This window comes from Paenibacillus sp. FSL K6-1122, from assembly GCF_037977015.1.
GTDB lineage: Bacteria > Bacillota > Bacilli > Paenibacillales > Paenibacillaceae > Paenibacillus > Paenibacillus amylolyticus.
Genome location: NZ_CP150272.1, coordinates 6,796,595 through 6,854,265 on the forward strand (window position 1 = coordinate 6,796,595; position 57,671 = coordinate 6,854,265).

The window sequence follows — 57,671 nt, forward strand, 5'->3', positions numbered from 1 at the left end:
GCCGAAATTGCGGCCCAGTTCTGTTTTTAAAAACTCCGTCTGTACAATTGCTTTATCCACCATCGTATAAAATGGCTTCATCATCTCATATCCCGTTAGCGCGGGATCGGGGAAACTGTGCGGGAACAATACACTCTTCGGTAAGAACATCTTCAAAAATGTAAACCCGGATACGGTGTAGATAACATGCTCTATATTCTGGCTATGAATCTGGTCCAGCACGATATCGTAGTTCACCAGGTCACCTTTCTCATGCTCATACCCCGGCAACCAGTCGTATCCGCTGACATGACGCTCCGGCGAGATGAACACAATATCCACGCCCAGCTCCAGACCAATCTGCTTCAGCCGATCCGCAAATACGCGTGGCCCCTGAGCTTCTGTAAATTGAATTTTACGCATAACAAGTCCGACTTTACGCAAGCTTCTCACCCCTCATTTCTATTCCTCGCCCAAGTGCTTCATGCACTGTTCCAGCGTTGCTGCCGTCTCATGCCACTGGTTACGCAACTGTTCCTTCGGCCACACACATTCCTCACTTCTCAGGTCACCGTCAATCAAACACAGCATCCAGAGTGAGAATACAATAGCATAAGCGTCGTACCATTCTGCAAAAGAAACCCGTTCAATCTGCATGCCGAGGCTCCCCAGTTTGTCCAAATAAACATCCATGACCCGCTCTCGCAATGCAGGCGTAACCGTTCTGGGAAACAGCGGATGCGAGAGATCAACTAGGTGATATATATCCCACAGTGGCGTATTCAGATGGGCATGCTCCCAGTCCAAGATGACCAGTCTGCCGTCCACCTCCGCCATGTTACCTGGATGCAGGTCTCCGTGACACAAAACAGTAGGAAGTTCTTCCTCTGCCGTGAGGATCAACCTAGTGATCTTGTCCCAATCGGATTCGGGCAGTTGCATGTCCAGTCTGGATAACAGTTTATCGGTAGATTGCTTCTGCATTTGCAACTCATCCAACATTGTGCGAATGGACGGTTTCTGGCCCACGCGAGGCAGCTCACTCCAATCCGTAACAGGCAATGCATGCCATGCTGCCATATGTGCCGCTGCGCCGAGCATCGTCGCTTCTTGCGAATCATGCACCAGTTGCCCCAGATCCTCGTAGATCATCCAGCTCTGTGCTGGAGCAATGGTAAGATCCGACGCTGCAATGAGTTGCGGATAGATTGGTGGTAAGCCAGACATCACACGCTCGTACATCCATCGTTCCCGTCCATGCTGTACAGGATTCGTCAACGGTTTGAAAATATAACTTTCACCGGTAGGAACAGTGAATCGCTCCACATATCGTCCGTTTATTCCTTTATACAACTGTTCGCGGCTTGTTATATAGTGATCATTCAGCATTCCTTCGGGCGTCACCCAGCTGTATGGGTCCAACTCTTCGTTCACGCTACCCACCATCCATTTCGTTCTCCCTGCTACTCCGATGTTGATTTCTATTCATCATACGTTGCCGCTCACAAGCCTGCAAGCTTTGGTCGTAAGCGCTTATTCAGTTTCTCAATTCAGAGTTTCAAAATTGCTTATTGCATTTTGGTTAGTAATCACTTACTATACAATCATGAAGAACAAATCTCATGTGGATAGCAAAAAGAAAGATATCCTACAAGCGGCGATGCGCTTGTTCGCAACCAAAGGCGTTGACGGCATATCCGTCAAAGAGATCGGTGACGCCGCCGGAGTAACCGATGCGGCGATCTACAAACATTTTAAAAACAAAGATGCCGTTGCCCTGGAAGCCTTCACCCAATACTGTGTCGACTATACTGCACTAATTGATGGGTATGTTCGACAGGAAGGTCCGGTGTTGGAACGCTTCAAGCAACTGGTTACCGAGGTTCTCCATCTGCATGATGAAGATCCCTACGGACTGCTGCTGATTTCACAGAATCATGAAATATTCATTGAAGCCGGAAGCAGCGAGGATTACCGTCAGCCATTGGATGCGTTAATGGATCTGATCGATCAGGGAATGATGCGGGGCGAACTGCCTCAGCAGGATTCACGGCTCACAGCCGTGCTGGTGATCGGTGCAATTACACGCATGGCGGTCTCCAGTATGCAAGGTGAGCTACCAGAGCTGTTAGTACCTTATACGGGCGAGACTGTTCACCGACTTGCATCGATGTTGGGGCACTTACCTCAGGAGTAACGATGGAGATGGGATGAAGCTAGAAATGGATTAGCGGTGCGTAGGAAAACGGCGTGAGCAACTACATTGTTTCCGAAGGAAACAACCTTCGTAAACATCCGCTTATTTCGGCTGAATCCCATATTCGATGCAGATGATGCCGCTAGGCATGATTTGTAATCAAAAGCGGAGTCTTTGAACAACTTCTAAAAGAGAATCGTTAGCGTACCATTAGGATATACGAATGGATTACCGGGTCATACGTGACCTTTTCTTTTTGCACATGAGGTTAGTGTTCATTAACTAAAATAGTCAGGACGTGTCATCTTCCATGAAAAAAATATTAATTATTCAAGGCAATCCCGTCTCTCCCAGTTACAACGGCGCACTAGCCGAGGCTTACCGTAAAGGTGCGGTGCAGGCTGGTGCCGACGTCCGCATGATCACCCTGAACGAGCTGGCATTCAACATGAATCTGGAAGGAGGATATCGTAATAAACTTCCACTTGAACCGGATTTGCTACAAGCTCAAGAAGCGATTAAGTGGGCTGAGCATCTTGTATGGGTATTCCCAATCTGGTGGGGAGGACCACCTGCCCTGTTGAAAGGTTTCGTTGACCGAATCTTCATGCCAGGTTACGCCTTCAAGTATCAAAAAGGAAAACCTTTCCCGGATCAATTGCTCAAAGGCCGCACCGCTCGCATGATCACCACGATGGATGGTCCGAGCTGGTACTTCAAATGGTTCCAAGGTGAGCCTGCACATAAAATGATGAAAATCTCCACATTTGCACTGACTGGCATCAAACCTGTGCGGATAACACCTGTAGATCAAGTTGGGAAGAAGTCAGATGAACAGAGAAAGAATTGGTTGGATAAGATCGAACAGCTTGGGCGGAAGATGGGGTAAAAGATTTCTGCAAGAAAGCCTCATGGGAAGTATATACTTCTCTCCAGATTTTCACGTTTTAAGTTAAATCAAAAATCTGTGGATACGCGCAATTTGAAGGTAGTCCTGTAATCCGCGAGTGGCGCAATTGTAATTTTAGTTTAACTTATATCAGAAAGCAGGAATGTGCCTATTCCCAGTTACAAAAAAGGGTTGTCCCCTACATCTTGAACAAGACGTAGGGGACAACCCTTTTAGCATTCATTATGATCTAACGAACCGTAAACACGCTATTAGCGCCATTTCCGATAAGTCTGAGGTTTAACGAATCGTAGACGCGTTATTTCCTCGATCTGTGTATCATTTAATGATTTTAAACTAGTTTGCACCGGAATAACTTCACTGAGGTTCGTTACATTTTGCATTCCACGTTAAATCGCCATTTAACACTGACTCGGTTCGTTAGCGACCTGCACTTAGAGAGACAAATCTGCACTACAGGTCAGCTTGATACGCCAATCGCCCGCCTTTGGAAAGTCGACTTCGCATCAGTAATGCAATGGAAACAACCATGGTTAGCGCCCCAATGAACAGCCATCTACAAATACAAACAACGCATTACCTAAACGAAATACGACCTGATGGATGCTCAGGCAAAATAGCTGTAACCAGCTGCTGCACAGCCGGATGATCAGACTGCATTACCGAATCCCCGGCATCACCGCTATAGACCAACTTCCCCTGATCCATCACGGCAATGCGGTCACAGATCGTCATGGCAGCTCGAATGTCATGTGTGATAAAGAGGTAAGACAACCCATACGATGCTCTGAGCTCCGCCAATAAGGATAGAATTTGCGTCTGGTGCACCATGTCCAGGCTGCTGATCGATTCGTCCAGTACGATTAACTTTGGCTTGAGCGCAATGGCTCGTGCGATGTTAACTCGCTGTAATTGCCCACCGCTGAACTGGTGCGGAAGCTTGCTCCCATCCTCAGGTGTAAGCCCAACCTGCTCAAGCAGTTGTCCGACCATACGAAGTTGTTCTTTTGCCGAAAATCGCTCGTAATTATCCAGTGGCTCACCGATGATCTGCGCGGCAGTCATGAGTGGATTCACAGCCGAATAACAGTCCTGGAACACGACCTGCAGATCGCGCCGTAATCCCTTAAGCACGGGTTTGCTGGATCGATAGATATCCTGACCCTGAAATAAAACCTGACCCTGGCTGGGCTTCTCCAGACCAAGAATGATTTTACCCAAGGTACTTTTACCTGCCCCGCTCGTACCCAGGAGCCCCAGACACACACCCTTTTCGATCGTAAGTGAGATGTCTGCCAGCACAGGAGGACGCGCTCCCGAACGATCCAGCCAGTTGTGTTTGCCATAGCTATGGCTTACTTCACGTACCTGAAGCATCAGGTCACCCTCCTCTTTTGTACTTGGCAGAAGCAATCTCCGAAGAAGCTGAAATTACACATCACCATGTTCATTCCACCCCTACGCCTACCCACTCAAAACAAGTGTATTCCCGCTCTACACATAAACTCACTGAACAATTCAACTCATCTGTCATTCGCTATCGTCCTAAATACATACTGGGTCTGGCATTTAACAACATCCGTGTATACTCATGCTGCGGGTGATCGAACAGTTGGTACACATCCGCCTGCTCCACAATTCGCCCCTTCTGCATGACCGCGACTTCATCCGCCATTTGCGAGATCACGCCCAGATCGTGGGAGATGAGCAAGATGGATGTGCCATACTCCGTACGTAGCCGATCCAATTCCTGAAGCACCTTGAACTGATTCACGACATCCAGTGCCGTCGTTGGTTCATCAGCAATAACCAAAGCCGGTCGCAGGCACATCGATATGGCGATCATCACACGCTGCAACATACCGCCACTCAGTTGGAAGGGATATCGCTTCATCAGTTTAGCTGGTTCGGGTAAGTTCATATCTGCCAAGGCAGCAATGGCCCGCTCCCTGGCAGCTGCTTTGGACATTCCCGTATGCGTACGCAAGGTTTCAATGAATTGAGATCCAATCGTATATACGGGTGTAAAAGCATTCATCGGATTCTGCATAATAAATCCGATGTCCTTGCCGCGGATGCGCCGCATCTCCTCACCTGACAACGAGCCAAGCTCCCGTCCATTCAGGTGGATGCTGCCCGACACTTCCATCCTGCGCGGATCAAGCAGATGGAGCAACGCGTTACATGTAACGGTCTTACCGCTGCCACTCTCACCGACGAGACCGAAGACACGACCTTTTTTTAATTCAAAATCAATGGGCTGCAGTAACGGGACTGAACCCTCCGCTGTTCTTAGATTCACTTGCAGACCACGAACTTCGAGTACCTTCGCTGCATCATCCATCGTTACGTTCACCCCTCATATGCCTTCGATTCCGAACCACTACCTTTTTGCAATGCCATAACGCTCGGATAACGCTTCTCCCAAAATGTTGAACGTAATGACTACGAGCAGAATCAATGCCCCCGGGTAGATCATCAACTCCGGATGACTGCGAATATAACCTGTCCCCTCATGAATCATAGCGCCCCATTCTGCATTCGGTGGTTGAATACCGAGTCCCAGGAAAGACAGAGCAGATATATCCATAATCGCCCACCCCATCTCCAGCGTACCCATCACAACGATCGGACGCTGCACGTTGGGGATGATATGTTTCCGAATAATCGTCCACGAAGAGGAGCCGCTAATCCGCGCCGCTGCGATGAAGTTCCGTTCTTTCAGACTAACGACCATGTTCCGGCAGATACGTGCATAATACACCCACTGTACCATCATGAGTGCTAGAAGCACCTGCATCAAACCTGGACCAAAGATCCCTACAATACCGAGCACCAGCACCAGATTCGGAAACGCCATAATGCCTTCACACAAGCGCATCAAGAGACTGTCCACCCAACCACCAAGGTAACCGGAGATTGAACCTACAATGACACCTATGAGCAAAGATGACAGGAAGATCAGGGTAGCAAATCCAAGCGACACTCTCGCTCCATACATCAGCCTAGTGAGATTGTCGCGTCCCAGATGATCCGTTCCGAGCCAATGCTCAAGCGATGGACTCGCCAGCTTCTGCAACAGATTCACCTTCACCGGGTCATGAGGAGCAATCCATGGGGCTAATAACGCGATCACGAAGAAAAGCAATATGATCACCGAGCAGATCTGGATGGCTCTCTGCCCTTTAAATACCGCACGCCATTTGTTTATCAATGTTCTGCCCGTCCTTTCGCTGAAATCCGTGGGTCCATAACGAGCTGCACCAGATCAACGAGCAGATTGCATACGATGAACAGGCAGGCCGCCAGGAAGACATAACATTGAATAACGGGAATATCCCGATTAAATATCGCATCGACAAAATAACGTCCGAACCCAGGCCAGGAAAACACCTGCTCTACAATAATGGTGCCTGTGAGCAGCTTGCCCATACTCATCCCCATTCCTGTAATAAGGGGCGATATGGCGATTTTCAGGACATGCTTGAGCATAATCACTCTTTCGCGAATCCCGCGTGTTCTCGCATACTGTACATATGTCTCCTGCAATTGCTCCAGTACACTGGAACGTAACAATCGGGTGTAGACCGCAATAAGAATCAAGGAAAGTGTAATCGTAGGCAGAACCAGATTCTCCCACGATCCACGCCCCTCCACAGGTAGCCAGTCCAGCTTCACCGAGAAAAAGAAGATCAGCAGGTAACCGAGCCAGAATTGCGGAATAGATGCTCCTAAATAGGAAATCGCACGACTGACCATGTCAATCCAGCTATTCTTATACACCGCCGCCAGTATTCCCAAGGGAATACTCACCAAAGCCGATAACAATATACTCCAGAAGGCTAGTTCAGCCGTAGCGGGAATCCTTAGTTTCACTTCATCCCATACGGGTTTGTTGGTGAGATATGAGGTGCCAAAGTCGAGCTTGGCAATCTTCTGAATCGTATGCACATACTGGGTTAATAAAGGCTGATCCAGACCGAACTCATGCCGTTTTTGCGCAAGCAGCTCCGGTGTTGGATAGATATGAGCGGCTGTCAGATAAGCCTCGGCCGGATCAACTGGTGAAATATGAATAAGCGCAAAGGTAACGAGTGTAGCGATAAAAACGATAGGAATTATCGCGATCATTCGTTTCCCGATATAACTGATCAACAAACTTCCTCCCTTTTATCAAGCTACATGACCTTGCCAAGGCTTTACCACTCCGAAATTAAAGTAAATACAACTTATTGGTTGCCCAATTCAATGCCTACAAACGGATTCTCATCACGGTTCGCCGGGAAAATAAAGTTGGAAATTTTCTTCTGATATACCGCCGTTTTCTTAACATACGAGATGGGGACAATCGCCGATTGTTCCTGAAGTGTTGTCAGGATAGAGCCATACAGCTCCTGACGTTTCGTCTCATCTGTTGATGATAGTGCGGCATGTACCTGCTCGTCCAGTTCCTTTTTCATCGGCAAGGCACTGAGCGTCTCAGAGATACCAAATCCAGGGCTCGCTACAACGTTAATGAAGGAATGTGGATCATACGGAGCACCATAGTTGTACCAGAAATACAGGTCAAAATCATTGGCTTTCAAACGTTTGATCTGTACCGTCAGTTCTAGCCCAGTGAGGTTTACCTTAACCCCAAGCTCGCTCCATTCCGCCTGAATGGTCTCAGCCATCGCTTTCTGAATCGGGTCCGTCTTGTCAAAAATCATTTCGAATTCAAGCTGTTGTCCGTCTTTCTCACGAACGCTACCATTCGCAGGCATCTTCCAACCCGCTTCATCCAATAAAGCTTTGGATTGTTCCACGTTATATTCGATCGGTTTCAGGTCAACATTGGTGTATGGGTAGTTTTTGGATAGTGCCGTATCTGCCGGTTCTTCCAGACCCAGAGTGATGCCTTCCACCATCGCTTTTTTGTTAAATCCTTGCTGGAGCGCCATCCGTACTCTGAGATCAGACAGCTTCGGATTGGAGGAATTCAGCAGCAGATCTCGCGTACCTACCGGATCAGACAGCTGACTCACATATTTATCGTTGTCACGAAGCTGTTGGAACGCATCCAGACTGATCATACCTTCACCATAGATCAGGTCGAGATCACCTTTTTCAAAAGCAAGCACGCGGGTTTCTGCATCAGGGATGATCTTAACCGTAATCTGATCCACCTTCGGTGCGGTTCCCCAATAATTCGGGTTGCGTTTGAAAACAGCATATTCGTCCTGCTTGTAATCAGCCAGCATCCACGGGCCCGTTCCAACTGGCTCTTTGATGCCTTGGGATGTATCTCCGTCATCCGGGAATCCGGCTTCACCCAGGAAGCGGAAAGGACGAACCACAGACAAATCCTGAAGAACAGGATAGTACGGCTCTGTGAGTGTCATACGGAACGTATGGTCGTCCACAACCTCCGTCTTGTCGAGCACACCTACAATGCCCAGCCAGCTATGTGTATCTTTATTTTTCATTACAGCATCAAAATTCTTTTTCACAATCTCAGCATTAAACGGTGTACCATCTGAGAATTTCACACCTTGGCGAAGCTTAAATGTATATACTTTGCCGTCATCGGAGATGGTCCATGATTCTGCCAGAGCAGGTTCCAGTTTTCCGTCCTTCTGGTAACTGATCAGTGGCTCATAGAGCATCGATTGGGCAAATAATTGCGAAGGATTGTACGTATGCGGATTCATTGTACCGATATCACGTGGCCATGACATCGTAATCGACTTCGTAGATGTTTGATCCGAAGCAGCAGATGAGGATTCATCTCCACTTCCTGTATTGCTGCAACCCACAATAACGAATAACAACAAGAGCATAGTTGCCAACGTGAGGGCCGAAGATTTGCGATGTTGTACAGACATGAATGTTGAACCCCTTTTCTCTATTTTATGATAATGATTATCATATTCATCCATTAAGAATAGGCAGGAGCCCACCTTTTGTCAACAAAATTCGACATGGTATGTGTTGTTACTAAAATAGCCAAAAAAAGCCCTTCCTGTGGGAGGAAGAGCCTCTCGACCTGCATATGAATCACAACTGCAAAAATAAGCTCCATCATAATCTGTTATTCCTTGCTCACAGCATGGAAATCACGAAAGTACATATGCAGATATATCACTGAAATCCATCTTCATACGCCTTCTTGTTTCTCATTTAAACTTCTACAGCGATGCCCTCATAGAACCGACGAATAACCTTCTCCGCGGGCTTACCATACACCCCGTATCCGTCATCGGTCAGCGCATCCTTCTCCGCATGCAGATGTGCGCTCCAATCCCATAGACCGAATCCGCGCACCCAGTCACGCTGACTGACATGCCGGAACATCGCTTCATAGAAACGCTCCTGTTCCTCCGCGCTGACTTCGCCTTCCAGCCCCCAATCGTTTGGTACGTGGGCTAATCCACTGCGGCTGGGACAGCCTGCTTCTGCGAAGAAAAAGGGTTTGCCATAAGGAGCAATCGCCTGCTGGATTCGATCCAGTTGTGCCTCCCAGTCTCCGATGGGATAATACCCACTGGAAGAGATGACATCCACCGCATCCCACCATTTCACATGATCTTCCTGATATTTATCCGTGTTGTATGACACCAGTCCTGTGTACTCTTCACGCACACCGGCGATCACCTCGCGCCACTCTTCATCCCGACGCTCGGATTGCACCATCTCACAACCTACAATGAACATCTCACACTTTTCCTGCTCTGCAATCGCTGCATAATGCTTCTGAAATGCTGTGTAACTGCGGAACCAATCCTTCCACTTCGGCTCACAAGGCACATCGATATCAAAAAAGTTAATGTGTGCACGCCATGTGCCATCGGTACAGTTAACGGTTGGTTTCAGAATGACACGCAGCCCGAGTGTACGGGCATAACGAATCATGTCCACCAGTTCATCATCCTCTACCAGATGTGTACCTCGATACTTGACCTCTACCGCCTGCGGATGATCCTGATGTGCCGCCAGTGCAAAAATAACATGAGAACTGCCTGTACGTTCTGCCATCAGGCGCAAAGATTCTTTGGCTTCCGGCTTACGGAAGTCACCCTTGCCACTCATCCAGCCAAATGTAAATCCCTTGATATAATCCATATGCATTACAGCTTGCCCTCTTCATGATCTCCGGCGATGACTTCATCCGTCTCGATCACATAGTTCACGATCTCTTCGATGGTCGTGTACGCCACGCCCACATACGTATCGGCAGCGCCATAATAGATGGCGATACGTCCGGTATCGGCATCATGCAGTGTTGCACACGGGAAAATGACGTTATCAACGAAGCCTTGTTCTTCGTACCATTTTTCCGGTGTCAGTACAAAGTTGGAGGAACGATATTTCACTTTGGACGGTTCATCCAGATCCAGAATTACCGCACCCATGCTATATACCAATCCGTTACAGGTCCCAGTGACGCCATGGTAGAACATCAGCCAGCCTTCGGACGTTTCGATCGGAGCAGGCCCGCCGCCAATTTTGACCGATTGCCACCAGCCTTGGCCACCTTTGCTCATCACATGACGGTGCTTGCCCCAGTACACAAGATCCGGGCTTTCGCTCAGGAAAATGTCTCCGAATGGCGTATGTCCACTGTCACTTGGTCTGGACAACATCACATAGTTGTCGTTGATTTTGCGCGGGAACAACACGCCATTCCGGTTGAACGGCAGCATTGGATTTTCGAGGCGGACAAATGTTTTGAAGTCATCCGTTTTGGCCAGACCCAGTGCTGCGCCGTAGAAGTCTGTACACCAGATGATGTAATACGTGTCCTCGACTTTGACCAAACGTGGATCGTACGCATAGTTCGGCATAAACGGATCGCCATTTTCATCTACAAATGCAATGCGTTCCTCTTCAATTGTCCACTCCAGACCATCTTCGCTTGCGCCCATGTGAAGGTGTGGACGTCCATTAACGGTTTCGGCGCGGAATACCCCAATGAATTTTCCTTCATACGGTACAACGGCACTGTTAAAAATGCGGGCAACACCTTTGACCGGGTTACGCGGAACCACCGGGTTGGCCGAATGTCTCCATACCGGGCCTTCCGTTCCCTCCGGTTTGTTCTCCCAAGGCATATTCGGCAAAGCATCCCCAACAATGTGTACGTTTTTCGTTTCAGCAACTGACATTTTTCATTCTCCCTTCGGTTAGGCTTTATGAAATGAATACTTAAAATTGCACTAGACCACTTTGATGACAGAACAACCTTCCGATCGCCGTTATCCCCAGATTTTTTTGATCCCCTTATAAAAGGGAAAATCCGGTTATAGCGTATGCTTACGGAGCGAGCTTTCTTTCAGAAAGCTTTTAGCGTCCCCTCCGTTTCTCCAGCTTTTTTCTGTCCTCTTCGTTCCTGTGTATTCTCATATGCATTTCATATAGCCTTTCGTTTTTTTATTTAACTGAGCCTTGCGCGAAGCCATTGTAGATGTACTTCTGTAACAGCAGGAAGATGATCATCGTTGGAATAATGGCGATCATGATGCCGGCGCTGATGACCTCCCACTGCGATCCGAACGGTCCCTTGAATTTGAACAAGGCGGTGGATATGACCTGTAGATCGGTCTTTGGCATGTAGAGGAACGGTGTGTAGAAGTCATTATAGATGTTCACACCCTTCACGATAATGACCGTTACAATGGCCGGTTTCAGCAGTGGCAGAATGATTTTCCAGTAGATCGTGAAGTACGACGCGCCGTCCAGCATGGCGGATTCATCCAGTGCACTTGAGATGGAGCCCAGGAACTGTAGGAAGATATAAACCGCGATGATATCTGTACCCAGGTACATCACGATGGCCGCCCAGCGTGTGTTAAACAGGTCGAGCGCGTTGATGATCTGGAATGTGGCGACCTGCGTTGTAACACTTGGAATCAGGGTAGCGAGCAGGAATGCCGCGACCATAATTTTCTTGCCTTTGAATTTGAACCGATCCAGCACATACGCGATCATGGAACCCGTTAAGGTCGCTCCTATAATAGAGATGATCAGGATAATAATTGTATTTTTGAAACCAACCAGCATGTTGCCATCCACAAAAGCCTTCGCATAGTTCGCGAAGTTCAGCCAGTTGGCTGGCGGGGCAAGCGGGCTGCTGGTAGCGTACTCCGCATTGGTTTTGAGAGATGCAAACAGGATGACCACGATGGGTAACAGTGCGATAAACGCCGCAATAACCAGGGAAGCATATTTAACCACGCTTGCAAGGGTGTATTTGAGTTGTGTCACGTTTATTCCTCCCCTTTCATGGTGACTCGCTGCACAAGCGTAACGAGAATAACGATCATGAGCAGCACCACAGCCATGGCGGATGCCAGTCCCAGCTTGCCGTATTTAAACGCCAAATGAACCGTCTGGATTACAAATGTCATACTGCCGTTGGAACCATCGGTCATGATATATGGAATATCGAACGCACTAATTGCGCCGCTAATCGCCAAGATCAGGTTGAGTTGCAGGATGCGCGTAATACTCGGCAGGATGATGTGGCGGAATTGCTGCCAGCGATTGGCGCCATCAATATCGGATGCTTCATACACATCCTTTGGAATGGAGGAGATTGCACCCAGGAAAATGATAAAGTTGAAGCCCATGTATCTCCATACCGATGCACCTGCGAGTGACACGTTGATAATATTCGGATTACCGAGCCAGAGCTGCGTGTATTGTCCCAGCCCTACAGCATGCATGAGCATATCGAGTGTACCGTCCGGTTTGAAGAAAAAGAGGAAGATAAAACCGATGGCTACCCCATTCAGCAAATAAGGGAAAAACAGTATGCCTTTGAAAAAGTTTTTGCCTCGAACCTTGAAACTCAGAATGGTGGCAAAGTAAAGCGCCAAGCCCATCTGTAAGAACGTAGCCACGAAGTAATACAAGCTGACAATAAATACTTTGAAGTATTCGGGATCACTGAATATGCGCGTGTAGTTCTCAAACCCAACATAATCAAACCTTTTACTGTATCCGTTCCAATCGGTGAAACTGTATTTGAACATGTTGATGACAGGTAAGTATGCAAACGTGAACAGCAACGCCAGCGGAATAATTGAGAAGGCACAGATGATAAATATGCGTTGCGCTGAGTAGCCCCAATTCGAAAGTTTTAAGTACTTCATGCTCTCCACACCTCCAAGCGGTTCTCCCGCCTATATATCGAAAGACTCCCGTCCAATGGAATTCCTGCGGAATAACTGCCGGGGAAGAGCATGGGTACCATGCTTTCAAATACCACATATTCCATACTCCATTCATAAATGGCTTCCTATATCCCCGCAGTCCATTCATCACCTGATCCACTTACGTTAATCCAATTATTTTGTGAGTTCTGCTCTTGCTTTGACCCACTTGTCGTTCAGATCTTTCATGATGTCGTCATACGATTCCTTGCGGTTCCCAATACCTGCTTCGATAATGCGTTTCTTGAAATCAGGCTGCCAGAGACCGATTTCGCCTTCGTTATCAATCTTGTCGACCAGACCTTCCTGACCTTCTTTGGCAGGTGTAAGCGTGGAGAATTTAACGTCTTTATATTGATCCAAAATGGGTGGTAATTCAGCATTCTTGTCTGCATCCATACCGCCACCCTGTTCAACCGCGTAGTTTGATTTCGCCAGGAACCAGTCAATCCAAGCTTTGGCAGCAGGTTTGTTCTCACTGTTCACGTTCATGCCGATGTTATAGTCCGCGGAGAGCGGAACCACAACCTCACTTGCATTCGTAGGGAAAGGAAGGAATCCAATGTCGTCCGGTGTATCCGTCATCCCTTGAATCTGCGTGATGGCCCAAGAGCCCAGTGCCATCGTGGCAATTTTGCCTTTGGCGAGATCCGCTTTGGAGCTTTCCCAGTCGGTTGTTGTTGGATCTTTCTCGATTAGACCGTTCTTGGCTGCATCATAGAGCACTTTATATAGTTCATAGTGCGGCTGACCAGGCACAAAGTTCTCATCTGTATTCGGTTGGTCCACGTTAACGTAATCCACACTGCCTGCAACGGTTGGCAGATCCGATTCCCATTGGGTGAGAGCCCAGCCAGATGCATAGTTGGTGTAGAGCGGAACCGCATCTGTATTGTCTTTGACCAATTGGAGCGCAACCTGGAATTGCTCCGGTGTTTTTGGCAATTCGGTAACGCCTGCGTCTTTGAAGACCTGTTTGTTATAAATGATTCCGGAGAAAGTGATCACGGTAGGGATACCGTAGACCTGACCATCCACCATGCGTTCTTCAATAGCGGTGTATTTGTCTTTCAATTCATCGTACGTGCCGAGTGGCTCGAAAAAGTCCGGGATATCTGCGATCGGAACACTGGTCGGGATCATCAGTACATCACCGTAATCCTTGGTGCTCATACGGATCTTCACTTGTCCTTCGTAGTCGGCCAGTGCCTGGAAATTTACTTTCACATCGGGGTATTCCTTGTTGAACTCTGCTGCGTAGTCTTTGAATACGGTATCAACAATATCTGTACGTTGTGTCAGAACAGTTATTTCACCTTTGATATCTGCCGGATCTGTACTGATCTCCTCCCCTGCCTGCGAAGATCCACCTCCGGATGAACATGCAGCAAGTAGCGAAGTGATGAGCAGCATCGTCAGCAGCATCATCCAACCTTTGTTTTTTCTCAATTGTTTCGACCCCTCTCTTAAGTTAATTAAGTTATCGTTAAGGTTACAAAATGAATTCTATTATGGCAACGCTTACCTGTCAATTAAATTATTTATAACTTAACAAGAAAAATTGCGAAGTAATTCGTTGACATCTATTTTTCAGGGCACTAATATTATTTAATAAAGTTACCGTTAACTTAATTTAATTAGATTGATGCACTATTTTGAAGGAGCGCTCACTTATGAATACAAAAACAACCGAACTTCAATCTGAGATTAAGGAGCATTGGGAGAAGCAGATTTTACCCTTCTGGTCCAACCTTAAAGATACAACCCACGGTGGATTCTACGGCTGGGTTGGCAATGATCTTCAGGTTAATCAACAGGCGCCCAAAGGCGGGATCGCCACGGCACGGCAACTTTGGTCTTTTGCAGCAGCCTATCGGATTACCAGAAACGAAAGATGGCGCGAGCATGCTGAACATGCATACCGTTTTCTCGCTGACCATGTGATGGATACCGAATATGGCGGCATGTACTGGATGGTAGATTACACAGGGGAAGCACTGGATACGAGCAAACATGTGTATACGCAATCATTCGGCGTGTATTCACTCAGTGAGTACTATCGTGCAACTGGGGATGCTTCTGCATTGGAACTTGCGAAAACGCTTTTTTCTCTAATCGAGGACAAAGGTTTGGATGCCGAACTACCTGCGTACAAGGAACAATTTGATCGCACATGGAAGGAACAGCCCAATGAAATGCTGAGCGAAAATGGGGTTATTGCGGACTACACAATGAATACGCATATCCATGTGCTGGAGGCCTACACCACGCTCTATCGCGTGTGGCCAGATCAGCAAGTGAAGGCGGCGCTGGAACTCCTGCTCGGAATTCTATATGAACGGGTGTATGACCAAGACACCAAGTTTCTCGGGGTATTTTTCAACAAACAGTGGGAATCCATCATCGATCTGCGCTCGTTCGGACATGACATTGAAGCCAGCTGGCTAATCGACGAAGCACTGAAAGTTCTGGGGATGGAGCAACATCTGGAGTATGCGGCGATGGTAACAGATATCGCCTATAACATCTCCAATGTAGCCGTGAATGCGGATGGTTCCCTGCTCAATGAACAAGAAGGTGAACATATCGATGAGAAGCGAATCTGGTGGGTTCAGGCCGAGGCGATGGTCGGTTTCTATAATGCATATCAGCGTACAGGTGATCCATTGTTTCTGGAGAGAGTGGAACGCTTGTGGACCTATACAAAAGAAAACATCATTGATCAGCGCTCAGGTGGGGAATGGTACTGGTCGGTTGATGGAAACGGAACACCGGATCAGAGCGAAATTGCCGGACCGTGGAAATGCCCGTATCACAATAGCAGATTCTGTATTGAACTAATGGAGAGGATGGGATCAGAATGATACACCCGAAATACAAGGAGTTACTGGAGAAACAGGAACAGCTGCTTACTCGCCCTAATGAGATCAATTCTTCCTTTTACAACGGCATATATGATCGGTACCAATATCCAGTAATCACTCGCCATCATGTACCGCTGCATTGGAGATTCGATCTGGATGAGACGACAAACCCGCATTTCATGGAACGCCTGGGCATTAACGCTACACTGAACCCAGGAGCCATCTATTTCAATGGCAAATACGTCATGGTCATCCGTACGGAAGGATTGGATCGCAAATCAATCTTTGCGCTCGCCGAGAGCGACAATGGAATTGACGGGTTCCGTTTCACGGGTAAACCATTGGTCTGGGATGATATCGATGCGGATGAAACCAATCAGTATGATATGCGCCTCGTTCAACATGAAGATGGCTGGATCTATGGCATCTATTGCTCGGAACGCAAAGACCCTGAGGCTCCTGCATTTGATACATCCAGCGCAGTTGCACAGGCAGGACTGGTTCGGACACGAGATCTCACAAGCTGGGAACGGTTGCCCAACATCACAACGAATTCCCCTCAACAACGCAATGTCGTATTGCACCCGGAATTCGTGGATGGAAAATATGCCTTCTACACCCGTCCACAGGATGGATTCATCTCAACAGGCAGTGGCGGCGGAATCGCCTTTGGTCTGTGTGAGGATATCTTGAACCCTGTCATTCATGAAGAGACAATTATCGACGAACGGCAATATCATACGGTATATGAGGTCAAAAACGGTCAAGGCCCTGCTCCGCTCAAGACGGATCGTGGCTGGATTCACATTGCTCATGGAGTTCGGAACACCGCAGCAGGCCTGCGTTACGTGTTATACACCTTCGCTACGGATCTGAATGATCCGGCGCGTATTATTGCCAAGCCGGGCGGCCACTTCATTGCTCCTTATGACGATGAGCGGGCAGGCGATGTGTCCAATGTTATTTTCTGCAACGGTGCTGTGGTCAATGAGCAGGAAGAAGTCTTTATCTATTACGCTTCCAGCGATACCCGCTGTCATGTGGCAACAACGACTCTGGAGAAACTGGTCGATTATACGTTCAATACACCGGCTGATCCGTATCGTTCCCTGGACTGTGCCAGCCAGCGGGGTCAGCTGATTGAACAGAATGAGAAGCTTTTACAGAAACAATTAACGTAACATCGGTAGAGCGTCCTCTCAGGGAAACCTGCAATGTGCTGAAAATTAGCGAAACAACAGCCAGAATGGCTTTATTCCAAGTGGGTAACGATGTATACTGATATGGATTGTTATTATGTTGGAAGAAAGTGTTCATCATAATGACAGCACATTGTGCCTATACCGGCTTGAAGGAGGCGACCATACTGAAGAACAATATCACCATGCGGGATATCGCCGACAGGCTCGGGGTCAGCAGTGTGACCGTCTCGAAAGCATTGAATGATAAAGATGGCGTGAGTGGCGAATTAAAGGAAAAAATTAAAGTGCTTGCTGTTGAAATGGGCTATCGGTATAATGCTGCTGCCCGTTCCATGAAGGAAGGCTTAACCCATAATATTGGCGTAATTATCCCGGAGCGTTTTACCGGGCCTACGCAGTCGTTCTATGTACGCGTGTTCCAGCGCATCACCAAACATCTGGAGGAACAGGGCTACTACGGCATTCTGCACATTCTGAATGTGGAGGATGAGGAGGAATTAACACTGCCCAAGCTGTACAGCGATAACAAGGTCGATGGTTTCATCGTGCTCGGACAGATTAGCAAAGAGTATATTGAACTGGTGCGATCGATGGAGGTTCCCAAAATGTTTCTCGACTTCTACGATGAACATTCGGACATCGATTCCGTTGTTACCGATAACTTCTACGCTGCCTATGAGCTGACGAACTATCTGGTTCAGCAGGGCCACCGTAACATTGCTTATGTAGGGAACCTGTATTCCACGAGCAGCATCCAGGATCGATTCCTTGGGTACTACAAATCCTTGCTGGAACATCACTTGCCGATGAATCCGGATCTGGTTCTGAATGATCGGGATGAACGGGGTACGTTTATTGAGATTGATCTGCCGGAACAGCTGCCAACCGCTTTTGTATGCAACTGTGATCAGGTCGCTCATCTGCTCGTTCAGAAACTGACTTCCATGGATATTCAGGTACCTGGCCAATGCTCTGTTGTTGGTTTTGATAATGATATCTATGCCACGCTCTCCGATCCCAAGCTGACAACCGTCGAAGTGGACGTAGAACAGATGGCGCGTACCGCAGTTCAGTCGATGCTCAAAAAGATCGACAACCCAAACCGCAGCTTCGGCCGTGTTCATGTTAAAGGCAATATCATCTATCGTGAATCGGTAAGTGCTGTGTCTGCCTCATCAGATACTATGGATATCTGAATTAAAAAATGAAATCAACGAACACAGATGACTGGCCTTTATCTTACTGGCCAGTCTTTTCTGATGCATTGGAGCTTAACGACGGCGATGATCTGTTGAATCCATCAAAAATGTAGTCGTTCTCCAAATCGAGAGGATGAGGATCAACTCATACACATTGGTTAAAGTACCGGTTTCCACTGGCAGGGAGATTAACTGCCCTACAAACAACAAGGCAGTTCCAACAAACAGCCAAACCCATTTATGTTTGAAAAGAACGACCAGGCTAACAAATAACAGAACAATCCCCACGATGATCACCATCATCGGCGGACCTCCATGACCTTCTGCCATATATCTCAGTACTCCATACTCTTCTATCACCTTGAGATTTTTAACCTCGGATAAAGTAAAACCTACAATCTGGTAGATAACCAAACCTAAAGTTATCAGCCATGCCACCACACTCGTTATACTTCTATTGGCAAACTTGGCACCTGAGCTGCGCAAGATATGGTAGCCAACAAGAATAAGGGTAGGGGTAGCAAAGGCATGTAGCCAAAATCGAAGGCTACTGAGGACCATTAACACTTCCCCATCCCCTATCAAATTACCTATAGCAATAATTCCATTGTCATATGCCAAGCTGAACGCTACAAATAGCTGAAAACTGGAATACGCGAGCCATTGCTTCCTCTGGGTTAAATCGACGGCCATCCAAACAACAAGTATCAAATAAACAAGAGTAAGTACGGAGTATATCCATACATCCAAGCTGCTTCACCATCCTTATTGGTTAATTCTAATAAATTATATTTACCGGTAAGTAAAATTACAAGGCGTACTTGTATAAATGGTTAATTTGTCATAAATTACTCACAAAGGTAATGAAGATAAATAAAGATTCACATCGATCACCGGCGAGACTAACACATGCTGCAGCTGGAGATGATCCACCCTAACAAGGAGTCACTTTTCAAGCGGCCCGCCAAACTGTTTATGGAGCCGATTCATATAAAAAGAGCACTCCCGGCTATCGTAGCTGCAGGAGCACTCTTTTCCTTATTTGAAGAACGTAAAAGCAACAGGTTACTTTGATATCAATAACTTGTCTTCAACCAATTGTCCTTGGACCAGGTCAATTTACCGGAACCCGCGCCATTGGAAGCCGTGAGGCGTGCATTCAACGTAGATGGATCATCCGTGGTATAGCTGTAAGGCAGTGACGAGAAGCCGTTCCAGGAGAACGATTTCACCACGGCCGGGATTGGCGCCAGTGGACTGCCAGACGTATCACTGTTGCCACGGAATGAGCTTCCATCCAAAGAATACATGGTATCGGTCACTCTGATTTTGCCGGTATAGGTTGGATCTGCCGGATCGGTCTGATTGTTGCGAACAGGATACAGAACGTCCTTGATGACTGATTTCTCGACCAATACGGCTCCGCTCTCTGTGGAGATTGCCCCATTGCCAATGATATCGAACTTATAACCTTTGGACGCGATCGCTGTTGCCATCGCCGTTGTAATTTTGGCTTTAGCGGCACGTGCCCCTGTCGAATCCATCACGATGTTGTATGCATGTGCGTTGCCTCCACGGAGACGTGGCATCCTGTCCTGAATATCCTTGTATAAGTTATGGTGCAGCGTCATGGACAGGTTGGCGTTAGCTGATTCCAAGCTGGTCGAACCGACCAGATGTCCTTTCTTTTGGGGTCCTGAGATGGCGATAATATCGGCTTTGCTGAGACCTACAGCACTGCTGCGCAGGTAGTTGTACATGGGATAGGAAGCCTTATTTGCTTCCAATTCGTTAATCTGCTGGGTAACCCAGCTGTTCGAGCTGCCGTCATCCCCTTTGAAGAGGGACCAGGAGATGGTCACGCCACTGGTTCCTTTTTTCGAATCGACGAGTCCGTCATAGGCTTTATTAAATGTGCAGTGATCAATCCACACGTTGCTGTTCTCCTCCAGGGTGATGTAATCCCAATCGTTCTTGTCGTAATCACCTTTGGTGGATTCATCCCATTCCCATAACTCATCAAATTCCAGGTTGCGGATGATGACATTTGAGCTTCGTTTCACGCTGATCGCAGCGTGTTTGATCTTGGAACCATTGGCGGAGAAAATCGTGAGTCCATTGAAACCATCAATCGTGAGCTTGCTAACACCGGTCTGTTTTAATACGGGATGCGTCAGCGCATCATTATGCTTGGCAAAAGGAGAAGTCTGCGCTGCGCTCGGAATTTCATTCCATCCCAGATTCAGATCGTTCATGATCTCAACAACTTTGACACCGGAGTTCTTTTTCAGCGCCAATGCCAGATCGGTCGCATTATACACTTTCTTATACGTGGCTGTGTTTGATTCGCTAATGATGCCGCCGCCCGCGTTCCCTTGGGAGAAGCCCGTAAGATTGTAGTCTGCGTTACCCGCTGCCTGCACACTTGCCGGGCCGGACAATAAAGTTAACCCCAACGTTAGAGCCAGAGCTGTGCTGCATAAGCTTCGAAATTTGCTTTTCATCGATTCCATTCCTCCCAATATATGATGATGACATTCGTCCATCGCTGCCATGCCAAGTTACGAAGGACATGTTCTCAATGTAAGTGTTGAAAGCGATTACAACAATAATCCCTATCTCACATGTGGTTAGGAAAGGCTCGTATGGTAAGGGTTTGTACTGTAAGCAACCTTGAATCGTACAGAGTTAACTTGGAGAGTGAAGTTTCAGGGATACATCGAGGTAACAAGAACATTCCAGATGGGATGAAATTAAAAAAGCAGGACTGCATCTGCCGCAGACCTGCTCGATTTTACTTTTTGATGGAACGTGTCCAGAAGCCGCCATGGAACTGTTTGGGCTCCACAGTAATAACAAATGCTTTGGGGTCCAGATCGAGAATCGTCTGGTAGAGCAATTTCTGGTTTTTACGTTTTGCCAGAATCTCCATCACAAGCCGATCTCCATCACGTCCACTGCCCACCCATGCAGTAACACCATATCCTTTATCTCGCAGGGCATTCGCGACGTTGTTGCCCATCTGGTTACAGATGACTTTAACGGTAACGTAACCGAGCGCGATCTTCTCTTCAATCCACGCACCGAGCAACACCCCAAGTCCATAACCCACCGCGTACACAATCAGGGCCGAAGGCTGAGTCAGGTATTGGAGCACAAGATTCAGACCGAGTACATAGATCACAATCTCACCCATGCTGATCAGTGCAGCGATGTATTTCTGTCCTTTGAGTGTCAGAATCATCCGGAGTGTATAAGCGGATACGTACACAATCTGGATCAAAAAGATAAATACCAATATTTTAATCAATCACAATCCCTCTTTCCTGGCCCTCCCAACGGAATTGGCCCTTTGCTGCATATACTCGACGATTTCGTTTCATCTATGCTTCCTGTATGTTCGCTCTATCTCCATCATTGGACGTTATGCCCTCATTCTAAACGGTTGAATGTAAATCCGTAGGCATTTTCTGCTCTCTGGCATGCCGGAACTGCAATTATAGAACCGTTTGTACCGATTATCAACCCGGCGGAGGTCCCAGGGTCGAAAACGGGGGTCTTTGAATATGCTGTATCATCATAAAGCCAAGCACGCTGGCACAGGATATCAGGTCAAAACCAGGATGGATGGGTCAAAACAAAAAGGGGGTACCGTCATGCAGCTATGGCAGGAGATGGAGCGGGAAGGCATGGAGGAACTCATTTTTTGCCATGATGCAGATAGTGGATTGAGGGCGGTCATTGCCATTCATAACACGGTCCTTGGACCTGCGCTCGGCGGATGCCGCTACTGGACGTATGCGTCCGAGGAAGAAGCTGTTCGGGATGCTGTGAAGCTTGCCAAAGGCATGACGTACAAAAATGCAATCTCCGGATTGCCATATGGCGGCGGGAAAGTAGTCATATGGGATGTACCTTTTGTGAAGAATGCAAAACCGGATGAGGATGGTTGCGGATCTCAAAGTGTTGAGCAGGTCGCTGGAGATCTAGGGGTAGAGCAGCAAAAGAGCGCTGCCGCAGAACGGGAATTCGTTGCCGATGAGGTGACGCATCCACAAGATAAAAGTCTGGATACGGACGTATCCAAGCGGGCGCAGCGCTTTCGCGCACTGGGTCGTTGTCTGGAGCGGCTGAACGGACGATACGTGACCGGTCTTGATCTGGGTACCACGGCGACAGACATGGACCAGATCCGACTGGAGACCGCACATGTGACGGACACCACGGGTTCGCTTGGGGCGCAGGATGACTTCACTGCCGAGATGACCGCCTACGGCGTACACATCGGCATTGTGACCTCGCTGCGCCAGCAAGGCATTGAATCTTTGCAGGGCATTCCCGTTGCCGTCCAGGGACTGGGCAAGGTCGGGTATGCCCTGTGCCGTTACCTGCATGCAGCCGGGGCACGGCTCATTGTGGCAGACGTTGTACCGGAGCGTGTACAACGTGCCCTTGTGCAGTTCAGCGGCGCCATCTCGGCCGATCCGGCCCATATCCACGCCGCTGACTGCAAGGTCTTCGCCCCCTGTGCCCTAGGGGGCGTACTGACCCCGGCAACGGTGGAGGAGCTGCGCTGCTCCATCGTTGCCGGGGCGGCCAACAACCAGCTGAGTGAACGACAGCTGGTTGCAGGCAGCATGCAGGCGCGCGGCATCCTGTACGCGCCTGATTATGTGCTCAACGCAGGCGGAATCATCTCCACCGCCTACGAGCTGGAAGGCGAAGGGCCTGACCTGATCCGCCAAAAGGTGGCGGGGATTGCAGGCACGCTGAGCAAGGTATACGCAGAAGCTGCGCAATCTCTGATCTCCACAGCCGATGCAGCCGATCGGCTGGCGGAATCCATCCTCCGATCAGGCGATAAAAAATAGGTCGCCCCACTCTGCCACCTGAGTATCTCCATACCGCCAACACCTTCTCCGCCACGCTATTGGTTCAAAGTTATAATATAACCGGAACTCATCATGGGCTTCACTGCATTCCAACGGATTCCGACGTGCCGAAAGAGAACCTCCACTGCTTTACTCCATGCTAACGAATCTGATACACGCTATTCGCCCCTTTTAGTATGATTCTAATATCTAACGAATTTCAGACACGTTATTTTGCCTAATTTGGTCCTTTTTCGAGGTAAAAAGCTACTTTTCGAAAGGATAGCGTTCCTGAGATTCGTTAGAATATATTTTTCTGATTATTCCCCTGAATAAGGCGCCTCAGGTTCGTTAGAGCTGCGGACAAGGAGATCTCTATCAAAAAGGGCTAACCTAGACATAAATGTCCCGGTTAGCCCTTCTAAGCTCTCATCACTATGTTCTTCTCATCTCTAATCTCTTATCACTTTGGTTCTTTGGTTCTTGGTTCTTGGTTCTTGGCTCTCTGTTTCTTATGTCCTTGATTCTTTGGCTCTCGTTTCTCTGGTTCTTCGTTCTTTAATCTTCGTTCTTCGGTGTTTAACTCTTACTTCTCCGATGCACTGCACTTTAATTCTTAGTTATCTAATACGTCAGCCCTTTGGCCACTTTGTTCCAATCGCTCTCTGCGCGGATTGCATTGAGTTTTCTTGTAACTATCCCTCTTATTGCATTCGCTCTCTTGTTCGTTCCTTATTTCCTTCTTTTATTCTTTTACTCTTTTATTCTGTTGCAACTTCTCAAACTGCAACCGGCCTCTTCTTCGCTGTCTTCTTCTCTCGATACAGCAGCGTCCACAGCAACACATTCGCTACGATCAATAGCGCACCATAGATCCACACGCCCCCTGACACTGAACGGAAAAAGACATGGACTCCCCATAACATGGCAAGCACAGGGAGGGCGGCGAATACATACCAACCATCACTTTGCTGGGCCATACTGAAGGATTGGGAGAACGGTGGCTTACGCAGCAACAACTTGCCTGCCAGTGGCACAAGCGCAGTAGCCGTCAACATAATAATCGCAATATCCGGCAGTATCCGTGATCCAAATGTCCAGGTGAACAGAATGGCATTTGCCAGAAATATCGGCAGGAACATGTTGCACAAGAACGCCTTCAGAGCGCCTTTATATAACGCGCTATCATTCGCCATCGGCGCAGCGCGAAAAGTCCAGAATGCCTTATATTGTCCTGAAAATTTCAGCATGACTACAACCGTTACAACCAGCATCAGCACGATGTAAAAGGTGTATACAAACGAACTTTGTCTAAACTCCGCCCAACTAGAAGATTGCAATTCAGTAAACCAAAATACATAAGGTAAAACAAATGATAAACCAAGCGATGGATACACCTTCAGCTTGAATTCCCGTTCATTACGCATCATGCTGGCTGACAGACGGAAGCAAGCCTGCTCCTCTCTCGAACGACTGACCACCTTGGAGATCAACCGATCCCATCTTCCACGTCTGCGTCCAGAGGACTGACCCGAATGTGCCATTTTTTCCAAATACAATTCAAAGGAAGGCATAAGCTTCACATATACGATCATACTCACCACAGGAACCAAGACTGCCAGTGCTGTGAACGTATAGATCCACACATTCCCGCCCCCTGCAAATAACCATTCATATGCAGCCGCATACCATAACGGAGGCAACAGCAACTGCCACCAAGCCGGGGTAAATACCATACCAAAATCAATAATGCTGAACGAACGAATGACCAGCTGATAACCGATCGCAATCCCCACGGAAAGCAGAATTTGCACCATATTGATCATATCCTTCAGCTTCTCACCATCCAGAAACTTCATCATGAACAGATAGATCAGAGACGTTGTCACCAGAATTAGCATATTGATCAGAATCAGTTCCACAAGGAAGATCAGAAAGAATCCGATCCCATGCGTCACTAACGCAGCAATTAACGGTATACCGGTTAATGAACCCGTCAGCAATAGCAGATAAACGCCTGCGTGGATGGCTCGGGCCATCCCCACCGTTCGCCCATTAACAGGCTTAGTCATAATAATATTACGATCCCGAATGTCCAGCAGTACGGATGAAAAATCCGAGATCATGGACGTCATAATCATAAACATTAAGATACCAAACACAAGACCCATCTGAAGCATGAAATGCCCCGTATCCCAGACGATGAAGGGGACCATCATCAGTCCCATTAATCCATACAACCATAGGGAACGAAGAAACTGATTCCCTTCCTTGCGCTCTTTTTTCCCTGAATTGTTGGACAAAATGGTAGGTACTCTGCGTTGATCCATCTGGAATTTCACCCGCAAAATCAGGCGAAGCACATCATAATCCGCCCCTGTTCTGGCGATGATCGGACGAAAGCGATCCAGAATCTTGAGTGTGCGGAAGTCGGAGGATTCCTCCATATCAGTACACCTCCTGCACAATCGATACAAATCGCTCCGCAATGGCTTTGTGCTCATTGAAGCCTGTCAATTGATTAAATACTTCCTCCAACGTCCCTTCCATGGACTGCTGTTGGAGCTGCTTGAACGTACCGTCTGCCACCACGCGTCCTTCAGCGATCAGTACAATTCGACTGCTGATCTTCTCCACCACATCCATGATGTGTGACGAATAGAAGATCGTTGTGCCTTTGGCTGACAATTGTGACAAAATCTCTTTGACCACCATCACACTATTGGCATCCAATCCGCTGAGTGGTTCATCCAGAAATAGCAGATCCGGATCATGCAGCAGCGCAGAGATTAACAGCACTTTCTGACGCATGCCTTTGGAAAAGGATGCAATGCGGGAATGATATGATTTTTCCAGTCCAAAACAATCCATCAATAGCTTGGCTTTGTAATCCGCATCTTTATAGGACATGCCGTATAACTCCCCCGTGAATGTCAGATACTCCGCAGGCGTTAATTGTTCGTACAATTCCGCGACCTCCGGAACATAGCCAATTCTGCGTTTGTACTCTACATCCCCATCTGCAATATCTTTACCAAAGATTCGCACCGTGCCTACATATCCTTCAACCAGCCCGAGTAAAATCTTAACCGTTGTACTTTTGCCAGCCCCATTCGGACCAATATATCCAATCATCTCACCGCGATTCACTTCCAGATCGATGCCGTTCAGCACATAACGTCCGTTGTATCTCATACGTAAGCTTTCAATGGATAGCACTTGTTGTTCACTCACTTCGTTATCCAGCTCCTGTCTCTATCTTTTTCTACAATTCTACTAGTTTACCACAGATTGGGATGGTAATGATCGGAAATAGGTCACGATATGAGCCATCAACTGGATATCCCTTTCGAGTAAGAGCATCACGTAACAAGCTCTAATACATCACAAAGCCCCTGTCCCACCTTATGGTAAGAGACAGGGGCTTCCACTTTATGTTGAACCTTATTTTATAGTATTTAAAACGTCTTACTGCACCTTAACAATCTGAAAATGCTGATTCGTACCCCCATTATCCGTCCACTGGATGGCCGCAGCACCATCTGCCAAGGATTGACCGGAGATATCCAATACTTTGCCTGTACTGCGGTTTTTCAGTTTATAATAACCACCACCTACATGGACGAGCTGCCATTGCTGGCTGGCCCACCCACCATCATTCCACTGTTCAATGACAGCCCCATCGGTCGTGGCACCATTTTCCACACCGATCAGCTTGCCGCTGGAACGGTTGATGATTTTGACATAGCCGCCACCCGCATCGGTAATCTGCCACTGTTGACTTGTTGTTCCCCCATCTGCTCGCTGCTCCAGATCCGCACCGTTGGCGGAAGAACCCCCGATGACATTAAGCAACTTGTTACTTTTACGACTAATCAGCTGATATGAAGCATTCGGGTCCCATACATCTGGTGTACTTACTCCAGTTACGGTACCTGTTGCTGTATCAATCGTAATACTGCTGGCCCAGTTCATCGCCAGACTGGTTGCGCTTGGGAATGAAAGTGGCAGCCAGACATACTTGGAATCCTGCACAGGCCCACTCCACGCTCCAGCCCAGCGATCACCCATGTAGAGATAGGAGGTTGTCTGTGAACCTTCTACCGGAACGACATAGGTGGATTGGGAACCATACGTTGTACTGTCTCCAAAGTTACTGAGACCGCTCCATGTGCCTGTAATGCTGGAGGCTGTCGCATATTTCGCCTGATTCGGATTCCAGCCAGTGGCACCCGAGGTGATCAGGAAGTAGACGCCGTCTTTTTTAAATAGGGCAGGTGCTTCTCGATATTGTCCGGGCCACAATGTTGTGACAAGGGATTCCACACCGAGGAAATCCGGGGTCAGCTTATATATATTCAGATCTGCATTCACTCGGGTCGCGGAGATCAGATAAGCGGTTCCGTTATCGTTATATACCGTCATGTCTCTGGAATCATACCCAAGTGGACGATAGCTGCCCACATACGTGTAATTGCCATCAACCGTATTCGAAGTAGCTACGGCCACTCGGGCCTCGCCATAATCCAGACCATTCTCCTTGTGCATCCACAGCACATATTTGCCAGTCGAACTGTTATAGATGACCTTCGGGCGTTCAATGTTGGAGATATTTAACTCGGCTGCCGAGCTGCTGGTGAGTACATCATTGCGATACTCCCAGTTCTTCAGATCCGATGAACGATACACCGATACCGCCTTGAACGTTCCATTCGTATTACGATTCTCCCCAAACCAATAATAATACCCATTTGCCTTAATCATCCCGCCCCCATGAGCATGAACGACATTGCCATTGGTATCCTTGAACTGTACCCCGTTCGTTACACTGAGCGGAGCAGCTGAAGCATTCGGTCCGGGTGCGAGCAGCATACCTATTGATTGCAGCGCCAAAACCAACACAAGCAGATAACTTAAGCGGCGGGTAAAGCGACGTGAATGTGTATTCTTTTTCAACCATCCATCGTTCATAGCCATATCGTAATGCACCTCCATGTTTTTTTTGTGGAGCGCTTACATAAAATAAAATCGATATGTCTCATCTGCCTCCGATCGATGATGCATTTTAGCAAAAGAATTCCTGGCAATACTGGCTGGGCGATCACCTCCCTGATTCCGATTGTATCCGCCACATTCCTGCTTGAATAGTGAACAATCCGGCGGAAAATGTACAATCTCATACTCAGCTCTATCCATAAACAGCAAAAAGACGCTTCCCCCGAAGCGTCCTCTGCTATACCTGCCCTGCCCCTCCATGATTTAACGATCTCTAGCTGTGTGCGGCTGTTCGTAGGCAGGTTTTTATATGATGTTTTATCGGCGTATACTCGCCCTTATTGCTTAATCTTGGTCGTCAAAATCCTGGTCAAACGATAACACTTTACCTGTGTTGGCATCGATATCTACATCTGCTTCACCTTGAGCGGTTCTCAGTTCGATCTCATACACATAGCGACCATCATCATGATCCAGCTCAACTTTGGTTACTTTACCACCCGTAACTTGTTTCAACGCAATGTTTGAAGCTTGGGATGCCGTCAATTTGACCTGCTTGGAAGCAGAGCTGTTAGATGTGTTGCCTGTTACATTACCTTTATAGTCATCGTCATCATCGTAGTCTTCATCATCGATGACCGCCAGAATTTTGCCTGTATACGCATCCAGACGAACGACAACATCACGGGTTCCTTTTCTGTCGATCTCAACTTCATAGAACGTTTGGCCGTTACGGCGCTCCAGATCCACGTCATCCACTTTACCATCGGCTGCTTTTAACGCTAACGCTTTTGCTTGTGATGCATTCAGCATTTTACCTGTGCTGTTCTGATTCTGTGTTACGGATTGTGTTGTTGACGTTGGTGTAGTTTGCACCGATTGTCCGTTCACATTCCCACTAGCCGCTACGGCTGATCCACCAAGTAATACTGCTGCTGACAAGCTACCAATCCATAGTTTATGTTTGTTCATCATCATCATTCATCTCCTCGTTGTTGTTTTCGTTCTCGTCTACATTTATAGAATAACCTGCAGGAATGAGAGATCAGCGAGAGTTAGATTAGAATTTGATGAGAAAATGAAGAGAATGCTCATTTAACAGGTATTCATTGTCCATCTAATTGAAAAAGATGACCCCTAAACTAAGAATCATCTCTCTAAAGCAGTTTAACACGATAACTATATTTAATGGGTTCTTTGCAAAAGGTTAATCCTCGTCCTCATCCCAAGTCACCGAACGAATCGCTCCCGAGATGGCATTCACCTGCACAATGGCTTCCCGGCCATCCTCCAGATCAATTTCAACCAGATAATATGGATTCCCACTGTTGGTTCCACGCAGTTCGATGTCGTCCACTTCTCCCGGGACCTCCGCAAGTGCCTTCTGCTTGGCTTGTTTCTCGCTCAGAAACTGAGGTTTTGGATCATCCTTTGTCGGTTCAGTTGTTGGCGCTGCTATTGTTTTGGAAGATATCGTCTCTCCGGTATATGGATCAATCGTGAGTTCTTCACGGCTGTTATCCTTCGCCTTCATGACCGCGGTGTATACCGGACTGCCTTGCTGCTCCACAAGTTCTAGAGAGACCAGTTGGTCATCCGTTTGTTGTTTTAACAACGCCGTCTTGATCTGTTCGCGGCTCCATAACGTCTTCTCTTCCGCTTGCGGGTTGGACTCCAGCCGTTTGATGGAATTCACGGTAGCCGTGACGGCATCCACCTGCACGTCATATAGTCCGGTCTCCGAACGGAGCTGCATGATGTATGTTCCGTCTTTCAACGTGGAATTCACAATCTCACCTGGATATTGATCCAGCACCGATTGGGCTGCCGCATCTGCCGTAAGTACCGCACCACTCGATTGCCAAGGCTTCCACCACCCAACAGCTACCACAATCAGCACAAGGAGAAGCCCTGAACCCCACCAGAGTGATCTTCGAGATTTGGCCCATCCACTGTTCGCCTGTTCATGCCGTTTCATTTCCGGTGGTTGCTGCTCATGCTCTGTCATCAAGTTTCCCCCTTATAGCTCTCCCCATAGCCCGAGTTCATCTGTTATATATTCGGTCTGAGTTTAGTTTCCAATGCTACTACATAAAATGAACTAATCTTTTACACAGTAACGGAGAGGACAGAAAAAACCTGAAAAAGCGAAGCTACAAGCTTTCTGCAAGAAAGCTACTTCGAAAGCATACACTTCGCCTGAAAGCTTTCTGAAAGAAAGCTGCATCGAAAGCATACGCTATCCACGGATTTTCCCCTTGAGAAAAGGGAATCAAAAAATCTGGGGATAACAGCGATTGGAAGGTTGTTCTGTCATCGTAGTGTCAGTGTGAACAATCTTTAGTTCAGTTTATATAGTATATAAGAGAAGAATGAGAATTTCATGAGAGCGGCCCGTTCTGAACGGATATTGGCAAAATAATTGAAGCCTCGGTGCCTTCACCCTCGGTACTGCTCAATTCAATCCGTGCTCCCACTGCACCTGCCAGTTCTTTGGCAAGTGACAATCCCAGACCTGAACCGCTTGCGCCCAAGCTGCGTGTTCTGGCCGGATCAACCCGGTAGAATCGATCAAATACCTTCTCCAGCTCGTCCTCCCGCATACCAATCCCGGTATCCATGATCCGAATTCGGCACTCTTGCCCCTTGGCTTCCAGCCTGACTTCAATTGCATCTTCACTATACTTCCGGGCATTATCCAGCAAAATAAACAAAAGCTGCTTCAGCTTGCTCTCATCGCTGATCGCCCAGATTGAACCTGGATCTTCACACCGGACTTCGCGGTGATAGGCTTCGCGAAACGCACGTGTGGAGTCTGTTGCCAGTCTCGTAATATCCACACGCTCCAACTGTACATTCCACTGCTCTGGCTGCTTCGCGAGCAGTAGCAGTTGCTCGGTCATCTCTCGCATGCGAACCGATTCGGACAGAATCGCTTCCACCGCTTCATCAAATACCTCGGGCCGCTCTTTTCCTCGCCGCTGTAGCAGACTAGCGTAGCTCTCAATAATGGTCAGCGGTGTTTTGAGTTCATGAGATGCATCGGATACAAATCGTTCTTGTCGTTCAAAGTTGGATTCGAGTAGATCCATCATCCGGTTAAACGTCTGTCCCATCGTTTTCAGTTCATCTTTCGATCCTTCCTCCAATGGAAGACGCTTGAATTGGCCGCTGGACTGAATGTCACTCATCGTGCGTGTCATCTGCTGAATCGGTCTGGTCATCCGATTCGCCAGAATCCGACTGGAGATAATGGCTGGGATCAGAGCAATAATCGTGACCGCCACAAGCACAGTCCGAAGTACAGACAGACGATTCTCCGTCTCTGCAATGCTCTCGGTGACCTGTACATTCACCACCTCGCCATCAGGCCAGATGACCGGGACTGATACCCACACATAACCAATCTGTTCAACTTGGGTATACTCCGATTTCTTCTCACTTTCGTACTTATAAGGCAGCTTGCTCAGCTGCTCGGAAGCTGCTGTTGTTGTCACCGGGGAACTGGTGCCGTCTTCATTAACAATCCGGAGCATGCCGTTCACAGGCGCGTAGGCCCGTAACAAGTCATCCGGCGGAATGGAGCCGGCAGACTGACGCACTCCTTTGACAATAGACTCCGCTTCCGCTTCCACCCGATTAACCTCGTTATCAATCGACATTCGTTCAAACACGATGTAGACCGACAGGTTCACCGCGATTAACAGCACAGCAAATAATACAGACGAATATCCGTAGATTTTACTGCGCAGGCTCATAACTGTTCCTTCAGGACGTATCCTACGCCCCGTACGGTATGTATTAAGGGTGGTGTGAATCCGTTATCCACCTTTTTGCGCACATAACGGATGTACACATCCACCACATTGGTATCTCCATAATAATCGTATCCCCACACGGCCTGCACAATCTGGTCACGACTGAGCACCTGACGTTGATTCTGAAGCAGATACACGAGCAGGTCGAACTCACGTGGAGTAAGCTCAATGGCCACACCATCTCGGGATACCTCTCGCGTTCCTTCATTTAGTTTCAACCCGGCAGCCGTCAACCAGCCCGCCTCAGCTTCATCCTGATGCCCAGAAGAGTCATTCCCCATATCAGCAGGTGTAGAAGAAGAAGCGGAAGAAACAACAGACGCCACTGCACTAAGCCGCAATGCAGCCCGAACTCGGGCAAGCAGCTCTTCAATCTGGAAGGGCTTGGTGATGTAGTCATTGGCTCCTAGATCCAGGCCGGATACTTTGTCTTCTACAGAATCTTTGGCAGTGAGCATAATGATCGGAACCGTAGCATCTTTGGCCCGAACTCGCCGCAACACTTCAATTCCACTCAGACCAGGCAACATCACATCCAGCAGAATCAGATCCCACTGTCCTTCAGCATACTTCTCCAGTCCTTCTGTTCCACTACCAGCCTTGCCCACCTGATACCCCTCATACTGTAGTTCCAGTTCCAGCAGACGTGCTATTTTGGGCTCATCCTCTATGACCAGCACGGCTTCGTTCATGCAGCGCTCCCCCTCATCCCCATCATTTCATTCTCCCGTTATCTTACAATAACATCTACAATTTGCCCAAAGCATCTTCAACCGGATGCTCCCCGGCAATTAGATCAAAGGCCATCCGGTACGTCTTCTCTTCCTGCAAAGAAGCCACGATTACGCGGGCTACATCTTCACGCGGGATGCTTCCCGGCTCCAGATCGGTTCCAACTGCAATCTTGCCTGTGCCCGGTTCATTCTTGAGACCACCTGGACGTATAATCGTGTAATTGAGATCACTTGCAAACAATGCACGATCCGCATAATGTTTCGCCACGTAATAAGGCTTAATGGACTCAGACCATTTCTCCCGTTGATCTGCGCCATACGCACTAACCAGAATATATCTGGAGATTCCTTGCTGCTCTGCGGCTTCCATCGTTTTCACCGCACCGTCGAGATCGATAAGCAGTGTTTTGTCCTGACCGGTAGATCCGCCAGAACCCGCCGTAAACACAATGGCATTATGATCCTTCATTGCCTCAGCCAAATCCTCTACACTACCCTCCAGGTCACCAATCACCACATCTGCACCGAGTTCCTTCAGTGCATCCGCCTGCTCCGGTTTGCGGATCATAGCCGTTACTTTATGTTTGCCTTCCTGTGCCAGCTGCTCCACCACAAACTTACCGATTTGCCCATTTGCTCCTATAACTAAAACGTTCATACGTCATTCTCCTCTCAGTTGAACGGATGGCTTGTTGTTGCTTCCCGTTCCTTTTATTTAAAGATGCTCATCCTATAATTTAAACGAAAGCCGGCGCTTCTAAGCGCCGGCTTCATGTCCATGCCTGTTCAGTACCTCTATGAAATGTGAAGGATTCCATCGTTCCATTAATATGCCATATCCCCTAGGTACTTTATACGCGACCTCACATCGACCACTTCTGCCGCACCTTTTTCATCTGAATATCTGTTATTCTTTGTAATGGTGACAACCAAAAAGGACGCCCAAAAGGGCGCCCTTGAATGGCATTAAGATTAGTAAGCCAGTGCGAACAAACCGTGAATGTGAGCCAGGTAACGGATGTTACTTGCTTCTTTCATCATGGTTGCAGGCAGACCTTTCAGACGAGTCTGGTTGCCACCGATCATGCCGACAGCATCTTTACGACCCAGACTTCCCAGCGTACCGGAGAATACTGGTGTGAAGGATTCCATTGCGCCACCTTTGAACATAACGCCCAAGTTGTGACCAATAGTCTCACCCATTTGCCAAGCCAATTGTGCTGTTGGAGGGTAAGGGCGAGCGCCTTCGCTAGGGAAGACCACTGCGCTGTCACCAGCAACAAACACGTCTTTGTGAGAAGTAGATTGCAGAACTTCCGTAACTTTCGCACGGCCACGATCCACTTCAATTCCGCTGTTAGCAACAACAGCGTTGCCTTGTACGCCACCTGTCCATACGAGTGTGTTCGTAGGGATGGAGCTGCCGTCTTTCAGCAGAACTTCGTTTTCTTTCATCTCGGTAATCGCTACGCCAACGATGAAGTTAACGCCACGTTTCTCAAGACTTGATTTAGCACGTTCAACCAGCTCTGGCGGGAATCCTGCCAGGATGGAAGGACCTGCTTCAACTGTGTACAGGGATACTTCTTTGAAGTCGATGCCTTTTTCTTGACATACTGCAGGAAGCAGGTCAGCGAATTCGCCAACAAGCTCAATACCTGTCAAGCCGCCGCCACCAATAACAAACGTAGCGTCTGCTTTGTTGCCGGACTGTTTGTAAGCATCAAGACGTGCTTCAACGTGTGCACGAATACGGTTTGCATCGCTAACCGATTTGAGCGTGAAGCTGTACTCTTGCAATCCCGGAATTCCGAAGAATGCCGTTTCGCTGCCCAAGGCAACGACAAGTGCATCGTAAGAGTATGTGGAGCCGCTGGTCATCAGAACTTTTTTCTCGTCCGGCTTGATTGTATCCACCGTATCGATTTTCAAGTTCACGTTTTTCCCACGCAGCAATTTTTCGAGTGGAAGAGCGACTGCTTGTTCAGCAATGCTTCCCGCTGCAAGACGGTGCAGTTCCGTGATAATTTGGTGTGTAGGGTAACGGTTCACGACAGTAATTGTCGCTTCTTCCGGAGACAAGTATTGACGCGCAGTCAATGCAGTCAACAGACCGCCGTAACCTCCACCCAAGATCAAAATTTGCTTCGACATATCCATCCTCCGTTCTTCTAAGTCTTAACGTTTCGGTTGTTGACGCTCGTTCAAGATGCTCAAGAAAGATTGAGCAAAACGAAGCGATTGTTGTACGTTTGGATCTTTAAGCATTTTCAGCATAGCGAACAAGCCAACTGAAGTTTGCTCTGTTTGCGCACGGTCATTGGCTTCGATGGCAGCAGAAGCTACACCTTTAGCTTTGTCTACAACAGGCTTAGCGAACTCGCCCATTGCGCTCATTGTGTCGCTGATCAGAACTTTGTCTGTTGCTACACTTTGTGCAAAGTCATAAGCTTTTGTCATAGCAGTAACCATTTCAGCCAATTTAGGCAGGTTCTCCACCAGAACGGTTAAAGACTCCTGTACCTCAGGCTTCATCAGTTGATCCAGAACGTCCAAGGACTGGCGCTCGGAAACGTTGGCACCTTCTGTAACTGGCACCTCTTGTTGAGTAGGCGATTGTGACATAAGAGAAAGTCCTCCTTTACTTTGGGATAGAAGTCCGCGACTTTCATGATGCCTGTCAAGCAGAGCCGAACCACAAAATACATCGAATACATTTAAATGTACCAAATTTCACACAATAGGATGAGCGTAGCTCATGGCCACTCCCATATCATGCATTGTATCTTGGATCTATTGCGGACAACATGTGTTGACGCACAAAACGACAAGCAGGCCGAAACCGAACTCTATACCCTTATATTACACCTCTTACACATGAACATGAAAAAGAAATTTTTTACACTTGTGAAGATATTGTGAACATTGTAACAAAATCGATTTTTTTGTCAACCCATGAAGGCAAGCTAACGCCGCCGATCCTCCTGTCCAAGATCCGTATTCCTACCACATGTGGTATTAAGACAAGATCACATATGACCAGATGTGCGATATGTACACAAGGAAGGATTCGTTTATCCAAATGTTCAGGAATTGTTTTCCAATATCACGATAATCATGCAACGAAATTGGTCACTGTCGTTATTATGCAGCGTTGGGCTCAGCCTTATTCCATCATTGGGACATCTTTTCTATTTCAAGTATGAACCTCTTGCGTCACGAATGCAAAACTTGGAACAAAGCCATTGCGTTTAGAATGCGGACATCCCGGTTAATAAGGACTACACCAGAAACGAAGGAGATGTTCGATATGAGTAATTCAACTGGCGACAAAATCAAAGCAGGCGTAAACAAGGCCAAAGGCGAAGTGAAGGATCAGATCGGTAATGCAACAAACAACAGATCCCTTCAGGCTGAGGGTAAAAAAGACAAAGCCAAAGGTGCTGTACAGGATAAAATTGCCGACATTAAAAAAGATCATCACTAGATCCTTTTAATGTGAGGTCCAACAGCACGAAAATTTCGTGCAATAGATTATTTTAAAATAGCCTGACCGTCCGTGTTCGGAAGCTATCCGAAAATGAGACGGAGGCGCAAAAAAGCCAAGGAAGGTGTTACTCAATACACCCTTCCCTGGCTTTTTTTGTGCATTTTATACTGCTGGAACTGCGTATCTTGCCATATCGATAATGAAACTGCGCGTTTCCCTTGTTGTATGGTATTCACGGCTGAACTGTCTGACCCATTCGGGATGTTCCTGATACCAACGGAAGGTTTTTTCCAATCCCTTTTCCAACGTGGTTTGTGGTAACCAACCCAATTCCGCTCGCAATCTGCCTGAATGTACGACCAGACTCGACCCTCTGGACTGGGTTGGTTCTTGCTCCCGGATCTCTACAGCAGCTACGGATCGATCCATTGGTTTCAATATCTCCCCTATTTCCTGCATGGTTGTTCCAAGCCCTGTCGATATGTTGTAGACCTGTCCGTCTTTGCCTTTCAGCATGATCTGTTCAATGGCCCGGAGGGCATCATCTACATACAAGAAATCACGCACTGCCGATCCCTGGATATCCAGAGGCAGTCCGTCCAACATCCGACCAAAATTTCGGGGAATAATACGGTCTGGCAACTGCCATGGACCATAGAGGTTGGTCAAACGAAAGAGTTTGACTGGAAGCTGGTAACATTGAGCATAGGAGTGAGCCAGCATTTCACACGCGACTTTGGACGCGGAATAAGGAGAGACGGGTGCATACGGATCTGATTCATGATAGACTCTGCCCCAATCGCCGCCATACACTTCAACGGATGAAGCCAGCAAGACTGGAATGTGATGTTCTGTAGCATATTGCAGGATAGACTGTGTGCTGAGTGTATTATTGCGGAAAACTTCCCCTGGCTGATGATACGAATAATCCACGTGTGGCATGGCCGCCAGATGGATTATGTAATCTGTTCCTGGAGGTAGATGAATCCGGTCCGATGCAAGGTCACAACAGATGAACGGCATCTCGTGCAGAGGAGAGATATGAACCAGCCTCTGACAATAATCATCCCGATCCAGAAGGGTAATTCGATGCCCCTTTTGCGCCAAATACTGTGAAAGATTAAATCCCACAAATCCAGAAGCCCCTGTAATCACAATGTTCACACACGATTCCCCCTTGCGATTTATACAACGAGTGCATTGAAGAGAGTTTATGTACTGAGTATACCCTTAAAATGATACATTTTGTATCATTTTACAATTGTTTTTTGTTCGTCCTTGAGGTTATCGGGTAATTTATAGTGAGGTGATGTGAGATGAATGAACGGAAAAAGGACATAGAGACGTTATTCCTTCAGGATGACGGTGTAATTCCCAATCATCCGACCCTGCCTGTGCTTTTGTATAAGAATGTATGGGCTGAAGAGGCCCTTCACGCAGAATCGTTGCTGAACCGTAATGGATGGGGAAATAGCTGGTTGAATGGTGTGTTCAATTATCATCATTATCATAGTAATGCTCATGAGGCTCTTGCTGTGGTGAGTGGATTCGTGAAACTGATTTTAGGCGGAGAAAATGGTCAGAAAGTTTACCTTCAAACAGGCGACGTTGTCGTGCTTCCCGCTGGAACAGGGCATAAACGTCTGGAGTCCAGCACTGATTTTCGTATTGCCGGTGCTTATCCGGGCGGCATGAGTTACAACACACGCACAGGTGAGGAAGACGATCGTGCCAAGGCTCTTCAGGAAATCCGAAAGGTTCCGATCCCGGTTACCGATCCGGTCTATGGACAGCACGGACCGCTACTAGAAATCTGGAATGGGAAGAAATCATAACAGATATGGAGATAATCAAGAAGCATGTTATTGGACAATGCACAGGAGAAGTCGTTCCAGTAATCAAGCATGAAAAATAGACTGTTCCCCGGACAAGTAGGAGTCATGCCGGAGTACAGTCTATATGTTTTTTCTAATTTCTAATCTATCGCACGCCAGCAAATTTTAGTTCCGCTCCATACTCGCAAGTCGGATACTGTAGTACCTCATCGCATGTGGCCTACCTTCCATCTCAGGTAATTTATAAATACCAAACAGATATACCACTGTACCCCGAAACTAGGAGGAGATCGATTTTCCAGAGGGTTGATTCAGATCATGCAGATCTTCACCATCTGACGATGAACGGGTAAAATGTCGCTCCAGTTTGCGGCTTGCCCACAGGGATACCGCAATGAACAGCAATACACCTACCCAGCGTATTGGGTGCTCCAGAAATTGTTCCACATTGGAACCGATATACGTAACAGAGAAGATCATGATCGCTTTACCACAGCCCACCGCAAGCAGGAAAGATAATAATCGCATTCGCGCGATACCTGCCGCCACGTTGATAATGACAAACGGACCTACCGGGAAGATACTCAGCAAAAAAACATAACTGAATGCATTCCTTCGAATCCATACCATGCTGCGTTGCACACGAGGTTTGCGTGCCCATCGCTCTACAAAAGCGGATTTCCCAATCTCCCGTACGATCAGGAATGTAACGGTACAACCGAGCACCATGCCGATCCATGAATATATAAATCCTGCCCACAGACCGTATACCGCACCGTTTACGCCCACAATCAACAGCGTTGGAAGCGGTGGTACAAATGATTTCATAAACGTAAGCAAAATTCCCGGTAACGGGCCCAGGGAGCGAAACTTCTCCAGCCAGAAACGAATATTTTCTTCCGTAATATATGACATAATGTCCAATGCTGCCGGGGTCATCTGCATCCATCCAATCTATACAGTCTAAGTTCTCAGGTTTGATGTTCACTATACATCATTCATATGGATGATGAAGCTTCTTTAGCAACTCCCTCCCAGTATAACGTACATCTTCGATGAACACTGTTGTCAATTTGAAGAAATTATTGCACAGCAAACTCACTTCCCACCCAAATCAAAATTAAATCAAAAAAGCACACCTCGACCTCTGTGGTCTTGGTGTGCTCTTCATATCGAAACCCCAATCCATCTTCGGGGGCATTTATCCTTCTTCCAGCTGCGCTTCCTGCATGGCCAGTTCAATCAATTCTGCCTGATGTGCAGCATTCCATTCGGGAATACCGGAATGCATGAACTCTTCGGCATCCATCGCTGCTTTGGACTGGTTGCACAGATTACAGGCGCAGACACAGTTGAGCGGGGTGGTATGTCCACCTTTGGCACGCGGTAGCAGATGGTCAATCGTATCTCCATACGATCCACAGAAGTAACAGGTGTAGTGATCCCGAGTCAGAATATACCGCTTGAAATCCTTGTTGCTGAACAATCGGCGAATCGTGTACCGATTCACCACCACAGCGGCTTTTTCCTTCACTAGCGTGACCGCAAGCTCCATGTCCACTTCCTGATGCCAGCGTCTGCCCTTGTCCGTCTTCCCCCTCATCCGTACCATGCCTTGACGGTTGGTCCGGAGCGAAGCCGGATCTTCCGGGTCGATAGCTACCGGGGCCGACGGGGTCTGGCGGCGGGGACGGCCATCCGTGCCAGCCCCGTGACTACGGCTGGCGTGCGCGGGTCGCTGCCCGGATGCACCGCGGGCAGTGTCTTCGCCGTTCGCCTTGGGCGCACGCTCTTTGCGCGCCTGGCGCGGCTTGGACCCTGGCGAGCCCGGCTGGCGCACGGGCGCAGGAGGCCCTGCCTCCGCAGCAGCCCCCGGCGCTTGCCCGGGCTCGCGCCCGGTGGCGGCAGGCTGTGCCTCCGCCGCCGCAGGTGCAGCGACCGTGGTGGCAGCGCCACGGTCGCTCAGGGCCGGCGCATGGGCCTCAGCAGCTACGCTGCGGGCCTGCCCTGCGCCGGGCGCGAGCGCGGCAGCACGCTTGCGGCGCCGCTTGCGCTTGCGTTTGGCTGCGGTCGGTTGATCCGCAGCCATGGGCTCTGCTGCCGGGCCTTGCGGCTCAGCCGGCAGCAGAGCCTGGTGGGCCGCCGCAGCTTGCTCGGCGGCCTGCCCTGCAGCGGCTGCTCGCGCGCCAGCCCGCTGTGCACTGCCCTTCTCATTCGCAGCAGCATGACCCTGCGAATGCCCTTCCACACGCCAGTGCTCACCTGGCTGTGGCTTATCTCCTACCTCACCCGCCAAACCATCATGCTCCAGACTCGTCTCTCTCAGCTCATTGCCCGTTATGCTCTCTGAACGCTTGCTCTTTCTCCGTCTTCTCCTCTTCTTCCGAATACCCGAAGAAGAGGGTGAGGAAGTCACCAAGTCAGCATGTTCATCGTCATTCGAAGATGACGAGTCTACTGACGGTTGAGACACCAGACTTCTGTCAGACTCAGCCAACGTAGCAGATCCCTGCTCCATACCATGGGAGGCACGACCTACCTCATTTCTCGCAGATGCAGAGGGGCTTGTAGTAACAGCACGTGTCTCCAAGCCATCCCGTTGACGCTCCATCCGTTCATTCGTTCGCCCGCTCACGCTTGAACCCGCATCGTGATCAGCCTGTCCGCCAAGCTGGCGACAGCTGCGGCAGGCTCCCCGCCTGGCTCCGGGACCTGCCCGCTTTCCGGTTCTGCGCCGGAATTCGGACATCGGCCGCTGTTGTCCGCAATACATACACGTTTTGCTCAGTCGCGCTTCTTGTTCCGTCTTTCCTTGCCGGAAAGGGGCTGGACCCGTCTCCATGTTGTCACCTCGGTTCCGTATGAATCCGGTTTCTTTCTATTGTATCACATCTGCTCGTGAACACCCTCATGGCCATAGGCCTCATAATCTTTCGAGTTGTACTCCTGTGTCTGTTCACTGCATTCGTGAAGAATGTGTTCCACATATTCCAATATATCCTGCATCGGTCTCCCGCATTTTTCGCATGTTGTCATTATATTCACCTTAATCCTGTTATCCATAATGTATTATCGTTCCGCCTTATGATTACCCCTCATACATGAAAAAGAAACACTCGTTCCCCACATCCAGCATATCTGTATAGACGAAAAAACCGCTCCCTGCTCTCCCCTAAGGTCGACCAAGAAACGGTTTATTATTCCTGTGTTGGAAATACATCTTATCAAACGTCCAGTTGGCCCGAGTTCTGTTGTGGGACCAGTCGTGGTTTGGGTTTTGGCAGATTGCCAAAGATGACCCATGCATATGGAACAAACCTTGCCGTCAATCCAACGACGATCCACGAAGCGATTAGAGCTACACCGAATCCTCCGGCATACCATAGATGCACTAACCACGATACTCCTGTTTGAGGTGGATAATTCCGATACACCAGCAGGAAGAATGGATGAATCAGATAGATACCAAAGGACAATGCCCCAAGCCGATTCAGCGGCTTGACGATGAGTGACGGCCCTTTGCGATAGAGCAGATAGGCAATCTGGATAAGCACCAGCGCACAAGCAAAGGTATGCACATTCCAGAAGAATTCATACCACAGTGTGTTATACGTTGCGATCTTCAGACGTAGCAGGTAATAGATATACACATGGCCAAGCCCAGCAATGATCCATACCGCCCAGAGCAGAATCCATGAAGCTACGCGTCCTTTGGTTGCATTGGCTAGACTGATAACAAACCATTGCTTGATTTTAGGGAAGTACACTCCGATAAAAGCACCTAGCATGAAATAGGAGAAGTACGAAAACGCCCAGCTTCCCTTGTTGGGTACCTGGAATCCATATTTATTACTTACGATAAATGCCCATTGAATCAATAGTCCAATCGGAACAGACCATTTCACCACAGAAGGATATTTCTTAAGCAACCATAACACCAATGGGAATAACAGATAAAATTGCATGTTAATAAACACAAAGTACAGATGAGTATATGCCTTACCTGTAAACAATTTCGTGATAAAACTTACTGCCGATTCGCCGAAAGGTCGGCCCTGATAATGCGTGAAATGTAGCAAAACAAAATACATCAATGAAAACAGGAAGTACGGAAGCAAAATATACACAAATCTTTTCTTGTAAAAGTTACTCACAAGTTTCTTATCCAGCGGACGAGAATAATAGTTATAGAACAGCACAAAACTGCTCATAAAAATAAAGGTTGGCGTACCATATTTCATAAAGATATTAATAAAATTGTACAGCCAGTAGTAGCCTGAGCCCGTCATGTCCACCGTCGCATAGGACGTGGAATGCACGCTGAGTACGCCGATAATCGCCAAGGCACGAACCAGGTTCAGCTCTGGAATTCGCTCTCTTTTCAGTGTTTCACTCATTTTAAAGTTTCTCCTTAATGTGTTCGTCAATATGTCAGATATGACTTAATACAATAAAGCTCTCTATCTATTAAAAGCCATAATGCTTAAGATGGATAGTCCATTTTCTTAACAATTCCTAAATTTTCAACACATTTCACACTATTTTCATGTCTATATATGTAAAAAAGACCGCGAGTACGCGGTCTGTGGAACATCCTGCTCTCAACCAAATGAATATTGGATCAACCGGATGAGAATGGTAAATTTGGGTTTGGGCATGCATCCCGCCCTGACTGAGTCTACTTCGCACGACTCGCCAGAATCTGTTTATACACGTCAATAGCTGCCTGTCTCGATGCCTTCAGATCAACAATGGCATCCTTGCGTGGCTGATGGATGTCCTTGCTATGCAGATCCTTCAATTCAGGCAACCACTTGCGAATATAATCACCTTGCGGATCATACTTCTCGGATTGTGTTACCGGATTGTTCACGCGAAAATACGGAGCCGCATTCTCCCCAAGCGAGGCACACCATAACCAGTTACCTCGGTTTTGAATGTTATCATAGTCACGCAGCTTACGCCTGAAATAAGCTTCGCCCAAGGTGAATGGGCATTGCAGGTTTTTGGTGAGAAACATCGCCGTGAGAATCCGCAGCCGGTTTGGCATATGTCCGGTTTCATTCAGTTCCGTCATCGCTGCATCAATAATCGGAATGCCTGTCTCCGCCTTGCACCACCGTTCAAAGTAATCATCATGGAGAGCCGAGAGATCGTACACCTTTTCATATGTAAAATAGTGACTCTCATAGACCGCCCGATACAGATAGAAGTCGCGGAAGCACAACTGCCTGATCCATTCCCCCGCCTCTGCCGTGCGACTCGCCGCATCATACATTTTACGAATGGATACAGCTCCCACAGCTACGTAAGAACTGAGATGACTCGGCTCGTACGCCTCATATTCATCCCGATGATCCCCATATTCAGCAATTCGATCCGACAAAAATTGATCCAACAGCAGATGCGGGTCCTCGTCATTCGAACCAATGCCCTCCAGCAACTCCGGAGGTACCTGCATTGCATCCGGCCATTCAATCTGACGATCACTCACCTTCAACGCTGCAACCGTTGTTGCCGAAGGAGGGTTGGGATGTTCATTCATGAATTCCACCCACCGCCGATGGAAAGCCGCAAATACCTTATATGGCTCCGACTTGCCTGTAAAATTGGCAAATCCATTCAGATCCATCAGCAGATGATCCGTCAGTTGTGTGAACGTAACCTCGTGCGCCTCACTGACTTTGCGCATAGCCCTATCCCGCTCGATTGCATATGGCGTCATGTCCCGATGGACCACAATCTCGTTAATCTCACCTTTGAATTCGTTCAGGATGAATTCAACCACTTCAGCCGGTTTGCCGTAAGCAACATGCAGTTTTCGTTTGGCTTCAAGATACTGTCTGCCTAATTCCGCTGCGTGCTGCCTGAAATTCACACCGCTGTGTTCCTTCTCTCGGCCTTGCCGCAGGAGGAATGAATCATAGATGAGAACATGCACACTCTCTTCTTGGTGTTCCCGCAAATAATCGAATGCGGCCAGATCATCCGTACGCAAATCTTTGCGGTGTATGAATAGCTTCATGCTCACCCTCCTGTCTGAACTTACATTACATACGTTTATTTGTCCGTCAGGTTCTTATATAACCTGCTTGTTTCGGGCTCGGGCTGATACCCCAGATCCTCATTTAATGTCAATGTAAATGAATGATACAAACGAAGTATGCCTTGCTGATCATCCATAGATGCATACACTTCCATCATGAGTCGGCAGATCTCTTCCGAATACGGTTCCCGTTCCTGTAATATCGTTAATTGCTCAATCGCTTCCTTGCCACGACCATGCTCCATGTCCCATCTCGCGATATCCATAACCAGCGCTGTATACTTGCGTCTGAGTTCCCTTGCTTTGGCCTGTGCCCAACGATAATCATGTTCTTCCAGATAATCACCACGATAAAGCGGAATCATATGTCTCAAGTCATCGACATTGTCGGATGTGATGACATGGTAAACCATGGATTTTTCAAATTGATCCACATCACTTACCAGATTGCCTGATAACAGACGATAACGGTTCATATTGTACTCCAGCTTGCCTGTCATGTTCCATTCCTTAAGCAGCTTTCGAATCTGGTACACGGAAGTATGTAGATGGGTTAATCCCTTTTCCTGGGAAACATCACCCCATAGCTTATCCAGCAGAATCTCCTTGCTTACCCATTCTTCCCTGTGATGAAACAAAAAAGCAAACAATTCCTGTGATTTGGTTGTGCGCCACTTATGTTTCTTGGCACCCTGATCCAAGCTTCTGTAGATATCCAGATGTTTGAACGTAAGCAGCCCCGGAACTTCAGTATCCAACTCCACAGGTACAGGTTCAGATCCCTGTACCTCGGCGGTGGCTGCAACTTGAGAATTATGCGACATTATGCCCGCGATTCGATCAACGGTTTTGGCCAATCGGGTCGAGCTGACCGGTTTCAGTACATAATCCAGTGCATGCAGCTCAAATGCTTCCACTGCATGGTCCGCATAAGCCGTAACAAAGATAATACGAATACTCTGATCCAATTGCTGTATATATTCAGCCGCTTCCAGGCCATTCATCTCGGGCATTCCAATGTCCAAAAATACAACATCTACACGTTCCTTTGCCAGAAAATGAAGACCATCACGAGCTGTTGAAAAACATTGCACGGGTGTAATTCGTCCGTCCGTTCGTAGTAGTCGCTCCAGATGAAGCTGCGCTGGCTTCTCATCATCGATCACAATGGCTCTCACCGTTCTTTCAGCCTCCTGCCATGAAAGATTCAATAGGAATACCGATTTTATCGGCATCCGCTTATTAGTCTGTTAACCATAATTGCTTCACTCGGCACACTAATTGGAATAATTCACCTTTTGCACGGGGATACGGAATCGGATCTGCGTGCCTTTACCCACATGGCTATGAATCTCCAGCCCCTGACCATAGAGAGACATCAGGCGACGGTTTATATTTTGCAGCCCCACACCTCCCGGACCTTCGGTACGCCCAGACTTGACCTGAGCCATACGCTCAGGAGGGATACCTACACCATCATCCTGGACCTGTACGACTACATGCTCGCTCTCTTGGAAAATCCTAAGATGAACTGTCCCGCCGGCTGCCCGCTCCATCACGCCGTGGCGAATGGCGTTCTCCACAAGAGGCTGAATACTGAGTGGTGGCAGATACAGATGTACGTCCGATTCCACCTCATACTCAACCACCAGTCTTTCCTCAAATCTCGCCTGTTCCAGATGCACATAAGACTCCACCAATTCCAGCTCTTTGGTCAAAGGAACAAGCTGCTCCCTGTTCTGGAAGTCAAAACTTCCGCGCAGGTAATGACTCAATTCAATCAGCAGATCGGTTGCTTTGTCCGGATTCACTGCACAGGTTGCGATAATAACATTGAGTGCATTATATAGAAAGTGTGGCTTGATCTGGGCCTGCAAAAAGGCCATTTCGGTCCGAATAGCCTCCTGCACAGAACTCCGCATCTCAATTAACGTCCGAACTCTGGCGCGCAATTCACCGGCATCCACCGGTTTGCTCAGGAAGTCATTGGCTCCCGCTTGGAATCCGTGTTTGATATCCTCAGGCAACCCACGGGCGGTCAGCATCAGAATCGGCAACTCCGACAAGGAACTGTGCTCGCGCAGTTTGCGACATAACTCAAGTCCGGACATCTTAGGCATCATCCAGTCTGTAATAACAAGATCAATGGACGGGAACTCCTCACGGAGTTTCAATGCAGTGGACCCGCTGTCCGCTGCAATCACACGATACCGCTCCGTCGACAATAGGTTAAGCAATACCTGTCGATTCACGGGGTCATCGTCTACAATCAGAATCGTATGCTCCGCTTCCGTAAGATCATCCTGCTCATCTGACTCTCTTGTCACAAGCTCCTTCGCCCCTGCCCCCTGTGCAGCAACATATCGGGCGGCAGCTGGTTTCGAATGAGTTTGCAAAAGTGGCATCTTCATAACAGGCAGGGTGAAATGAAAGGTCGAACCTTGCCCCGGCTCCGATTCAACCCAGATCTCACCACCGCCAAGCTCAACGAGTTTTCGCGTAATACTCAGACCCAGTCCGGTTCCATTATTCAATCGCTCAATCGTGCCGTTACTCTGCTCATACGCCTGGAAGATATCCTCCTGTTTGTCCAAGGCAATGCCTACCCCTGTATCAGCGACCGATACCTTCACCCAGTCCCCTTCAACGCTGGCGTACAATCGAATCTCACCCTGCTCAGTGTACTTATAGGCGTTACCCAGCAAGTTATACAGAACTTGCCTTAGGCGATCTTCGTCTGCCTCAACAAGTGGCAAAGACTGGGGCCATTGTTGAATCAATATAACCGGCTTGTCCTCAAACGTGAAACCCGAGACTTCAACCACAGTACGAGCAACGGATTCCAGATCAACAGCTACCCGTTTTAACTCGATCTCACTATTTTTTAATTTGGCAAAATCCAAAATATCGTTAACCAGCAGTGAAAGGCGCTTCCCGGTTGAAGTAATCATGGAGAGATTTTTCGCTTGCTTGGGCGTGACTGCTCCAGCCGCCCCTTCCAGCATGGATTGCGCAATATTAATGATGCCATGCAGGGGAGTTCGTAGCTCATGAGACGTATTCGCCATGAACTCGTCCTTCAGGCTGTCGATGGCCAGCAAACGCTCCGACAGAGCTTCCACGTCTCGGAATGATTGTGCAAAGCGGATTGCGGTCACAATCATCTGGGCAAATACAAATAATAAAAGTTCAATCAGCGCAAAGAACGCTGTGTCTAGGGTAGTGAACGCACCAAGCGTATATAACACAACAACCATGAGTATGCTCATCATACTCACCAGTGCAAAGTGGCTGTCATTCGGCCGTCCTTTCAACCAATAGAAAATGGCTCGCAGCGTATATAACATGACAACAAGTGAGATCAGTAACATGGGAAGCTCAAGAGACGAGAAAAGCGTTGGAGGAAGCGTAAGACCCACAATAGTCTGGGTAACGATTAGCACTACAGCCAGACGAACAAACCACTGATGAACTGCTCCTGGTACACGGGCATCCATATACCGAAGCAAAAAATAATAGGCAAAGGCTGAACTAAGGAGCTGAATCCGAAGTATCTCATTATTGGTCAGGAACGGTACAAACGTACCCAGTAACTTCTCCCCATGTGTCAGAGCGTACACCGCACCAGAAAGGCTGAATAATCCGAGAAAACGAAGCTCCTTCTCCGTACGTCGTAATCTGAACAGAAGTAGAAAAAAGGCGGCTGGCAAGATAAAACCGAATAAGGCCATCAGATCCCTGAGCCAATCTTGTTGCTGACTTTTCAGAATACTATGCTCGTCTCCAAACAAAATGGGCGCTACTATGCCCCCGGACGAGTAACTATAATTTGATACTTGAATGATAATGTCAGCCGTATTGCCCTCAATGGACGTGAATCCTGTAAAGGGCAGATTTAATTGTATATCTGTTGCCCTAGTCTTTCCTGGCAGGCCTTTGCCACCAATCTCTTTCCCATCGATAAATACCCGGTGGGCCATGCGTATATTCTGTGTGCGTATACCATAATCATTTTTCATCGTCCGGGGTGTAAGCTGAACTTGCAAATGATAGGTTCCATACCCATGGGCCTGCCCCAAAGATTTGTTCCATCGGGCAGGAACTTGAGTGCCCGACGAAGCCGGCAAAGGCTTGCGACCGGATACACTTGCTTCAATATCTGCCGGGCTCAGCAACTGCCCAGGGTAGAAATCCCAGACACCCTTTAGAGACGCTGCACCCTTGCGATCAAAGTTCCATTGGGTCAGGTCAATTTTCCCCTCTGAAGCTTGAGGGTTAATCCGCTCGCTAATTAACGTCTGGGCGATCCAACCCAGCGGAACAATGACAATGCATATGAAACTTATGGTCAGCATAATCCAGTGTTTTCTCATCTATGTATTCCTTCCATTCACAATGGCGAGAGACGTCTAATTTTGTCGATTTATCACTATAATTCATGTTACACGTTTCTGGTGCTCACGGAAATAGTTTCCGTATCAAAATCGGTCAAATTCGTTATAATTTGACCGATTTCTATCTTTTCCACCAGCTCTTGGTACACCAAGGAACCCCAGGCCGAATTTCACCGGAAAGAACGGGCGAAATGACCTGGGGTTGATTGAATGAAGATTTATTTAACAACTTGGGCAAGCTTCTGAACGATTCCGGCCCATCCCTGTTCCATACGTTCGCGTACGATAGCGTGGGCCTGTCCAAACTCGGTCAGTTTATCCGCATCCCAACCGCTGTGAATCAGTGTGAAATCCGTACCTTCGGGCTGTTCATTCAGTTGGAACGTCAACGTCCAGTCCTTCCCCCAGCGGAATGACAGCTTGTGCAGCGGAAGAACTTCCGTCACCTGACACGGTGATTGACCGAAGGGGCCTGCTTCCAATATAAACTCGTGACCTTCCACGGGTTCCAGATTGCTTGGCATGAACCAGGTTTTCAGTCCCTGCTCGGTCGAGACCATCTCCCACACTTTCTCTACAGGTGCATGGAGCATAATTTCCTGCCGAATATCTGGCAGTGCACTTGATGAACTTGATGATGAATCCATTCGAATCACCTCCTTATACATATCATTTCGTATAACTACCGAATAGAAGTTGACCTCCGCTTTATCCACACCCTATAATTGGAACATATTACATAAAAGGTGCGTGATTCCTATGATAGTCTGCTCTGAAAAATCCAATTCCAACCGTTGCCGGAAGGGATAATCCTGCTCATTCCCCTTCCACGTTTTTATTTTAATACATTTACATGTGGGGGATACCTATACCATGTCATTCAGTTATTACGGTCCATTATGCACCGCCGTTTATGATCTCACGAAACCTGTGGGACACTCCTTGGGAGGAGACATTGAATTCTATCGCCATTATCTTCAGCGCTGCAATGGACGTATCCTTGAAGCCATGTCAGGATCAGGCCGAGTGCTCATTCCTTTGCTTGAAGCAGGCTTGAAGGTGGATGGAATTGATTATTCAATGGATATGATCAACTCTTGCCGTTCTCGTTGTATGGAGCGGGCATTACCCATGCCTGAGCTGTTCGTTGCCGATCTGGAGAAGCTTGACCTTCTATATCGATACGAGGCAATTATCATTCCCGGAGGTTCTCTGCTCCTCATCCAAGACAGACAGGCGTCGATTAACGCATTACGTAATCTATTTCAGCATTTAGAACCTGGCGGCAGGCTCGTGTTTGATCTGTTTCTGCCCGATGTGACACAACCCTCTTCTGTAGAAACATCAACCGTTTCATTACCCGATGGTGATACGATCACGGTAGAAGTGAAAACCATTGAAGTGAACCTTCTACAACAGTACAAAGTGAGTCTGATCCGTTACGAACAATGGCATCAGGGTGCTCTTGTTGCTACGGAGCTGCAACAACTTACCTTGCGTTGGTACGGCATAGAAGAGTTACGCCTAATTCTCGAACACATTGGTTTCTCTGACATTAAAGTGTACGCCGACTTTAACCCGGATCAACCACCTACACAGTCGAATCAAAAATTCGTCTATGAAGCGACTCGAAGAGCGTAGTAATCCGTAATTGAATGGATATGCTGATGCTTCTCACTATAAAAAAATTAGGCCACAGCAAATGTTATCCCCTGCTGTGGCCTATTTTACTATATAAAATTTGCAATAACATTTACATGAGAACGCAGAGGGCAGAAATAGCCTGAAGAAGCGGAGCTACAAGCTTTCTGCAAGAAAGCTACATCGAAAGCATACACTTCGCCTTTATCCTCAGATCGGAAGGTTATTCTGTCATCGGAGTGGCAAGTGTAAATGTTAGTGCAAGTTAGTATCCACGAGAATATTGCTCCGCAATGGCAGCTTGATCCTTACTGACACCCAGTTCCAGAGCCGCATGGTTCGCCCAGTACGGGTCACGCAGCATGCCTCTGCCAACGGCAACCAGATCCGCATCACCGTTTCCGATCACCGCTTGAGCCAACGCTGCATCCTCCAGCATACCCACTGCGATTACAGGAACGTTCAGTTCTTCACGGAAACGACGGGCAAATGGTACCTGATACCCCGGATAGTTCCCCGGTTTCCGCTGTCCGGAAGGACCTTCGCCACCTGAACTGATATGGAACATGTCCACGCCTGCATCTTGGTAGGCACGAGCGATATTGATGGTGTGGTCGATATCGTATCCACCATCCGCGTATTCTACAGCCGAAATCCGCAAAATCAGCGGCATATCTGCTGGCATTTCTTTTTTCACTGCACGAATGACTTCAACGCCAAAACGGGACAGATCCTGCCCATATACATCCTCACGATGGTTCATCAGCGGGGAATGGAACTGGTGGATCAGGTATCCATGTGCACCGTGCAGCTCAATGGTATCTACTCCAGCCTGCACTGCGCGGCGAACACCGTCTGCGAACTTCTGTACCATGGCTTCTACCTCTTCCGTGCTTAATGCACGAGGCTCCTTGTACTTTTCTCCCGGGAATGTAACTACCGATGGGGCAACCGGCTGCGGTGCATCCTCTGCTTTTCGTCCCGCATGTGCGATCTGAATAGCTACTTTGGAGCCGTAGGCATGAATTCCATCTACAAGTTTGGTGAAGGCAGGCACATGCTCATCTGACCATATCCCCAAGTCATTATCGGTAATACGTCCATCCGGATCTACATCGGTCATCTCGATTACAATTAGTCCTGTTCCTCCAACCGCACGGCTCACATAGTGAACCTGATGCCAATCGTTCGGAATGCCATCCTTCGCAGTGACAGAATATTGGCACATCGGTGCCATGACGACACGGTTATTTAATTGTAGGCTCTTGAATTGATAGGGCGAAAATAATTGTTCAGTCATTAATGTTACATCTCCTGTTCCATGATCATGATATATATGAACTCTTACTTATTTGTCTAAGTCCGAAAACAGTTTTCCGTTCTTGCCGTAATTGTCCTTCTCCAAATCCTCAATGAAGATAAAGACTTTGCTCGGATCAACATCCAGTGTCTCACAAGCCACCTGAGTCATACGTTCAATCAACTGACGTTTCTGTTCGACCGACTTGCCTTCCAGTACCTTAACCGTGATAAATGGCATGTCTTGAACACATCCTTTCTTCATCATTTATTATGAACCTCAGTTATAGAAATACAAGTACGTACATTTTTGTGACCTAGTACCCTTTTTGATACCTAGAAATCCTCATATTTCGGATCTGCCCCATTCTGGAAATGACTGCAAAACATGATATGATAACCGTAGAGAACCACAATAATTACTATACCCAATTTACATAAGTTGTGACTAACGGTACACGATAACGGAGAGGGCAGAAATAACCTGTAGAAGCGGAGCTAAAAGCTTTCTGCAAGAAAGCTGCATCGAAAGCATACGCTATCCTCAGATTTTCACCTTTGTAAAAGTGGATCAAAAAAATCTGGGGATAACAGCGATCAGAAGGTTATTCTGGCCTCGTAGTGGATCAGTGTAAAACAAGTAGTTCAACTTATATACTACTCAAGCTAGGGAGAGGTTATATATGAAAGATATATTAATTCAAAGACTGAGTACTTATGTTCAGATGGATACCCAATCCGATGAAAATAGCGAGACATGCCCTTCCACACCCGGCCAACTGGCCTTGGGCAAACTGCTCGTTGAAGAATGTACATCCATTGGTCTGCAAGATGTAACGATGGATGAGAACGGTTATGTCATGGCTACACTGCCATCCAATACCGATAAGGATGTTCCCGTAATTGGTTTCCTGGCTCACCTCGATACAGCGACCGACTTTACTGGCAAAAATGTAAAACCACAGGTTATCGATAACTATGACGGTGCTGATATTGTGTTGAACTCGGAACTGGATGTAGTACTGTCCAACAAGGATTTCCCAGAACTGCACGAGTATAAGGGCCACACGCTGATCACAACCGACGGTACAACATTGCTTGGTGCAGACAATAAGGCAGGCATTGCTGAGATCATGACGGCGATGGCCTATCTGATTGAGCACCCGGAAGTGAAACACGGTAAGATTCGGGTTGCTTTTACCCCGGATGAAGAGATTGGCCGTGGACCGCACAAGTTTGACGTAGCTGCTTTTGGAGCCAAATATGCTTACACAGTTGATGGCGGACCGCTTGGCGAGCTGGAATACGAGAGCTTTAACGCAGCCGCCGCCAAAATTACCGTACGAGGCACCAATGTGCATCCCGGAACAGCGAAGGATAAGATGGTGAACTCCCTGAAAATTGCGATGGAATTGAATCGACGCCTGCCTGTGGAGGAAGCTCCTGAATTCACGGACGGTTATGATGGCTTCTACCATCTGTTGTCTCTGGAGGGTGATGTTGAGCTGACAAAGATGAGTTACATCATCCGTGATTTCGACCGGGAGAAGTTTGAAGAGCGCAAAACAAATCTGCTCCATATCGCAAACGAACTGAAGACCAAGTATGGAGAGAAAAGCATCACGGTTGAATTGAATGACCAGTACTATAACATGCGCGAGAAAATTGAACCCGTACGCCAGATCGTCGATATTGCCCATGAAGCCATGACCCGACTGGACATCGAACCTGTTATTCGTCCCATCCGGGGAGGAACAGATGGTTCCCAACTATCCTATATGGGCATGCCAACACCAAATATCTTCACTGGTGGTGAGAACTACCACGGCAAATTCGAATATGTATCGGTAGACAATATGGTGAAGGCCACCCGTGTTATTGTAGAGATCGCTCAATTGTTCGAACAACGCGGAGATATCTAATCCACTTGAAGTGCAGAGCAAAAAGAGCACCCCTTGGTATATTCGGGAGGGTGCTCTTTGTTGTGCCGTATTGTATTTTATTGTGTCGCGTCATGTCGCTTAGATATGCAGGCTTGGGCTTTATTTTAAAATACCATCACTCATATATATTGCCTCCTGCGATGACGCGCAACTGTTCCAGATCACAGATCACTAGCTTTCGCTGCACTTTGCGAATAATATCTCGATTACACAGATCTTGAACAACTCTATTAAGATGTCTATAGCTGGTGCCCAGCATATCGGCCAGTTCGGTGAGCTTGGAGGTCTGGATCTCTTCCGAAGAAGACTCGTCCTGGCCCATTGTGGACAACAGATAGCTGGCAAATCGGCTCTCGACCGGATATAACATATTCAGACTCGACAGGTTGGAAAAGGTATACAATTTGTGCGTAACTTGACTCAGCATAAAGTGGAGAAACTTAGGGTTCTCTGCATACGTATTCTGGAGAGCGCGATAGCCGATACCCAGCAGCAGGCTTTTGCTCACAGACTCTACCGTATTCATAGCCTCCTTGCCATTCACCAGTTCCAAATCTCCCACAAGCGCAAGGGGTGTACTGAAACGAAGCAACAGAGACTTGCCGTTAGGCAGGGTGGTATAGATCTTGAGCTTGCCCTGCACGAGAAAATACAACCGCTCGGGTCGTTCACCTTTGGTACATATCATCTCGCCCTTCGCAGCCTCAAGTAGTCGCAACTCAGCGAGCGCAGGCTCGTCCAGCACCTGATCCAACCCGTTCTCACGGGCGAGTTGCCGCACAAGTCCAAAGTCCATAATTTCTTTCATTCCGACTTCCCTCCGTTGCCCTATATAATGTACACAAAAGGACACATGTCCTATATTTGATATACATCCGTACAAATATCTTGATATAAAAATAGTTACAACTAACACTTATATCCAATAAATCATTTTAGATGGGAAATATTTTAAAATTTAATCATAAAATGTTCATTCTTTCATGCAAAATGCCGTTCACGAAAAGTCATTTCCGTCCGATGAAAGATAGAGCATTCCATAGATCGTTAAAAATAATACATTCAAATATTGAAAGGATGGTCCTCTTCCATGAACGTTGTAGATGCCCTGCTTAAAGTAATGCCTTATATCAGCCTGATCCTCAGAGAACCAGCTAGTTTAACTCTTTACGATCACGAAAAAGTATTAGATGTCATTATGACAGATAAATTTGATCTTGGTTTTGAAAAAGGAATGTCACTCTTGGAATCGTATCAAAACTTTGCCATCTTAAAAAATGGAAGAGAAGCGACCCTTGCTACTCTCTCCAAGGAAGTTTATGGTATCGAACTGGATATTCTGAACATTCCGATCTTTGATGATCACCAGAAAGTTGTTGCTGTTTTCTGTGTATCTTACGACCAATCTAACCAGAACCAACTTGAAGACATTATACAAGAAAATCAAACCATCAATGGTAACCTCGTTGATATGGTGCAACATGTCGCCGCTCATGCCGAAGAATTGCAAGCAACCAGTGAGCAGATCTTGCAGAATACCAGACTTGCTGTTCAGAACTCTTCCCAAATCAACAAAGTAGCCGGGTTCATTCGTGAAATCTCAGAGCAAACCAACTTGCTTGGCCTGAATGCCGCTATTGAAGCCGCTCGTGTTGGTGAAGCTGGTGCCGGCTTCGGTGTGGTTGCTTCCGAAGTACGCAAACTCTCTGTGGATGCCAAACAAGCTACAAGTGACATCGATACCAGTCTGAGAGATGTACAACAGGTCATCAAACAGATGGAAGTTGAAGTCTCCCAGATTGCAGCCTCTTCACAGGAACAAGCTACGCTTGTATCCTCCTTTACGGATGTAATTGAGCAGCTTAATGAAACAGGGGAACGAATGAAAACTCTATCCGAACAACTGATCAGCTATTCCGTTAAAAATTAATCAAAATATATCTTTGATGAACTTTGGCTAGTGCAAAGATACATTTTATATGCAACAAACAGGACTCGGGTTGCCCATGATGGATAATCCAAGTCCTGTTGTTTGTTGTGCCCATTTTATTTTTATATAACCAACTACGTTCAGATAAAACCTTAATTGGTTACATGTATTGATTTATCTCCAATCACTTCTTCTTCCGACTGCCAGCATTCCACTTCACCCGGAATATGAATCCGGTCCCGGGTAAAGACGGGATCACGACCTTCAGCCTTTTGTTTCTTGTAGTCCTTCAACGCTTCGAAAGTCACCTTGGACAGCATCAAAATTGCAATCAGGTTCACCACCACCATGAGCCCCATGAACAGGTCCGCCAAATCCCATACCAGCTGCACTTTGGCTACCGCACCAAACACCACCATCGCGATAACGCAAATACGGTATACCCACAGCCAAACTTTGTTGGATTTGATAAACTCAATGTTGGTTTCTCCATAGTAATAATTTCCGATTAGTGTACTGAAGGCAAACAGGAACACCATAACCGCCAGGAATCCCGATGCCCATGAACCAATATGTACACTTAATGCAGCCTGAGTTAATTCAATGCCTCCCAGATTGGAACCTTTGTATACCCCGGATAGCAAAATAATCATGGCTGTGCTTGTACATATCACTAACGTATCTGTCAGCACGCCAAACGCCTGAATAAGTCCCTGTTTCACCGGATGTGTTGTATCCGCCGTTGCAGCAGCATTCGGGGCGCTACCCATGCCCGCCTCATTGGAGAACAATCCGCGTTTCACACCGTTCATCAGCGCAGCGCCTAAAGTTCCGCCAGCCACCTGTTCGATGCCAAAGGCATTTTTGACAATCAACGCAATCATGGCCGGAAGCTGGGTAATGTTCGCCAGCACCACAAAAGCCGCTACCCCAATGTACAATACGGCCAGTACAACAACGATGTATTCCGATGCTTTTGCAATCCGTTTGACGCCGCCCATAATAATTCCTGCAAATATCACTGCCATAATGATACCCACCGTTAACCGATCCGTGCCAAATGAGTTCTCAAATGCAACAGTAATCGTGTTAGACTGCACCGCATTAAAAACCAAACCAAATGAAAGCGTAATGAGAATGGCAAATAAAATCCCCATCCAGCGTTTGCCCAATCCACGTTCCATATAATATGCAGGACCGCCGCGGAATCCGCCCTTATCCTTCACTTTATAGATCTGAGCCAGCGTACTCTCCACAAAACTGGAGGCTGATCCGATAATTGCAATGATCCACATCCAGAATATAGCCCCAGGTCCCCCCAGTGCGATCGCCAGTGCAATACCAGTAATATTCCCTGTACCTACACGGGCCGCCATACTAATACAGAACGCCTGAAAAGGTGAAATTTTGCCTGGTTCCTTGCTTTTTGGCTCTCGAAGCACCTTTACCATATCTCCAATCATGCGGAATTGCATGAATCGGGTCTTGGTGGTGAAGTATATACCACATACTACCAATAATATAATTAACACTTTGGACCATAGAAAATCATTGAAAATGACGACAATATCTTGTATTGTTTGCTCCATCGGTATGCCCCTTTTTATGGTGTATTTCAAGCACAGAGATGGTTACGCGAAAAGTTTGTACCATTCTGCACAACACTAGCCCCAGACTTCGGGATGTTACTTATACTACAAGGGCATCTACGGAAATCGACAAATACCTACATGCAATCTATACATTTATTTTAAAAACGGGCTTTGATCGCCCTATCATTGTCATTTAACCTGACATGTCAGGTTCTATGCAAGAAGGAAAGGAACGATTACACTGGAACGAGAGTTCATCGCGGCGTTAACCGCCTTTACCATAGATTTATCAATCACACCATTCGCAGAGAAAGGGAATGACTGACATGCGTTATTTTATCGTGGATGATGATCCTGGCGTTCGTTCCATGTTGATGGATATTATTGAGGATGAAGGCCTGGGCGATATTGCCGGGGAAGCTGAGGACGGAGCACATATTCACGCGGAACTATTGGAACTGCATAAGGTGGATGTACTGCTGATTGATCTGCTGATGCCCCAACGAGACGGGATTCAGACTGTGCGAGCGCTTGAAGGA

The 57,671-nt window shown here is 47.6% G+C and carries 48 protein-coding genes and 1 pseudogene (2 of these 49 running past the window's edge); 12 read left to right on the forward strand and 37 right to left on the reverse strand.

The genetic code is table 11. The features are described from left to right. Nucleotides 1-423: the 5' end (the start) of a glycosyltransferase gene (locus tag NSQ20_RS30195; RefSeq protein WP_036671606.1), read on the reverse strand. It extends 576 nt beyond the left edge of the window; the window shows 423 of its 999 coding nt (coding positions 1-423); it begins with the start codon at nucleotides 421-423; its stop codon lies off the left edge, out of view. Between the two features lie 18 nt (nucleotides 424-441). Continuing rightward, nucleotides 442-1,425, reverse strand: a complete 984-nt coding sequence (locus tag NSQ20_RS30200; RefSeq protein WP_340031427.1) for an aminoglycoside phosphotransferase family protein — start codon at nucleotides 1,423-1,425, stop codon at nucleotides 442-444. A 160-nt stretch (nucleotides 1,426-1,585) separates the two neighbouring features. On the opposite strand from NSQ20_RS30200, the gene NSQ20_RS30205 reads away from it, so the two are divergent. Further along, nucleotides 1,586-2,176: a TetR/AcrR family transcriptional regulator gene (locus NSQ20_RS30205; protein WP_211084683.1), complete on the forward strand. Its 591-nt coding sequence runs from the start codon at nucleotides 1,586-1,588 to the stop codon at nucleotides 2,174-2,176. 310 nt (nucleotides 2,177-2,486) lie between these two features. After that, nucleotides 2,487-3,065 carry an NAD(P)H-dependent oxidoreductase gene (locus tag NSQ20_RS30210; RefSeq protein ID WP_036671608.1) on the forward strand — a complete coding sequence of 193 codons (579 nt, stop codon included), beginning with the start codon at nucleotides 2,487-2,489 and terminating at the stop codon, nucleotides 3,063-3,065. 597 nt (nucleotides 3,066-3,662) lie between these two features. Here the strand turns inward: NSQ20_RS30210 and nikE are convergent. From nikE to NSQ20_RS30260, 10 genes are all read right to left on the reverse strand, one after another. Continuing rightward, the gene (nikE, locus tag NSQ20_RS30215) at nucleotides 3,663-4,463 is read right to left on the reverse strand and encodes a nickel import ATP-binding protein NikE (protein WP_340031428.1); all 801 of its coding nucleotides are present in this window, start codon (nucleotides 4,461-4,463) and stop codon (nucleotides 3,663-3,665) included. A gap of 160 nt (nucleotides 4,464-4,623) precedes the next feature. Continuing rightward, nucleotides 4,624-5,430 (reverse strand): nickel import ATP-binding protein NikD, encoded by an 807-nt coding sequence (gene nikD / locus NSQ20_RS30220; RefSeq protein WP_340031429.1) that lies wholly within the window; start codon nucleotides 5,428-5,430, stop codon nucleotides 4,624-4,626. A gap of 39 nt (nucleotides 5,431-5,469) precedes the next feature. After that, a complete protein-coding gene (gene nikC / locus NSQ20_RS30225) occupies nucleotides 5,470-6,300 on the reverse strand; it encodes a nickel ABC transporter permease subunit NikC (RefSeq protein ID WP_036606611.1) in 831 nt (276 codons plus the stop codon). Beyond that, nucleotides 6,297-7,241: a nickel ABC transporter permease subunit NikB gene (gene nikB, locus NSQ20_RS30230; RefSeq protein ID WP_036606609.1), complete on the reverse strand. Its 945-nt coding sequence runs from the start codon at nucleotides 7,239-7,241 to the stop codon at nucleotides 6,297-6,299. The genes nikC and nikB overlap by 4 nt, the downstream gene beginning before the upstream one ends. A gap of 74 nt (nucleotides 7,242-7,315) precedes the next feature. Beyond that, nucleotides 7,316-8,950, reverse strand: coding sequence for a nickel ABC transporter substrate-binding protein (gene nikA / locus NSQ20_RS30235; protein ID WP_076329285.1), 1,635 nt, complete (start codon nucleotides 8,948-8,950; stop codon nucleotides 7,316-7,318). Nucleotides 8,951-9,245: 295 nt separating this feature from the next. Then, complete coding sequence (locus NSQ20_RS30240; protein WP_218641008.1) at nucleotides 9,246-10,193, reverse strand: 1,4-beta-xylanase; 948 nt, start codon at nucleotides 10,191-10,193, stop codon at nucleotides 9,246-9,248. Beyond that, complete coding sequence (locus NSQ20_RS30245) at nucleotides 10,193-11,230, reverse strand: glycoside hydrolase family 130 protein (RefSeq protein WP_036671614.1); 1,038 nt, start codon at nucleotides 11,228-11,230, stop codon at nucleotides 10,193-10,195. Before NSQ20_RS30245 ends, NSQ20_RS30240 begins: the two co-directional genes overlap by 1 nt. Nucleotides 11,231-11,495: 265 nt before the next feature. Next, nucleotides 11,496-12,329, reverse strand: a complete 834-nt coding sequence (locus tag NSQ20_RS30250; protein ID WP_036671615.1) for a carbohydrate ABC transporter permease — start codon at nucleotides 12,327-12,329, stop codon at nucleotides 11,496-11,498. 2 nt (nucleotides 12,330-12,331) lie between these two features. Then, nucleotides 12,332-13,219: a sugar ABC transporter permease gene (locus NSQ20_RS30255; RefSeq protein WP_036606603.1), complete on the reverse strand. Its 888-nt coding sequence runs from the start codon at nucleotides 13,217-13,219 to the stop codon at nucleotides 12,332-12,334. Nucleotides 13,220-13,414: 195 nt separating this feature from the next. Further along, nucleotides 13,415-14,728, reverse strand: a complete 1,314-nt coding sequence (locus NSQ20_RS30260) for an extracellular solute-binding protein (RefSeq protein ID WP_036671616.1) — start codon at nucleotides 14,726-14,728, stop codon at nucleotides 13,415-13,417. A gap of 224 nt (nucleotides 14,729-14,952) precedes the next feature. Between NSQ20_RS30260 and NSQ20_RS30265 the strand changes: the two genes are divergently transcribed. The 3 genes from NSQ20_RS30265 (at nucleotide 14,953) to NSQ20_RS30275 (ending at nucleotide 18,541) form a co-directional block, all read left to right on the forward strand. Next, complete coding sequence (locus tag NSQ20_RS30265; protein ID WP_340031430.1) at nucleotides 14,953-16,143, forward strand: AGE family epimerase/isomerase; 1,191 nt, start codon at nucleotides 14,953-14,955, stop codon at nucleotides 16,141-16,143. Next, nucleotides 16,140-17,324 (forward strand): glycosidase, encoded by a 1,185-nt coding sequence (locus NSQ20_RS30270; protein WP_036671619.1) that lies wholly within the window; start codon nucleotides 16,140-16,142, stop codon nucleotides 17,322-17,324. The genes NSQ20_RS30265 and NSQ20_RS30270 overlap by 4 nt, the downstream gene beginning before the upstream one ends. A 140-nt stretch (nucleotides 17,325-17,464) precedes the next feature. Further along, nucleotides 17,465-18,541, forward strand: coding sequence for a substrate-binding domain-containing protein (locus NSQ20_RS30275; protein WP_340031431.1), 1,077 nt, complete (start codon nucleotides 17,465-17,467; stop codon nucleotides 18,539-18,541). Nucleotides 18,542-18,616: 75 nt separating this feature from the next. Here the strand turns inward: NSQ20_RS30275 and NSQ20_RS30280 are convergent, their stop codons facing one another. The 3 genes from NSQ20_RS30280 to NSQ20_RS30290 form a co-directional block, all read right to left on the reverse strand. Continuing rightward, nucleotides 18,617-19,294, reverse strand: a complete 678-nt coding sequence (locus NSQ20_RS30280) for a hypothetical protein (protein ID WP_051447005.1) — start codon at nucleotides 19,292-19,294, stop codon at nucleotides 18,617-18,619. Between the two features lie 326 nt (nucleotides 19,295-19,620). Then, on the reverse strand, nucleotides 19,621-21,048 hold the full coding sequence (locus NSQ20_RS30285; RefSeq protein ID WP_340031432.1) for a hypothetical protein: 1,428 nt from the start codon (nucleotides 21,046-21,048) through the stop codon (nucleotides 19,621-19,623). 290 nt (nucleotides 21,049-21,338) lie between these two features. Next, complete coding sequence (locus NSQ20_RS30290) at nucleotides 21,339-21,854, reverse strand: DUF2179 domain-containing protein (protein ID WP_340031433.1); 516 nt, start codon at nucleotides 21,852-21,854, stop codon at nucleotides 21,339-21,341. Nucleotides 21,855-22,200: 346 nt separating this feature from the next. Between NSQ20_RS30290 and NSQ20_RS30295 the strand changes: the two genes are divergently transcribed. After that, nucleotides 22,201-23,415 (forward strand): Glu/Leu/Phe/Val dehydrogenase dimerization domain-containing protein, encoded by a 1,215-nt coding sequence (locus NSQ20_RS30295; protein WP_340031434.1) that lies wholly within the window; start codon nucleotides 22,201-22,203, stop codon nucleotides 23,413-23,415. A 779-nt stretch (nucleotides 23,416-24,194) separates the two neighbouring features. On the opposite strand, the gene NSQ20_RS30300 is transcribed toward NSQ20_RS30295, so the two are convergent. From NSQ20_RS30300 to NSQ20_RS30345, 10 genes are all read right to left on the reverse strand, one after another. Beyond that, complete coding sequence (locus NSQ20_RS30300; RefSeq protein ID WP_340031436.1) at nucleotides 24,195-25,862, reverse strand: hypothetical protein; 1,668 nt, start codon at nucleotides 25,860-25,862, stop codon at nucleotides 24,195-24,197. Between the two features lies 1 nt (nucleotide 25,863). Beyond that, nucleotides 25,864-26,649, reverse strand: coding sequence for an ABC transporter ATP-binding protein (locus tag NSQ20_RS30305; protein WP_340031437.1), 786 nt, complete (start codon nucleotides 26,647-26,649; stop codon nucleotides 25,864-25,866). Between the two features lie 234 nt (nucleotides 26,650-26,883). After that, nucleotides 26,884-28,392, reverse strand: a complete 1,509-nt coding sequence (locus NSQ20_RS30310; RefSeq protein ID WP_340031439.1) for an RICIN domain-containing protein — start codon at nucleotides 28,390-28,392, stop codon at nucleotides 26,884-26,886. 363 nt (nucleotides 28,393-28,755) lie between these two features. Next, nucleotides 28,756-29,391 (reverse strand): PepSY domain-containing protein, encoded by a 636-nt coding sequence (locus NSQ20_RS30315; RefSeq protein WP_340031440.1) that lies wholly within the window; start codon nucleotides 29,389-29,391, stop codon nucleotides 28,756-28,758. 226 nt (nucleotides 29,392-29,617) lie between these two features. Then, nucleotides 29,618-30,418, reverse strand: a complete 801-nt coding sequence (locus NSQ20_RS30320; protein ID WP_340031441.1) for a PepSY domain-containing protein — start codon at nucleotides 30,416-30,418, stop codon at nucleotides 29,618-29,620. Between the two features lie 373 nt (nucleotides 30,419-30,791). Then, a complete protein-coding gene (locus NSQ20_RS30325) occupies nucleotides 30,792-32,168 on the reverse strand; it encodes an ATP-binding protein (RefSeq protein ID WP_340031442.1) in 1,377 nt (458 codons plus the stop codon). Next, complete coding sequence (locus NSQ20_RS30330; protein WP_100528216.1) at nucleotides 32,165-32,920, reverse strand: response regulator transcription factor; 756 nt, start codon at nucleotides 32,918-32,920, stop codon at nucleotides 32,165-32,167. The genes NSQ20_RS30325 and NSQ20_RS30330 overlap by 4 nt, the downstream gene beginning before the upstream one ends. 55 nt (nucleotides 32,921-32,975) lie before the next feature. Then, complete coding sequence (locus NSQ20_RS30335; protein WP_340031444.1) at nucleotides 32,976-33,620, reverse strand: SDR family oxidoreductase; 645 nt, start codon at nucleotides 33,618-33,620, stop codon at nucleotides 32,976-32,978. A gap of 314 nt (nucleotides 33,621-33,934) precedes the next feature. Next, nucleotides 33,935-35,116 (reverse strand): NAD(P)/FAD-dependent oxidoreductase, encoded by a 1,182-nt coding sequence (locus tag NSQ20_RS30340; RefSeq protein ID WP_036606574.1) that lies wholly within the window; start codon nucleotides 35,114-35,116, stop codon nucleotides 33,935-33,937. 24 nt (nucleotides 35,117-35,140) lie between these two features. Then, the gene (locus NSQ20_RS30345) at nucleotides 35,141-35,587 is read right to left on the reverse strand and encodes a DUF1641 domain-containing protein (protein WP_017691658.1); all 447 of its coding nucleotides are present in this window, start codon (nucleotides 35,585-35,587) and stop codon (nucleotides 35,141-35,143) included. A gap of 685 nt (nucleotides 35,588-36,272) precedes the next feature. Here NSQ20_RS30345 and NSQ20_RS30350 point away from each other — a divergent pair. Next, complete coding sequence (locus NSQ20_RS30350; RefSeq protein ID WP_074092719.1) at nucleotides 36,273-36,449, forward strand: CsbD family protein; 177 nt, start codon at nucleotides 36,273-36,275, stop codon at nucleotides 36,447-36,449. A gap of 165 nt (nucleotides 36,450-36,614) precedes the next feature. Here the strand turns inward: NSQ20_RS30350 and NSQ20_RS30355 are convergent, their stop codons facing one another. After that, nucleotides 36,615-37,616, reverse strand: a complete 1,002-nt coding sequence (locus tag NSQ20_RS30355; RefSeq protein WP_200868488.1) for an NAD-dependent epimerase/dehydratase family protein — start codon at nucleotides 37,614-37,616, stop codon at nucleotides 36,615-36,617. Nucleotides 37,617-37,768: 152 nt separating this feature from the next. Between NSQ20_RS30355 and NSQ20_RS30360 the strand changes: the two genes are divergently transcribed. Next, nucleotides 37,769-38,287, forward strand: a complete 519-nt coding sequence (locus tag NSQ20_RS30360; RefSeq protein WP_076320113.1) for a cupin domain-containing protein — start codon at nucleotides 37,769-37,771, stop codon at nucleotides 38,285-38,287. A gap of 279 nt (nucleotides 38,288-38,566) precedes the next feature. Here the strand turns inward: NSQ20_RS30360 and NSQ20_RS30365 are convergent, their stop codons facing one another. The 7 genes and pseudogenes from NSQ20_RS30365 to NSQ20_RS30395 all read right to left on the reverse strand — a co-directional run bounded on the left by NSQ20_RS30365 (nucleotide 38,567) and on the right by NSQ20_RS30395 (nucleotide 49,374). Further along, nucleotides 38,567-39,226, reverse strand: coding sequence for a TVP38/TMEM64 family protein (locus NSQ20_RS30365; protein WP_339284719.1), 660 nt, complete (start codon nucleotides 39,224-39,226; stop codon nucleotides 38,567-38,569). Nucleotides 39,227-39,488: 262 nt separating this feature from the next. After that, nucleotides 39,489-39,923, reverse strand: a pseudogene (locus NSQ20_RS30370) (HNH endonuclease); the annotation flags it as partial. Between the two features lie 1,588 nt (nucleotides 39,924-41,511). Next, nucleotides 41,512-42,684 carry an acyltransferase gene (locus NSQ20_RS30375; RefSeq protein WP_340031445.1) on the reverse strand — a complete coding sequence of 391 codons (1,173 nt, stop codon included), beginning with the start codon at nucleotides 42,682-42,684 and terminating at the stop codon, nucleotides 41,512-41,514. Nucleotides 42,685-42,965: 281 nt separating this feature from the next. Next, nucleotides 42,966-44,312, reverse strand: coding sequence for a deoxyribodipyrimidine photo-lyase (locus NSQ20_RS30380; protein WP_340031446.1), 1,347 nt, complete (start codon nucleotides 44,310-44,312; stop codon nucleotides 42,966-42,968). Nucleotides 44,313-44,347: 35 nt separating this feature from the next. Beyond that, nucleotides 44,348-45,511 carry a response regulator gene (locus NSQ20_RS30385; protein ID WP_340031447.1) on the reverse strand — a complete coding sequence of 388 codons (1,164 nt, stop codon included), beginning with the start codon at nucleotides 45,509-45,511 and terminating at the stop codon, nucleotides 44,348-44,350. A gap of 99 nt (nucleotides 45,512-45,610) precedes the next feature. Further along, nucleotides 45,611-48,706, reverse strand: a complete 3,096-nt coding sequence (locus tag NSQ20_RS30390; RefSeq protein WP_340031448.1) for an ATP-binding protein — start codon at nucleotides 48,704-48,706, stop codon at nucleotides 45,611-45,613. Between the two features lie 239 nt (nucleotides 48,707-48,945). After that, nucleotides 48,946-49,374, reverse strand: a complete 429-nt coding sequence (locus NSQ20_RS30395; protein WP_036671633.1) for an SRPBCC domain-containing protein — start codon at nucleotides 49,372-49,374, stop codon at nucleotides 48,946-48,948. Nucleotides 49,375-49,600: 226 nt separating this feature from the next. Here NSQ20_RS30395 and NSQ20_RS30400 point away from each other — a divergent pair, with 226 nt between their 5' ends. Beyond that, nucleotides 49,601-50,368 (forward strand): class I SAM-dependent methyltransferase, encoded by a 768-nt coding sequence (locus NSQ20_RS30400; protein ID WP_036671634.1) that lies wholly within the window; start codon nucleotides 49,601-49,603, stop codon nucleotides 50,366-50,368. Between the two features lie 265 nt (nucleotides 50,369-50,633). On the opposite strand, the gene NSQ20_RS30405 is transcribed toward NSQ20_RS30400, so the two are convergent. Together NSQ20_RS30405 and NSQ20_RS30410 are read right to left on the reverse strand one after the other, a co-directional pair. Beyond that, nucleotides 50,634-51,668, reverse strand: coding sequence for an NADH:flavin oxidoreductase/NADH oxidase (locus tag NSQ20_RS30405; RefSeq protein WP_017691643.1), 1,035 nt, complete (start codon nucleotides 51,666-51,668; stop codon nucleotides 50,634-50,636). Nucleotides 51,669-51,716: 48 nt separating this feature from the next. Continuing rightward, nucleotides 51,717-51,908 carry a 2-hydroxymuconate tautomerase family protein gene (locus tag NSQ20_RS30410; protein WP_017691642.1) on the reverse strand — a complete coding sequence of 64 codons (192 nt, stop codon included), beginning with the start codon at nucleotides 51,906-51,908 and terminating at the stop codon, nucleotides 51,717-51,719. A gap of 442 nt (nucleotides 51,909-52,350) precedes the next feature. On the opposite strand from NSQ20_RS30410, the gene pepT reads away from it, so the two are divergent. After that, a complete protein-coding gene (gene pepT, locus NSQ20_RS30415; protein ID WP_036671635.1) occupies nucleotides 52,351-53,589 on the forward strand; it encodes a peptidase T in 1,239 nt (412 codons plus the stop codon). A 136-nt stretch (nucleotides 53,590-53,725) separates the two neighbouring features. Here the strand turns inward: pepT and NSQ20_RS30420 are convergent, their stop codons facing one another. Beyond that, nucleotides 53,726-54,418, reverse strand: coding sequence for a cyclic nucleotide-binding domain-containing protein (locus tag NSQ20_RS30420; protein ID WP_036671636.1), 693 nt, complete (start codon nucleotides 54,416-54,418; stop codon nucleotides 53,726-53,728). 282 nt (nucleotides 54,419-54,700) lie between these two features. On the opposite strand from NSQ20_RS30420, the gene NSQ20_RS30425 reads away from it, so the two are divergent. Continuing rightward, nucleotides 54,701-55,540, forward strand: a complete 840-nt coding sequence (locus NSQ20_RS30425) for a methyl-accepting chemotaxis protein (protein ID WP_036671638.1) — start codon at nucleotides 54,701-54,703, stop codon at nucleotides 55,538-55,540. 152 nt (nucleotides 55,541-55,692) lie between these two features. Here NSQ20_RS30425 and NSQ20_RS30430 read toward each other — a convergent pair whose 3' ends face one another. Then, nucleotides 55,693-57,129, reverse strand: a complete 1,437-nt coding sequence (locus NSQ20_RS30430) for an alanine/glycine:cation symporter family protein (protein ID WP_036612140.1) — start codon at nucleotides 57,127-57,129, stop codon at nucleotides 55,693-55,695. Nucleotides 57,130-57,458: 329 nt separating this feature from the next. Between NSQ20_RS30430 and NSQ20_RS30435 the strand changes: the two genes are divergently transcribed. Next, on the forward strand, nucleotides 57,459-57,671 hold the start of the coding sequence (locus NSQ20_RS30435) for a response regulator (RefSeq protein ID WP_036671639.1). 717 nt of this gene lie beyond the right edge of the window; 213 of the gene's 930 nt are visible here — the first part of the coding sequence; the start codon lies at nucleotides 57,459-57,461; the stop codon falls past the right edge of the window.

Bases quoted from the DNA above. Each gene is read 5' to 3' on its own strand.
- NSQ20_RS30200 (WP_340031427.1), bottom strand. From the start codon at position 1,425: ATGGTGGGTAGCGTGAACGAAGAGTTGGACCCATACAGCTGGGTGACG.
- NSQ20_RS30205 (WP_211084683.1), top strand. From the start codon at position 1,586: ATGAAGAACAAATCTCATGTGGATAGCAAAAAGAAAGATATCCTACAA.
- NSQ20_RS30210 (WP_036671608.1), top strand. From the start codon at position 2,487: ATGAAAAAAATATTAATTATTCAAGGCAATCCCGTCTCTCCCAGTTAC.
- nikE (WP_340031428.1), bottom strand. From the start codon at position 4,463: ATGCTTCAGGTACGTGAAGTAAGCCATAGCTATGGCAAACACAACTGG.
- nikD (WP_340031429.1), bottom strand. From the start codon at position 5,430: ATGGATGATGCAGCGAAGGTACTCGAAGTTCGTGGTCTGCAAGTGAAT.
- nikA (WP_076329285.1), bottom strand. From the start codon at position 8,950: ATGTCTGTACAACATCGCAAATCTTCGGCCCTCACGTTGGCAACTATG.
- NSQ20_RS30240 (WP_218641008.1), bottom strand. From the start codon at position 10,193: ATGCATATGGATTATATCAAGGGATTTACATTTGGCTGGATGAGTGGC.
- NSQ20_RS30245 (WP_036671614.1), bottom strand. From the start codon at position 11,230: ATGTCAGTTGCTGAAACGAAAAACGTACACATTGTTGGGGATGCTTTG.
- NSQ20_RS30255 (WP_036606603.1), bottom strand. From the start codon at position 13,219: ATGAAGTACTTAAAACTTTCGAATTGGGGCTACTCAGCGCAACGCATA.
- NSQ20_RS30265 (WP_340031430.1), top strand. From the start codon at position 14,953: ATGAATACAAAAACAACCGAACTTCAATCTGAGATTAAGGAGCATTGG.
- NSQ20_RS30270 (WP_036671619.1), top strand. From the start codon at position 16,140: ATGATACACCCGAAATACAAGGAGTTACTGGAGAAACAGGAACAGCTG.
- NSQ20_RS30275 (WP_340031431.1), top strand. From the start codon at position 17,465: ATGACAGCACATTGTGCCTATACCGGCTTGAAGGAGGCGACCATACTG.
- NSQ20_RS30285 (WP_340031432.1), bottom strand. From the start codon at position 21,048: ATGAAAAGCAAATTTCGAAGCTTATGCAGCACAGCTCTGGCTCTAACG.
- NSQ20_RS30295 (WP_340031434.1), top strand. From the start codon at position 22,201: ATGCAGCTATGGCAGGAGATGGAGCGGGAAGGCATGGAGGAACTCATT.
- NSQ20_RS30300 (WP_340031436.1), bottom strand. From the start codon at position 25,862: ATGGAGGAATCCTCCGACTTCCGCACACTCAAGATTCTGGATCGCTTT.
- NSQ20_RS30310 (WP_340031439.1), bottom strand. From the start codon at position 28,392: ATGGCTATGAACGATGGATGGTTGAAAAAGAATACACATTCACGTCGC.
- NSQ20_RS30315 (WP_340031440.1), bottom strand. From the start codon at position 29,391: ATGATGATGATGAACAAACATAAACTATGGATTGGTAGCTTGTCAGCA.
- NSQ20_RS30320 (WP_340031441.1), bottom strand. From the start codon at position 30,418: ATGACAGAGCATGAGCAGCAACCACCGGAAATGAAACGGCATGAACAG.
- NSQ20_RS30325 (WP_340031442.1), bottom strand. From the start codon at position 32,168: ATGAGCCTGCGCAGTAAAATCTACGGATATTCGTCTGTATTATTTGCT.
- NSQ20_RS30330 (WP_100528216.1), bottom strand. From the start codon at position 32,920: ATGAACGAAGCCGTGCTGGTCATAGAGGATGAGCCCAAAATAGCACGT.
- NSQ20_RS30335 (WP_340031444.1), bottom strand. From the start codon at position 33,620: ATGAACGTTTTAGTTATAGGAGCAAATGGGCAAATCGGTAAGTTTGTG.
- NSQ20_RS30340 (WP_036606574.1), bottom strand. From the start codon at position 35,116: ATGTCGAAGCAAATTTTGATCTTGGGTGGAGGTTACGGCGGTCTGTTG.
- NSQ20_RS30345 (WP_017691658.1), bottom strand. From the start codon at position 35,587: ATGTCACAATCGCCTACTCAACAAGAGGTGCCAGTTACAGAAGGTGCC.
- NSQ20_RS30350 (WP_074092719.1), top strand. From the start codon at position 36,273: ATGAGTAATTCAACTGGCGACAAAATCAAAGCAGGCGTAAACAAGGCC.
- NSQ20_RS30360 (WP_076320113.1), top strand. From the start codon at position 37,769: ATGAATGAACGGAAAAAGGACATAGAGACGTTATTCCTTCAGGATGAC.
- NSQ20_RS30365 (WP_339284719.1), bottom strand. From the start codon at position 39,226: ATGACCCCGGCAGCATTGGACATTATGTCATATATTACGGAAGAAAAT.
- NSQ20_RS30375 (WP_340031445.1), bottom strand. From the start codon at position 42,684: ATGAGTGAAACACTGAAAAGAGAGCGAATTCCAGAGCTGAACCTGGTT.
- NSQ20_RS30380 (WP_340031446.1), bottom strand. From the start codon at position 44,312: ATGAAGCTATTCATACACCGCAAAGATTTGCGTACGGATGATCTGGCC.
- NSQ20_RS30390 (WP_340031448.1), bottom strand. From the start codon at position 48,706: ATGAGAAAACACTGGATTATGCTGACCATAAGTTTCATATGCATTGTC.
- NSQ20_RS30395 (WP_036671633.1), bottom strand. From the start codon at position 49,374: ATGGATTCATCATCAAGTTCATCAAGTGCACTGCCAGATATTCGGCAG.
- NSQ20_RS30400 (WP_036671634.1), top strand. From the start codon at position 49,601: ATGTCATTCAGTTATTACGGTCCATTATGCACCGCCGTTTATGATCTC.
- NSQ20_RS30405 (WP_017691643.1), bottom strand. From the start codon at position 51,668: ATGACTGAACAATTATTTTCGCCCTATCAATTCAAGAGCCTACAATTA.
- NSQ20_RS30410 (WP_017691642.1), bottom strand. From the start codon at position 51,908: ATGCCATTTATCACGGTTAAGGTACTGGAAGGCAAGTCGGTCGAACAG.
- pepT (WP_036671635.1), top strand. From the start codon at position 52,351: ATGAAAGATATATTAATTCAAAGACTGAGTACTTATGTTCAGATGGAT.
- NSQ20_RS30420 (WP_036671636.1), bottom strand. From the start codon at position 54,418: ATGAAAGAAATTATGGACTTTGGACTTGTGCGGCAACTCGCCCGTGAG.
- NSQ20_RS30425 (WP_036671638.1), top strand. From the start codon at position 54,701: ATGAACGTTGTAGATGCCCTGCTTAAAGTAATGCCTTATATCAGCCTG.
- NSQ20_RS30430 (WP_036612140.1), bottom strand. From the start codon at position 57,129: ATGGAGCAAACAATACAAGATATTGTCGTCATTTTCAATGATTTTCTA.